The organism is Rhizobium sp. BK661 (assembly GCF_024808825.1).
Taxonomy (GTDB): Bacteria; Pseudomonadota; Alphaproteobacteria; order Rhizobiales; family Rhizobiaceae; genus Rhizobium.
Window position 1 is genome coordinate 225,963 of record NZ_JANTYT010000005.1, and the last position, 54,507, is coordinate 280,469.

Consider the following 54,507-nt stretch of genomic DNA (forward strand, 5'->3'; position numbering starts at 1 on the left):
GGCTCTGCCAAGGTCGCCGTGCGCCCGACGAGGCTTTCTGCCCGCTGATTGAGGAAAGGCTGGTCGGTCTCGCCATGCTGCAGGGTCAGCTTTCGGCCGATGAAGGTTGTCGCGACGGCAAGCAGCGCAAACAGGATGGCCTGCACCTGCCAGAACCAGAAGCTGTTATCCCAGAACAGCAGCGACAGAATGCCGACGATTAAGGCGGCAAGGCCGATCCAGATGAGGAAGAAGCCCGGCGCGACCAATTCTGCGGCCAACAGGATCAGGCCGGCGATCCACCAACTCCAGGGTCCGAGTTCCGCGACAAGGGCGGCGATCATGGCTCAACGCTCCGTTGGCGGGTTGAAAGGGTTGACGGCCGGAGCAGTACGCGGCGTTGACTGCGGGCGCGGCGCAGACGGGGTCGGGTTATCGCCGAAGACCTCCTTGGCAATCGCGCCGATACCGCCAAGCGATCCGATGAGGGAAGACGCCTCCATCGGCATCAGCACCACCTTGGAATTGCCGGCGGTGCCGATCGACGCCAGCGCTTCGGTGTATTTCTGAGCTACGAAGTAGTTGATTGCCTGAACGTTGCCCGAGGCAATCGCTTCGGACACCATCTTCGTTGCCTTGGCTTCAGCCTCGGCCAGACGCTCTCGCGCCTCGGCGTTGCGGAAGGCTGCTTCGCGCTGGCCCTCGGCCTGCAAAATGGCGGACTGCTTGGCGCCCTCGGCCCGCAGGATCTGGGAGTTGCGGGAACCTTCCGCTTCGAGCACCTGAGCACGTTTCTCGCGTTCGGCCTTCATCTGCCGCGCCATGGCGTCGACGAGGTCGCGCGGCGGCTGGATGTCCTTGATCTCGACGCGCGTCACCTTGATGCCCCACGGCTGCACCGCATCGTCGACGACGCGCAACAGCCGGTCGTTGATTGCGTCACGGTTCGACAGCAACTCGTCGAGATCCATGGAACCCATGACCGTGCGGATGTTGGTCATCGTCAGGTTCAGAATGGCATTCTCGAGGTGCGCGACCTGATAGGCCGCCTCGGCAGCGTTGAGAACCTGGAAGAAGGCGACAGCGTCGGTTGAGATGGAGGCGTTGTCCTTGGTGATGACCTCCTGCGTCGGCACATTGAGAACCTGCTCCATGACGTTCATGCGGGCGCCCACGCGCTCGATGAATGGGGTGATCAGATTGAGGCCCGGCTCGAGGGTTCGGGTGTAACGACCGAAGCGCTCGATCGTGTAGCGGTAGCCCTGCGGTACTGTCTTGATCCCGGCAAACAGCACGAGAATGACAAAGACTACCAGTGCAATGACGACGATATCGAAGCCGCCCAGAACCATAAAACTCCCCCGCGATAGAATCGACTGACGCAACCTTAAACGAGCCGACCTCAAACGCCAGTATCCTTGGGCCGGCAACGGCATTTACTGACGGATTCGATATGGGGAGTCTGCTGGCTATTCACAACGGGGCCGCTTTGGCCTAGAAGACCCGCAGGAAATACCGGTCGCAGCCCACCCGGTCAAAACAAGGGATCCTCATCATGAAGACTATCGTCATCTGCTCCGGCGGATTGGACTCCATTTCGCTTGCCCATAGGGTCGCAGCGGAGCATCAGCTTATCAGCCTGCTTTCGTTCGACTACGGACAGCGCCACCGCAAGGAACTGGACTTCGCCACGGGCTGTGCCAAGCGGCTCGGCGTGCCCCATCAGATCATCGATATCCGGACCATCGGTCGGCACCTGACGGGATCGGCGTTGACCGACGACGTTGACGTGCCAGACGGGCACTATGCCGAGGAGACGATGAAGACGACCGTGGTGCCGAACCGCAACGCCATCATGCTGGCGATCGCTTTCGGCCTCGCGGCGGCCCAGAAGGTGGATGCCGTTGCTGTCGCGGTGCATGGCGGCGACCATTTCATCTATCCCGATTGTCGCCCAGGCTTCATCGATGCCTTCCAGGAGATGCAGAACCAGGCGCTCGACGGCTATGCCAGCGTTTCGCTGTTCGCTCCCTACGTTAACATATCGAAGGCCGATATCGTCACCGACGGTGCGAAACATGGGACGCCGTTTGCCGAGACGTGGTCCTGCTACAAGGGCGGCACGCGCCATTGCGGACGCTGCGGCACCTGCGTCGAGCGGCGCGAGGCTTTCCATCTGGCCGGCATCGCCGATCCGACGGAATACGAGGATCCGGATTTTTGGGAAGCCGCAACGTCTGGCTATTCGGCCAGGGAGGTGAAGTGATGTTTCGCATCACCAAGGAATTTCACTTCTCCGCTTCTCACCAGCTGACGCATCTGCCTGCCGATCACCAGTGTGCGCGGCTGCATGGGCACAATTACATCGTCGTGGTCGAGCTTGCGTCCGCCGAGCTCGATGAAAACGGCTTCGTGCGCGACTATCATGAGCTTTCGCCGCTGAAGCGCTACATCGACGAACGGTTCGACCATCGGCACCTGAACGAGGTGTTTGGCCATGATCGCGTAACCTCGGAATATCTTGCCAAGCACTTCTACAACTGGTGCAAGGAGCGGCTGCCGGAGACCTCGGCCGTGCGTGTCAGCGAGACGCCGAAGACCTGGGCGGAATACCGGCCATGAGTGGGGCTCGCGAGGCGCCGATCCGCGTCAGCGAGATCTTCGGGCCGACGATCCAGGGAGAGGGCGTGCTGATCGGCCTGCCGACCATCTTCGTTCGAACCGGTGGCTGCGATTACCGCTGTTCGTGGTGCGACAGCCTGCATGCTGTCGATAGCGAGTATCGCGATCAATGGCTGCCGATGACTGTTGATGGCATATGGGCTGATGTGACACGGCTCTCCGGCGGCAAGCCGCTGATGGTCTCGCTTTCGGGTGGCAACCCGGCGATCCAGCCGCTTGGCGGTCTTATCGCGCATGGGCACGCGCAAGGCTACAAGTTCGCGCTGGAGACGCAGGGCAGCGTCGCCAAGGAATGGTTTGCCGACCTCGATGTGCTGGTGCTGAGCCCGAAGCCGCCGTCGAGCGGTATGGCGACGGATTGGGATGCGTTCGACGACTGTCTTCGCTTGGCTGGCAATGGGCCGGCGATCGCGCTGAAGATCGTCGTTTTCGACGATCGCGACTATGCCTATGCGCGAGAAGCGGCGGCGCGTTATCCAGATCTCTCCGTCTATTTGCAGCCAGGGAACCATACGCCACCGCCGCCGGATGACGACGACGCGCGCGTCGATATCGACGGCATCATGGACAGGATGCTGTGGCTGGTCGACAAGGTGGCCGAGGACCGGTGGTTCGAGGCCCGCGTGCTGCCCCAGCTGCATGTGCTGCTGTGGGGCAACAAGCGCGGCGTCTGATCAGACCCAGCCGAGCAGTTCGCGGCGGACGACCTTTTCCAGCACCCGCATGCCGTCCTCGCTGTCGTTGAGGCAGGGGATGTGCGCGAACTTCTCGCCGCCGTTCTCGTGGAAGGAATGGGCGGCCTGCTCGGCGATTTCTTCCAAGGTTTCCAGACAGTCGGAAACGAAGCCGGGGTTGAGGACGGCGATCTTCTTGACGCCGTCCTGTGCGAGCTTCTCGACGGTCTTGTCGGTGTAGGGCTGCAGCCACTCTTCCGGCCCGAAGCGGGACTGGAAAGTCACCATGAACTTGTCTTCGGGAAGTCCCAGCCGTTCGCGCAACAGGCGACCGGTCTTCTGGCACTGGCAATAGTAGGGATCGCCAAGCTTGAAGTAGGACATCGGAATGCCGTGAAAGGAAGCGACCACCATGTCCGGCTGCCAGTCGAGCGTCGCCAGGTGGTTCGTCACCGAATTGGCAAGCGCGTCGATGTAGGTCTCGTCGTCATGATAGTCGGGGACGGTGCGCAGCGCCGGCTGCCAGCGCATCTTGAGCAGATGCTGGAAGGCCTTGTCGTTGACGGTCGCCGTCGTTGCGGCGGCGTATTGCGGATAGAGCGGGAAGAGCACGATGCGGTCGCAGCCTTCATCCTTCAGCGCCTGGATGCGTGAGGGAATCGAGGGCGTGCCGTAGCGCATCGCCCAATCGACCTTGACGTCAGGCAGGTCCTGCAGGCGCTCGACCATGAGGTCGGACTGGTTGCGCGTGTAGGTGCGCAGGTAGCTTTCGTTCCTGTCCTTGTTCCAGATCGTCTCATAGGCCTTGCCCACCTTCTGCGGGCGCGTGTTGAGGACGATGCCGAACAGGATCGGGTACCATTTCCAGGGCGACCATTCGATGACGCGCTTGTCGGTCAGGAACTCCCGGAGGTAACGGCGCATCGAGGTGTAGTCGGTGCCATCGGGCGTGCCGAGATTGACGAGCAGGACGCCCACCTTGCCTGATTTCACGGGCGGGTGATCCGCCGGGCGGCGTGCAGTATCAACAGTCGTCATGTGAGCCCCGGTATCTTGTCTGCCCGGCTCATACGCAGCCGGGTCACGATGGTTCACCCTATAGAACAAAAGCCGGCTCGGGAAACCCCCGGACCGGCTCGTCGGATCGAGACAAATCGTCTTACTTCGACGGAATCTGCAGTTCCTTGCCGATCGTCAGATGCCGCGGCGCCGGCTTGCCGTTGGCTTCTGAGATCTTCTGCCAGAGCGCGCCCTCGCCGTAGAACTGCTTGGCGAGTTCCCAGAGCGTGTCGCCGGCCGCGATCACGTGATTGGTCGGCGTGTTGGGAGCAAGTGCAGCTGGAGCTTCGGCGGTGGGCGCTGCCGGGGCTGCCGGAGAGGCGGGCGCGGGTTCCGTTGCGGACGGCGCTTGCGTGCCGGAGGCTGCGACTTCGGTTACACGCCCGTCGGTGTAGGGCTTGTAGGGCGAGTGCGCTGCCAGGTATTCGGCCGTCACGTCGGCAAGGTCGGGTCCGAAGTCGTAGGCGTTCTTGCCTGCCGTCTCGAAGATCGAGTAGCCGTCGCCACCAGCGCGCATGAAGTTGTTGGTGACAACGCCGTAGGTCTTCTGATCGTCGAGCGGTACGAAGGCGTCGCCGTCCTTGACCTCAACCGAAACGAGGCGGCTGCCGGCGGGCTTCGTTTTGTCGAAGGTGTATTTCAGGCCCGATACCTGCGGGAAGCGGCCGGCGCCCTCTTCGATCTTGCCGAGGCCGTTTTCCAATGCCTTGCGAATATCGGCGCCCGTCAGCTGGAAGGTCGCCAACGTATTCTGGAACGGCAGAACGGTGATGACTTCGCCCTGAGTGACGTCGCCCGCATCGATCGATGCGCGCAGGCCGCCGCCATTCTGGATGGCGATGGTCATGCCCTGGCTCTTGCCGCGGTCGAGCATGGCATCGGCCACGAGGTTACCCATCGAGCATTCCTCGACACGGCAGACAGTGCGGTCGCCCTGGATCGGGGCTTCGGCGGAGCCGATGACCTTCTTGCGCAGCTCCTCGATCGGCTTGGCGAGTTCCGCGATCCGGGCGGTGAGCGTCGGATCAGGGGTGAACGAGGAATCGATCAGGATCGGATCGCCCTTGGCGTCCTTGACCACGCCATTGTCATCGAAGGTGACCACGAGATCGCCGAGATACTTGCTGTAGGACGCAGCCTGGACCACCGGCACCTTGTAACCGCCGGGATTGTCGACCATCGTCGGGTAGGGGCCTTCCGCCTTCGGATCGGTATTGGACAGCAGGCTGTGCGAATGGCCACCGACGACAACATCGACATCGGGAATCTTGGCGATGGCCGCGAGGTCGCGCGGATAGCCGACATGGGTCAACGCGATGATCTTGTTGACACCCTGCTTCTTCAGGTCTTCGACGGCTGCCGTGATGGTCTGCACGTCGTCGGCGATCATCACCTTCGGGCCGGGCGAGGAGAGTTCTTCGGTGTCGTTGGTCACTGCGCCGACGATGCCGATCTTCTGGCCGCCGACATCGAGCACCAGCGAGGGCTTGATGCGGTCGCCGAGCTTGGAGCCGTCACCGGCCAGCACGTTGGCTGAAATGACAGGGAATTTCACCTTGTCGAGGAAGGTTGCCAAACCATCCTCGCTGTCGTCGAACTCATGGTTGCCGACGGTCATGACGTCGAACTTCATGTCGTTCAGCACTTCGGCTTCGGCGGCGCCCTTGTAGGTCGTGTAGAAAAGCGAGCCCTGGAAATTGTCGCCAGCATTGAGCAGCAGCACGTTCTTGCCATCAAGGGCGTTGCGGCGCTGGTCGATCGCGGTCTTCAGGCGGGCGGCGCCACCGAAGCATTCCTTCTTGCCTTCCTCCTCGGCAGAGCAGGTGGAATCGAACTTGTTGATCGACTCGATGCGCGAATGGAAATCGTTGATGTGAAGAATATTGAGTTCATAATCGGCAAAGGCGGCACCGCTCGACAGCGCCAGCATCGACGCGGTCAGCAGACCGAATTGAAATGATTTCGTCATCCTGCTCTCCTGATTTTTGGGGCGAAGCCTTTGACCCCTGCGCTCCGCCGTCCCTGCACGATCGATGTTTCCATCAAGCCCTTAGCGGCGGCAAGAGAAAAAGCTGTAACAGAAGCAGCGCATTCCAAGGGCGGTAAACGAAAAACCTCGCGAGAGGCTGCTTTCAACAAACCCTAGAGCTGCTTTCCTTTTTGGAACGACGAAAATCTGCTCAGGCTGCGAAAGCAGTCATCCTCTGAAACCGGCTTGTTGAGAATTTGAGGACGGCCAGCGTGATCTCGCGGCAGCAACGTGACGTCAATCGGTCGCCCGACCCCGTTCTATAAATAACGGCGGTCGCGTCCTCGGGCCTTTTGGCAGACCAGAACCATTTAGTCCAACGCAAATCGAACTTTACAGCTCTACATGCGGCGCGCGAGCGTGAATTGGGAGCCGGCATCCGACGTGCAGTTGAGCTGGTTCTGGCTCACCAGCGCACAATTGACCTTGGATTGTGTCTTGCGCACCAGCGAGGTCATGTTGATCTCGACCAGCGACGGCGAGGTGTTCACATAAGTGCCCGACGCGAGAAGCTGGTTGCTGTCGGTCGTGCGAGTGGTGAAGGTTCCGGCCTGGAATGTGGAGATGATGCCGTTCGGATCCGACCATGAACCCTCAACGCCTGTTTGAGCCGGGGTTGCTGCGACCGGCACCGGGCGTGGCGACGACGTATTGCAAGCAGTCAGGGCTGCGGCGGCGCCGAGAAGGACAAGGAGGGGTCTGATTTTCATGAGCTTCTCCCGGGGATTCGGAACGAGAACTATCCGTGTGGTTGTGAGACACATGGCGCGGGCCGCCGGGGAAGGCAAGGCTCCACGCTCTCCAGACGGCATTTATACAGCAGGCGTTACAAAAATGCCCGCCTTGCGACGGGCATCTTCGAATGCGGTTCGACTGAGATCAGCGAACGAGGATGTTCTTGAACTGCCACGGATCCTTGGTGTCGATATCTTCCGGGAAGAGACCCGGACGACCATCGAGCGGAGTCCAGTCGGTGTAGTGACCTTCGACCGGGCCGAGGTACTGGCTCTGCACCTCGAGGCAGCGCTTGTAATCGACTTCGTCGGCTTCGACGATGCCGGCACCGGGGTTTTCGAGTGCCCAGACCATCCCGGCGAGAACGGCGGAGGTCACCTGCATGCCCGTCGCGTTCTGGTAAGGCGCGATGCGGCGGGTTTCTTCCAGCGACAGGCGCGAACCGTACCAGTAGGCGTTCTTTTCGTGGCCATAGAGCAGGACGCCGAGTTCGTCGACGCCGTCCTCCAGTTCGTCTTCGTCGAGAACGTGGTGAACCGGCTGCGGGTTGCCGCCGTTGCCGAACATCTCATGCATCGAGAGAACCGCGTCGTTCGCCGGATGATAGGCGTAGTGGCAGGTCGGGCGGAAGGTGACTTCGCCGTCCTTGTCGCGAACGGTGAAGAAGTCGGCGATCGAGATCGCCTCGTTGTGGGTGACGAGGAAGCCGTACTGCGGGCCTGGCGTCGGGCACCAGGTGCGGACGCGGGTGTTGGCGCCGGGCTGCTCGAGGTATATCGCAGCCTTGCAGCCCTTCTTGTGCTTCTTGCCATTCTTCGGCATCCAGTTTTCGTGGGTGCCCCAGCCGAGTTCGGCCGGCTGCAGACCTTCGGAGATGAAGCCTTCGACGGACCAGGTGTTCCAGAAGACGTTGAGCGGCTTCGGATGTTTGGTGCGCTGGGTGTCGCGCTCGGCGATGTGGATGCCCTTGACGCCGACCTTCTTCATCAGCTTCGCCCAGCCTTCGCGGTCATGCTGATCCGGCTCTTCGAAATTCAGGCCGATGTCGTTGGCGAGGTTGACGAGCGCCTGCTTGACGAACCACGAGACCATGCCCGGGTTTGCACCGCAGGTGGAGACGGCCGTCGGGCCGCCCGGATTTTTGGCTTTTTCCTTGCGAAGGGTTTCGCGCAGAGCATAGTTGGTGCGGTCGGCATTCTTCATGCTCTTGTCGAAATAGAAGCCCAGCCACGGCTCGATGACGGTGTCGATGTAGAGGGCGCCGAGCTTGCGGCAGAGCTTCATCAGGTCGACCGACCCGGTGTCGACGGAAAGATTGACACAGAAGCCCTGGCCGCCACCTTCAGTCAGAAGCGGCTTCAGCAACTCCTTGTAGTTGTCCTTCGTGACATGCGCCTTGATGTGCTTCACGCCGTGCTTTGCCATGATTTCGGTGTGATCTGCGTCGTCGCGCGGGTCGATGACAACCATCCGGCTCTTGTCGAATTTGAAGTGGCGCTCGATCAGCGGCAGGGTGCCACGGCCGATGGAGCCAAAGCCGATCATGACGATCGGGCCGGTAATTTCGGCATATACCGGGTGGTTGTGTTCCGTCATTCTTTCTTTTCTCCTGTGGAAGGCGACGAAGGCGATAGCCTCTAAGAATTTATCTGAAAATGCGCAGATAATGCGAGATTATCGGCTCTAACCATAAAACCGCGTCACAATAAAGAGTGTTGGTCCCGGAACGCAAATATCAGACGGGCGAGAGGGCATCGGCTAGCGCCCGAAGCTTGGCCGCGAGTTCCGCTTTTTGCAGGGTGAGGCCCTTGTAGGCGGCTTGCTGCTCATCGAGCGCTTCCAGTTGCTCGGCGAAGCTTGCAGCGAGCCTGCCGGCGTTGGGGTGATGGGCGATTGCGGCGATCGGATCGACGTAGACACGGATGGTGAAGAGGATGTCGCCGGACTTCGGCAGCTTGCGCAGCGTCTGGCGCTCAACTCGGGCAAAACGCTCGGCGAGGGTAAAGCCGTCGGCAGAGGGCGGGCGGCGGTGCTTCGAAACCGGCAGAAAGAGATCGTCCGTGATATTGACCGACCAGTTCAGCCTTTCTACCGGCTGCGAGACCTGCAGGTTATCGAAGATGCGGGTGATGAGCGCCGCATTGCGGGTGCCTTCGCCAAAACCGGGTACGTCGGCGTGGATCGCCTGCATCGGGCGACCGAACTTCTCCTGCAGCGACCAGGAGGAGGGAAAGGCGACGAAGCCGGTGACGAGATGCCAGCCATTTTCCTTGCGGCGCATGATGACGAGATCGTCTTGCACCAGCAGCCCGGCGCGCAGCAGGGGTGGGGTGTTGCAGTCGGCCGCGTCGTCCGAAAGCCCGGGATGGCGCGCGGCAAGGTGAGCCTGGAGGAGATCGTATGCCTCTTGTTGTGCCGCTTCGGTTCCGTCCTCGGCCACGAAGACCTCATCGCGATGCGCTTCGAGCAGTCTTCGCTTTTCGCCGACATAGCGCCCCCAATCGCCGTCCGGTTCGATCCAGCGAGCGAGATCGAGCGGCATCAAGCCGATGGTGAACGGGCGGGCGGAACCGTCATAGGGCGTGTAGATCGGAAGCGTCATGACCGCACTCTATCCGGTCAACGTCCCCTGATGGAAGACCATGCGCCACTGGCGATCGGCGTCATGCCGCCAGATGGAGCTGCGCAGCGAGCTGACCGGCGGGCCAGCCGGGACGGTCCGCATCGCCCGGTAGGTGACGAGCGCCAGGTCGGAAGCGAGCAATAGCAGCTCGAAATCCGTCAATGTGCGTGTCGTCCCATCGGGGGGCTCCGCTAGCAGGCCGGCGACGATGTCCCCGTATCCATAGAGGCGACCGGATGCACCGATTTCCCTGAACTCAGGCGAGAGAAGAGACTCAAGCGCTGTCACGGAGGCGCGGATCTCCGGCTCGAATAGCCGCTGTTCCAGAGATTGAAGATGTTCGGTGAGGTCGCTCATGTCGTTCCTGTCGTGATCGTTCAGCTCTTCAGGAGATCCAGCCCTTCAGCCGTGGTCGTGATGGCTACCTCAGTGATTTCGTATTCGGCGATGCCATGCACCGTGAACGGGTCCTCGGCGACATAGGCCTCGACTTCGGCGCGCTGGCCGACGGCAAGGACCACGCCGCCGGTGCGCGGCACCTTGCGGCCGGAGGCGAGAAACCAGCCCCGTGCATAGCCTTCCCTGACCCAGGCCATATGCGGCTCCATCTGCTTGTCGGCTTCCTCGTTCGGCTTCACGTAAGTCAGGGCGAGGATGAACATCGCAGAATTTCCTTTCAGGGCGTTGCGTTCCGACGTATGTGAATATTCAATTGCTGAGGAGCCATCCATATTCTTTTTAGAATTCTGCTCCAAGGTGCGAACCGTTGAAGTCAGCACGCCCGGAACAATCGGATGAACCAGATATCGGAGCGGCTTGCCGAGTTGCAGGAAGACAGCGCCGTCCTGATCGCGCTTTACGATCAGGAAGACCGGCTGCGCTATGCAAATCCGGCCTTTCGTTCGACCTTCGCCATCGAACCCGACGAAACACCCTTGTGGTCAGAGCTGATGCGGCGCAATACGCGCGCCGGCAAGGGGACAATCATTCGCACCGCTGATTTCGAGGTGTGGCTCGTTTCCGCGCAATCGCGCCGGGGCAAGTTGCCGTTCAGGGCTTTCGAAACCGATGTCGTCGATGGGCGCTGGTTCTGGATGACGGAGACAGTGCAGAAAGATGGCTGGATGCTTTGCATCGCCAGCGACATCACGCATCTGAAGCAGAGCGAGCGCGATGTGCGACAGGATCGTGACTTTGCGCTGCGGGCCTCGCAGACGGATGAACTCACCAGCATCTCCAACCGCCGCTTCATGATGGCGGCGCTGGAAAGCCTGAGCGCGCAGCAAGACTCCGCCAATCCCGGTATTGCCGGCTGCATCTGCATCATCGATCTCGACTTCTTCAAGCGCATCAATGACGTCTACGGCCATCAGGTCGGTGATGATGTGCTGATCGATTTCTCGCGCCGCGTGCAGCCGGTCATCCGCCGGCGCGACAGTTTCGGGCGGATCGGTGGCGAGGAGTTCATGCTGATCCTGCCGGATACGACCCTGGCGCAGGCCGAGTTGATCATCGAGCGCATCATCGCAATGGTACGCTTAGCCCGTCCGATCCCGGCCGCACCGTCCTTCTCTTATACCTGCTCGGCGGGATTGGCCGAGTTGCGATCCGGCGAGACGGCACGTGAGGTCTATGCCCGTGCGGACGAAGCCTTGTATATCGCCAAGCAAAGCGGCAGGGACCGGCTGAAGATCGTGGCCTAGCCGACGATCCGGGCCGGGATCAGCCCGCGCAGCGAATTGCCCATGTAGAGCTTTCCGGCCGTCAGATCGTCTACGGAGATCCGTCCAACGCGGGCCTTGCGTTGGCAAATCAGTTCCGTGCGCAAGACGCCTGATAGCAGGCCGCAGGAGATCGGCGGCGTGCGCAGCGTGCCCGAGCCGTCGTCGAGGAAGACCGAGGTGATCGTACCTTCGCAGACCTCGCCGCGCTCGTTCAGAAGCAGCACTTCGTCGGCTTCGGACACCGGACATTCTGCGCGCGCAGTCTCGTAAACGCCGCGCCGTGTCGTCTTCATCCGCAGCAGTTTATCGGCGGAATCGAGACGGGTTTTGGCAATCCGGACCTTCCATATGATGCCCTCGGGTATCGGTGCGAAAGGCGCAGCGGTGACCTCGATTTGCCCCAGTCGATCAAGCGTCAACCGCATTCGCAGGGGTGTCGTGGCCCCGGCAACCGCCGCTTCCAGTTTCGCGGCTGCGTCTGTTGGGTCGGGAAAGCCGATGCGGCGGGCGGAGCGGGAGAGGCGGGCAAGATGCAGACGCAGCCTGACGAAACCAATTTCCGGCTCCCAGCGCAGTGTTTCGATCAGCGAGAAGTCGTTCACCGCGCGATCTCCTGATCACCGATCGCAAACCGCGCCTTCAGCAGGCATTCCTCGTACTCGGCTTCGGCGGTGGAATCGAAGACGATGCCGCCGCCGACGTTGAAGATCGCCTTGCCGCCGGAAAACAGGCTGACGGTGCGGATCGCGACGGAAAAGCGCATGGCGCCTGATGGAGCAATCATGCCGATCGCGCCGCAATAGGCGTCGCGCGGCGTGTCTTCCAGCGCGTGCAGGATCTGCATGGCGCTGAGTTTTGGCGCACCGGTGATCGATCCGCAGGGAAAGAGGGCGGAGAAGATATCGCGAATGGTCAGATCCGAGAGGAGTTTCGCCTGCACGTGGCTGACCATCTGGTGCACGGTCGGGTAAGTCTCGATGTCGAAGAGTTTCGGTACATCAAGGGTGCCGACCTCCGTGATGCGCGAGATGTCGTTGCGCAGCAGGTCGACGATCATGCGGTTTTCGGCCTGCGTTTTGATGTCCTCGCGCATCGCGGCGATGATCGCCGCGTCCTCGGCGTCATCGGCGCCACGTTTGGCCGTTCCCTTCATCGGGTGCGTTTCGATCCAGCCGTCCTCGTCGGTACGGAAGAAGAGTTCGGGGGAGCGCGAAAGCAGGATAGGGCCGCCAAGATCGACGAGCGCGCCGTATTTCACCGGCTGCCTTGAAATCAGCGACCAGAAGGCGGCGCGCGGATCGCCGTCCCAGCGAGCGGTGATCGGCATGGTGAGGTTTGCCTGGTAGCAATCGCCCTGGCGCAGGTGCCAATGCAGGCGGTCGAAGCGCTCTTTATATGTAGCAAAATCCCAGCCGGCCCTGGGGTCGCTCAGGAACTCACCGTTCTCGGTGCGCCGTGTCGGCTCGGCGAGCGGATGGGTATCGGCTTCGGGTGCATCGAAGATGCCGAAGGCGAGCAGTGGCGTTTCCCGGCCTTCCGGAAGAAATGCCGCCAGCTTCGCCTCGAAGAGGTAGCCCCCTTCATACGCCATGTAGCCAGCCAGCCATTTGCCGGCAGCTTTTGCTTCTTCCATTCGGGCAAGGCCGGCAAGGAACTCGGCGCGCGTCCGGGCGATGATGATCTCCGACGGATCGGAAAAGAGCATCACTTGCCCGGTCGTGTCATCCCGGAACAGAACGTAGCGTTCAGCCTTGGTCATGCCTGCCTTTGGATCGAGAGCTATGCGCTCTTATCAAGCGCTTCCAATTCGTCGATCAGCCCTTCGATCATCGACAACCCCTTGCTCCAGAACGACGGATCCGTGGCATCGAGGCCGAACGGCTTCAAAAGTTCGGAATGATGCTTGGTGCCGCCGGCCTTCAGAAGCTCGAAATACTTCTCCTGGAAGCCCTTGTCGGCCTTCTGGTAGACGGCGTAGAGCGAGTTCACCAGGCAATCGCCGAAGGCGTAGGCGTAGACGTAAAAGGGCGAGTGGATGAAGTGCGGGATATAGGCCCAGTAGGTCTCATAGCCCTCCGAGATCTTGATCGCCGGCCCGAGGCTTTCCGACTGCACGGAGAGCCAGAGTTCGCCGATATCCTCCGACGTCAGCTCGCCGGCCTTGCGGGCGGTGTGGACCTTGCGCTCGAATTCATAGAAGGCGATCTGGCGCACGACCGTGTTGATCATGTCCTCGACCTTCTGGGCAAGCATCGCCTTGCGCTCACGCTTGTCCTTTGTTTTGTCGAGGAGGGCGCGGAAGGTCAGCATTTCGCCGAAGACGGATGCGGTTTCGGCGAGCGTCAACGGCGTCTGGCACATCAGCGCGCCCTGCGCGCCGGCGAGAACCTGATGGACGCCGTGGCCAAGTTCATGGGCGAGCGTCATCACGTCGCGCGGCTTGCCGAGATAGTTGACGAGTACATAGGGATGCGCTGACGGAACGGTCGGATGGGCGAACGCACCCGGTGCCTTGCCGGGACGAACAGGAGCGTCGATCCACTGCTCGTCGAAGAAGCGCTTGGCGATCGCAGCCATCTCGGGCGCGAAGTCGCCATAGGCGGATAGAACCGTGTCCTTCGCCTCGTTCCAGGGGATGACGGCACTGGAGGTTTCCGGCAGCGGCGCGTTGCGGTCCCAGAAATTCATCTGGTCCATGCCGAGCCATTTCGCCTTCATCTTGTAGTAACGGTGCGAGAGGCGGGGATAGGCTTCCTTGACGGCAGCCGCCAGCGCATCGACGACGTCGCGCTCGACGCGGTTGGCAAGGTGCCTGGAATCGGCAATGTCCTCGAAGCCGCGCCAGCGGTCGGAGATGTCTTTATCCTTGGCGAGCGTGTTGGTGATCAGCGTGAAGGTGCGCAGGTTTTCCTTGAAGGTCTGCGCCAGCGCCATCGCGCCCTTGCGGCGGATCTCCGGATCCTTTTCCTGCAGCATGTTAAGCGTGACTTCGAGCGGCAGCTTCTCGCCGTCGACGTCGAAACGCAGTTCGGCCATTGTCTCGTCGAACAGGCGGTTGAAGGCTGCGGCCGAGGTCATCGACTTTTCCAGGAACAGCTGTTCCAGCTTGTCTTCCAGCTGGTAGGGCTTGTCCTTGCGCAGATCGACGAGCCAGGGGCGATAGTGGCCTGCATCGGGGTCGTTTGCCATGCAGGCATCGATCACGGCGTCGTCGATGCGGTTGAGCTCGAGCGCGAAAAACAGGAGGTGGCTGGAGAATTCGGTGATCTTCGCCTGGGCGTCGCCATAGAGCTTGCCGTTCACCGGGTTCGACGTGTCGGAGAAATAGGTAAGCCCGGCGAAGGAGCCGAGGCGTCCGATGATGTCGTCCAGCGCCTCATATTCCTTCAGTGCCTGGCCGATTCCCTCCGCGCCCTTCTTGCTCGCGGCGTCGGCGAGCTTGCCCTTCCACTTCTCTTCGAAAGCGATTGCCTGCTTTCCGGCTTTTTCCATGTCGCCAGTGAAGGCGGTGGACGTGGCAGAGGGGTAGAGATCCTGCAGTTTCCAGGTCGGCAGCTCGCCGAGAGCGGCATCGGTCGCAGAGGCAGCAGAACTTGCCGAAAACTTAATGGTGGTGCCGGAGAGCATGTTTTTCATCATCGGGGTCCTCTTCCTCGTTTGCGACAGGCTTGACTGTCTATGCCGCTAAAGGCTTGGCATCAAGGGGCTTTCGGCTGCCCACAAGCTCCGTTTCGGGTCGGATTCGGCCTCGTCACAAACGTTAAAATGCAATTGTTTCTCAAAACTGGATGTTCAAGCCTTTCTGCGAGAGTGCCTCCAGGTTTCGCATGAAGTGAGGCAGCAATGACCGGTTACCATGAGCTCAAGGGTGCAGCGCAGATACTCGTCGTCGAGGACGACCCGATCCAGCGTCGACTGCTCAAGAACGCGATAGAGCGTCACGGCCACGTCGTCCATCAGGCGGAAAACGGCCGGATCGGGCTGGAGATGGTGAAGAGAGGCAGTGGCCTCTACAACGTCATCGTTCTCGACCTGATGATGCCCGAGATGACGGGCCTCGAATTCCTGGAAGCACTGCACGAATTCGGCACGCATGTTCCTGTCATTGTCCAGACAGGGCAGGGCGGCATCGAGACCGTGGTGCAGGCGATGCGTGCCGGCGCCTTCGATTTCGTCGTCAAGCCGGTCTCTCCGGAGCGGATTGCCAATTCGATCTCCAACGCCCTGAAGCTCGATCAGCGCGAGGTCAAGGCACGGGCCGGCCGGCGCTCCCGGTCCGGCGCGGTCGGCTTCGACGACATCGTTTCGGCAAGCCCGGCGATGCTCCGCGTCATCGATCTGGCGCAGCGCGCAGCGCAATCGAACATTCCGGTCGTGCTTGAAGGCGAGTCCGGTGTAGGCAAGGAGCTGGTTGCTCGTGCGATCCAGTCCGGCAGCGACCGCTCCGGCAAGCCGTTCGTCACGGTCAATTGCGGCGCCATTCCGCACAATCTGGTCGAAAGCATTCTCTTCGGCCACGAGAAGGGTGCCTTCACCGGTGCCACCGAAAAGCACATCGGCAAGTTCATGGAAGCCGATGGCGGCACCATCTTCCTCGACGAAATCGGCGACCTGCCGCTCGATGTGCAGGTCAAGCTGCTACGCGCCGTGCAGCAGGGAGAGATCGAGACCGTTGGTGCGCGCACGGCGCACAAGGTCAATGTCCGGCTGATCTCGGCGACCAACAAGGATCTGATCGAAGAGGTCAAGAACGGGCATTTCCGTGAAGATCTCTACTATCGACTTAACGTTTTCCCGATCACCATTCCAGCACTTCGCAAGCGCAAGGAAGATATTCCGCATCTCGTGCGGGTCTTCACCGAGCGCTTCTCGAGCGAGCAGAAGGGCGGTCACCGCATGTCGGTGAGCGCCGGCGCGCTGGCCCTGCTCACTGCCTATGACTGGCCGGGTAACATTCGTCAGCTCGAGAATGCGATTTTCCGCGCGGTCGTCCTTGCCGAGGGCGGCGAACTGAGCGAAGCGGACTTCCCGCAGATTGCCGCCCAGCTACCGGAATACGATGTCGTCGATCATCTGGCGCTCGTCGCCGATAACACGCGCCTCGACCGCCAAAGTGACGCCTCGGCCGCCACCTATCCGGCCCATCAGGCCAGCGTCGAAGAGGCCGTCGCACGAATCACGGAGGCGCCCGATAACGCGATTGCCAGCACAAACCCAGCCGGGGAAGTGCGAAAGCTTGCGGATGTGGAAGAGGAATTGATCCGATTCGCCCTTAAATTCTACCGAGGGCAGATGAGTCAAGTGGCTCGAAAATTGGGCATCGGACGATCCACATTGTACCGAAAACTCAAGGATTACGGCATAGATCCGGACAATCCGCAGAAGGACGCCGCATAATCGCCTAAATTAACTCTCCGGCAATCATCTTTTGTTACCAATCATAAACCACTTGTTAGTGGCCTGTTCATTATGTAAGGAAAAGGTTGATCACGTGTGGCATTTTTGCCATCGTGTGACCGCATTTAACAGCCAACGGTGTCAAAGAGGGACTATCGGCTGTCTGACGGGGATTGAGTTTGCCGGATCTGAATGGGAATACGAGACCTTCGCGCTTGAGCTGGCGCAATAGGTACACGGACCTTTGCGGAAAGGTGTTTAGGACGGCTATGGCCGCCCTTCTCGCACTCGCTGTTTCGTCGCCGGTTCTGGTCAGCTCGCCTTCCGAAGCGGCCGGCGAAACGCGTAGCCTCAAACTCTATTTCATTCACACCGGCGAAAAGGCCGTCATCACTTACAAGCGCAACGGCCGGTACGACCCGAAGGGTCTCGAGCAGCTGAACCGCTTCCTTCGCGATTGGCGCAAGAACCAGCCGACGAGGATGGACCCGCGCCTTTTCGATCTCATCTGGGAAGTCTACCGGCAGAGCGGCTCGCGCGACTACATCAACGTCGTCTGCGGCTTCCGCTCGCCTGCCACCAATGCCATGCTGAAGGGTCGCTCCCGCAATTCCGGCGTCGCCGAGAAGAGCCAGCACATGCTCGGCAAGGCGATGGATTTCTTCATTCCTGACGTCAAACTGGCGACTTTGCGCGGAATCGGCATGAAAATGCAGGTCGGCGGCGTTGGATTCTATCCGAAATCCGGTTCTCCCTTCGTGCACATGGATGTCGGCGGCGTTCGCGCCTGGCCACGCATGAGCCGCGAGGAACTGGTCCGGCTCTTCCCGAATGGCAACACGATGCACATCCCCGCGGATGGCCGTCCGCTGCCGGGTTACGAGCAGGCGGTGGCTGACTACAAGCGTCGCGTGAGCTCGACGCAGGTGCAGATGGCCAGCTCCGGCGCCTATGCGGGCTCGTCGTCGGGCGATCAGCCGAAGCATAAGACACTGTTTGCCGCCCTGTTTGGCGGCGGCGCGGACGAAGCCGAAGACAGTTCCGATGATGATAGCAGCGCAGCGGTGGCGGTTGCGAAGGCGTCGCCGCCGGCGGCCAATATGCCGAACGCCGCCAATCCCGGCGAGCAGGCGCCCGCGCAGGCTACTGAGGTCGCAAGTGTCAATGCGCCGGTTCCGCAGGTGCGTCCGGCGTTCGCCAATCAGCCGGGCGGCAGCGAAGTCGCCAGCGCCCTCGTTGCTCCACAGTCCGGAAATGCAGCGCAACAAGCGCTTTCTGCTGTGACCGAGCAAGGTCAGCAGCAGTTTGCGGATCTGAGCGCCTACAGCGTACCGGTTCCATCTCTGCTCGGACCGCGCCGCTCTCCAGGCGATGCGGAAGTCGCTTCGGCCGATCCGTCTGCGATGACGGGGAATCTCGCAGCGGTTCCAACGCCGGGTGAACGACCGGCGCTTGCCGAAAAACTTCTGGCTGCGGCGGATGCCGATGCTGAAGCCGACGACGATGTGGCAGACCAGGAAGATACGCTTTCTCCGGCCGTTGCCGATGCCCTTGACCAGCAGAATGGTGATGGCGACCGTCAGGTCGCGTCCAACCAGCCGCCGGTCACGAGCGTCGAGCAGGCTATTAACGCGGCGATACCGCAAAAGGTTCCAAGCGAAAAGGCTCCGTTGCAGCTCGCTGCACTCGCGCCGGCTACGAAATCAGCAAGCTTTGGCGATGGCTTCGATGCGCCGAAGTCATCCGATGCTAGCGGTGTAGCTCAGGGTCTGCCGACCAAGGGTGGCCGCCCGACAAAGCATGAGGCCGCGGAGGCCGACGCCAGCCGGGCTACCGTTCGGACCGAACCGAAGCTGACGCAGAAGATCATCTCGCAGTGGGCGCTCACCAACTCCCGGATGGAGATGGTCACCAAGCCGGTGAAGGCGCCGCGTTTCGTCAGCCAGACACTTCGCGCCCAGCCGACTGCAGTCTATGCTGAAGGCTTTACCAAGACGGCGTCCATTGATCCTGGCCGCTTCAGCGGTAGTGCAGTCAACTTCATGGAAGTGCGGAAGTTCGTATCGAACTGATGGTTCCACAAGGAATTTCGAAAGAGCCGCCGGAGCGATCCGGCGGCTCTTTCGTTTCTTGGATGTGACGGAAAGTCGCGCGGCGAGGCGCGGTTCAAACAAGAGCTCGGGTTGATTTTCATTTCCAGATCGAGAATAAAGCCCCTCCGATATTCGCTGTAAGTGAAAATATGGATCTGTCCTCAATCGAAATCTTTCAGGCGGTCGCATCGACCTGCAGCGTCACGAAGGCCGCGGCGGCGATAGGCCGGGTACCGTCGAATGTCACGACGCGCATCCAGCAGCTCGAAGAGGATCTCGGGGTGGCGCTGTTCTCGCGCGATGGCAAGAAGATGTCGCTGACGCGTGAAGGCACGATCTTTCTCTCCTACGCGACGCGTCTTGCTGACTTGGCCGAAGAAGCAAAGCAGGCCGTGCGGCCGCTCGCTGCCTCGGGCGCGCTGCGTATCGGAACGATGGAAAGCACGGCCGCGAGCAGGCTCCCTGATGTCATCAGGCGTTTCGGATCGCTGTGGCCGGACGTCTCATTGCAATTGACGATGGGGGCGACACGGGAGCTCATGCAGAGCGTGCTAGCCCAAGAACTGGATTGCGCATTGGTCGCAAGACCGCCCGAGGCTGCGCTCGACGGGGCGCGCTATGCCGATCTCGACCTCGGCGGGTTCGATGCGCGACGGATCTATGTCGAGGAGCTGATCCTCGTCCTGCCGCCGAAGCATCCTGACGTCAAGGATGCAAGGAACCTTCGCCTCGACACACTTGCCGTCATGGAGCCAGGCTGTACCTATCGGCGGATGGCCGAGGAGTGGGCTGAAGGTGCTGCCTCGCTGCACACCCTCGAACTCGGCTCCTATCATGCGATCCTGGCGAGCATTGTCGCCGGCAATGCCTTTGGGGTGATGCCGCGCTCCGTGTTCGATCTCCTGCGATGGCCCGGTGATATCGTCACCCGCGAGATCGGCACGGTCGAGACCTTTCTCGTCCGCCGCAAAGGCGACCGGTCGGACTCGTTCGAAGCCTTTTACGATGTCCTGATTGCCTCGCGAGGCAAAGGCGGCCATTCACTTTCAAGCGCCTGACCCGGACGCGCTGCTTCTCCCCAAGACACTTCGTTTCACAAACTGTCGGTTCGTCATGTCAAATTCCAGCAATCCCAAGGTCGACCCAGCCCATCGCTTCAGTCGCCGTCTGTTCTCGCCGATCCTGGCCGGCGCAACATTGCGCGAGCGCATGCTTGCCAGCCTTGGCGCGCTGATCGCGATCGCACTGACGGGTATGGTTTGCGGCTACTTTTTCGGGCAAGGTGCGCACTTGCCGATGATCGTTGCGCCGATGGGTGCTTCGGCAGTGCTGCTTTTCGCCGTACCTGCGAGTCCGCTCGCGCAGCCGTGGTCGATCATCGGCGGCAACACGATCTCCGCGATGATGGGCATCCTCGCCGCGCACTTCATCCATGAGCCGATCATTGCGATCGGCGTTGGCGTATCGCTGGCCATCGCCGCCATGTCGTTTACCCGCTGTCTGCATCCACCCGGCGGCGCCGCGGCGCTGACTGCTGTGCTCGGTGGTCCTGCGGTGGCAAGCTGGGGCCTGCTTTTTCCCTTCGTGCCGGTGGCACTGAATTCCTGCATCCTGGTCGCGCTCGGCATTCTCTTTCACAAGCTCGGGCGGCGAAACTATCCGCACCTCGCCACCCCGGCGCCGGTCAATACGCATCAGACGATCGATCCGCCGTCCGCTGTGCGGATCGGTTTCCGCGAAGAGGACGTCGATGCGGCATTGGCGAAGTTCGAGGAAACCTTCGATATCGACCGCGGTGACCTCAGCCGCCTGCTGCGGCAGGTTGAGGTTGAGGCGGCCGTTCGTTCGCACGGCACCGTCAGCTGCGCCGACATCATGTCGCGCGATGTGATCGCGGTCGATGAGAACGCCACGGCGGAGAAAGCGCGCGCACTGCTTCTGAAGCACAACGTTCGCACATTGCCCGTGAAGGATGGAAGCGGGCGTTTGATCGGCACGGTCGGGCTGCGGGAACTGGTGCAGGCCGAGCGGCTTTCCGATCACATTGCGACAGCCGCGACCGCTTCCCCGGATGCACCGGCTATCAGCTTGCTGCCTGACTTGACCGATGGGCGCACCCACGCCGTCGTCATCGTGGATGCCGGCGGTTACGTTCTCGGGTTGATCTCGCAAACGGACTTGCTCAGCGCCATGGCCCATATGCTGCCGGAACAGAAGCCGCGCATCGCGGCCTGAATGATACCCGGAGAGCCTGCAGATCTCCGATTGGTAATCAGCGAGCGGATGTGCGCCAGCGCTGGCGCACCGTATCGTCCGAACGAGGATTGGGCCGAGCCGCAAATACCTCTCGCTACTTTGTCATACATTTGGTCCGAAATCTGAAATATCGACAATACGTCCCACGACCAGATTGCGTACGCCCTCGGTCGATGCCTCCCAATGTTTTCCGGCCGGGTGCGTCATAAACCCAAAAGGAGCGACCGCATGAACCGCCGTATCATTTCCACTTTCGCACTTGCCTTCGCCACCAGTGTCATCGCTTTCGCCGCCCAATCCGCCGAGATCAAGAATATCGTCATCGTTCACGGCGCTTTCGCCGACGGGTCCAGTTGGCGCAAGGCAACGGAAATCCTGGAGCGGCGCGGCTTTCATGTGACTGTCGTGCAAGAGCCTCTATCATCGCTCGCCGACGATGTTGCGGCAACGAAACGCGTTCTGGACCTGCAGGACGGACCTACACTGCTGGTCGGTCACAGCTACGGCGGCATGGTCATCACGGAAGCGGGGAATGATCCGCACGTCGAGGGACTTGTTTACGTAGCGGCCTTCCAGCCTGACAAGGGCGAAAATGTAGCCACGCTTGCCGGCTCCAAGCCGCCGGCTTCAAACAGCATCAGGGAAACCAAGGACGCCAAGTACCTCTATTTGGACCCAAGCGCGTTTCACGCCGATTTCGCCGCCGATGTGCCAAAGGCCGACGCTGCCTTTCTCGCCAAGTCGCAGGTCTTTGCGGCCAAAGAGGTCTTTGGCGCTAAAGTCGACGATCCAGCCTGGCGGTCAAAGAAGAGCTGGTCAGTCGTGGCGACCGAGGACCGTGCCATCAACCCCGAACTCGAGCGGACAATGGCAAAGCGCGCCGGAAGCGCGGTGACCGAGATCAAGGCCAGTCATGCCGTCTTCGCGTCACAGCCGAAGAAGGTCGCCGACGTGATCGAGAAGGCCGCCGAGGAAGCCGGAAAATAAGCTCTGTTCGAGCGTGAGTCCGCACAAAAAAGCCGCCGATCGGGTCGGCGGCTCTAAAGGCACTGCTCTGAAAAATCAGCCTTCCGGCGGGGCCTCGATCATGCCGAGCGCATGCAGGTAGGTGTCGAGGATCGCGTCTTCTTCCATACGCTCCTGCTCGTCCTTCTTGCGTAGCGCAACGACCTTTTTGAGGATCTTGGTATCGAAGCCCATGCCCTTGGCTTCGCCGTAGACGTCCTTGATGTCGTCGGCGATGGTCTTCTTTTCTTCTTCCAGGCGTTCAATGCGCTCCACAAAGGCGCGAAGCTGATCGCGGGCGACGCCATGAGCATCAGACATCGTGTTCTCCTGATTGGGGGTGTGAAATTCGGATGGCGTTGACTGCCGCGAAGCGTGCCCGGGGTCAAGTCGATTCGAGACGCGAGGGAATTATTTGTGCGGCTTGTTCAGCTCGAATGCGGTTTTTTGCTCCGCCGAGGCATCGTTCTGGTGGAGGTTTTTCCAATCCTCGTACGGCATGCCGTAGACGATTTCGCGCGATTCCTCCTTCGAGAGCGGAACCCCGTCCGCCTCAGCCGCCTCGCGATACCAGTTCGAAAGGCAGTTGCGGCAGAAGCCGGCGAGATTCATCAGCTCGATGTTCTGGACGTCGCCACGTTCACGCAAATGCTCGACGAGGCGACGAAAAGCCGCAGCCTCGAATTCGGTCTGCTTTTGTTTGCTCAGCGCGGCCATCTCGGTCTCCTTCATTCGTACGGTCCGGTGCGCGACACATGCACATTATACTCGTGCAATACCGGATCGGCGTTCATTGTCTCAAAGATCGGCGCCAGACGCCGGGCCCATGCCGTAATACCCGCTTCGTCGCCGATCAGATCCTGGCGCACCTCGAGCAAAACGTGCGGGATGCCGGTCAGCATACAATGCCGATACATCGTGTCGCCCTTCAGCGCGCCATCATACGGCTCATTGTCTCCGACCACGAGATCGGGATCGCTGCGCAGCATGTCAAGCAGAGGCGCGACGGCACGATGGTCGTTGTCCCACAAAACCGCTGCATGCCAAGGGCGGGGGAAGGCTTTCCAGAACGGCGTGTAGGAGTGGAGGGATAGGACGAGCGGCGCTTTGCCGCTCTCGTTCGCGACCTTGTCGATCGTTTCGCTGACGGCGTTGTGATAGGGCCTGTGGAACGTCTCGATCCGATAATTCCACTCTTCGGCGGTAATCGGATGATTGCCGGGAACGACCGCGCCGTCCGAAATCTTCATGATCAGCGTGGGGTCGTCCTCACCCCGATTCGGGTCGATCAGCAATCGTGAAAAGCCGCCCAGGACAGCCGGTACGTCGAGCATCGCGGCGAGTTTGCGGACCAACCCCTCGATGCCGATATCATAGGCGATGTGTCGCTCGAACGCGCTGTCCGGCAGGCCCAGCCTGCCGTAGCGCTCCGGCAGCCGGTTCATTGCATGATCGCCGAGCAGCACCAAGCCTTTGTCATGATCGCCGGCTAGTAGTTCAAATGATTTGAAAGAGCTCATGAGGGAAATGGCCGATCGTGGTTACGGGGCAGCCTCTGATCGCACGGGCCGCGGGCGCGTTCAAGCGCGCTGGTGAGCAAAGGCGACGGCGTGGTCCAAGTACAGTCGGCCATCCAGAATATAATCGATTAGCATTGCGTTGACATTCGCCGGGAGGCAGCGCAAGAAGGCACACCTAAAACAAAATAGTCGGGAGCCCATTGGAAGTCGTGTTGATTCAGACCGCGCCAAGTTTCCTTATGCGTTTCGGGCCGCTTGCCCGTTTTGCACTGTTTGTTCTTGCGGCTTTCTCGCCGTTTTTTATTGCTGATGTGGCTCGTGCCGATTTCCGCGTGTGCAACGGAACGCAGAATCTGGTGGGCGTGGCGATTGGGTATCGAGCCAAGGATGGCTGGATGACGGAAGGCTGGTGGCAAGTGCCGGCAACGACCTGCGCGACGCTGATCGAGGGAGAGCTGCAGTCCCGATACTATTATCTCTACGCCGAAGACGCTGCCCGGGGAGGCCGATGGACGGGTGACGTGCAGATGTGCGTGGCGGAAAACGAGTTCAAGATCACGGGTGTCAATGATTGCTACGCCCGTGGCTATCAGAAGATGGGGTTCAAGGAATATGACACGGGCCGCCAGGGCAGCTGGATGGTTCAACTTTCCGATACCCCCGGCACGCAAGAAAGCCCGAATTGATGAAGCGCAACCGCAAAGTTAAAATCCTCGCCACCCTTGGACCCGCCTCGTCCGAGGAATCGATGATCGAGAAGCTGCACCAGGCAGGTGCCGATGTCTTCCGTATCAACATGAGCCACGCCAGCCATGACGTGATGCGCATGCTGATCAAGCGTATCCGCGCCGTCGAAGCCCGCTCCGGCCGCCCGATCGGCATTCTCGCCGACCTGCAGGGCCCGAAGCTGCGCGTCGGAAAGTTTGCTGAAGGCAAGGTCGATCTGAAGCCGGGCGACACTTTTACGCTCGACAACAAGGATATTCCCGGCGACGCGACCCGCGTATTCCTGCCGCATCCGGAAATCCTGGAATCGGTACAGCCCGGCCACCGCCTGCTGATCGACGACGGCAAGCTCGCCCTGCGCGCTGAAAAGTGCGACGGCAAGAGCATCGTCACCACCGTTATCTCTGGAACGAAAATTTCCGACCGCAAGGGTGTCAGCCTTCCCGACACGCTGCTGACCGTCGGCGTTCTGACCGACAAGGACCGCACCGACCTCGACGCCGTTCTGGCGACTGACGACGTCGACTGGGTTGCGCTGTCGTTCGTGCAGCGCCCGGAAGATCTGGCCGAGGTGCGCAAGATCGCGCGCGGCCGCGTCGGCATCATGTCGAAGATCGAAAAGCCGCAGGCGATCGAGCGCATCGAGGAGATTATCGAGCTTTCCGACGCGCTCATGGTTGCCCGTGGTGACCTCGGCGTCGAAATGCCGCTCGAATCCGTTCCGGGTATCCAGAAGCAGCTGATCCGCGCTTGCCGCCGTTCGGGCAAGCCGGTGATCGTCGCCACGCAGATGCTGGAATCGATGATTACCGCGCCGGTTCCGACGCGTGCCGAAGTCTCCGACGTCGCGACCGCCGTCTTCGAAGGCGCCGACGCCGTCATGCTGTCGGCCGAATCCGCATCCGGCGACTATCCGGTTGAAGCCGTCTCGACGATGGCCTCGATCGCCAGCACCATCGAACGCGAGCCGCACTATCCGGGCATCATCTACGCGCAGCGCGCGCAGCCGGAAGCAACCGGCGCCGATGCGATTTCGCTCGCCGCACGCCAGATCGCCGAAACGCTCCGCCTGTCTGCTATCGTCTGTTACACCTCGTCGGGCACCACAGGTCTGCGCGCCTCGCGTGAACGTCCGCAGGTGCCGATCCTGGCGCTGTCGCCGGTCATCCAGACCGCGCGTCGCCTTGCGATCGTCTGGGGCCTGCATTGCGTTGTCACCCACGACGCAACCGACCTCGATGACATGGTCAACCGCGCCTGCCGCATCGTTGCCGACGAAGGCTTCGGCAAGCCGGGCGACCGCATCATCATCTCGGCCGGCGTGCCGCTCGGAACGCCCGGCGCCACCAACATGCTGCGCATCGCCTATATCGGCTCCGACGGCCAGAGCGGCATCTAAGCGAACTAGCCACTATTCACAGAGCCCGCTGCCTTAACAGGCGGCGGGCTTTTCGCTGTCCTGAACCATGGGTGTCTTGCGGCTGGCGGGCTCACATGCAAGGGTCGGCCTCCATGTTCGGGAGGGCATCATGCACATTGTTACACTTCTCGCATTCGTGGCCGTTTCCTTTGTGGCGATTGCGACGCCTGGGCCGACGGTGCTTCTGGCGATGACCAACGGCTCGCGCTACGGCGTTCGCCGGGCGATCCCGGGCATGATCGGCGCGGTGCTTTCCGACTTCGTGCTTCTCGGTGCCGTGGCGATCGGTCTGGGCGCGCTTCTCGCGGCGTCGGAGTTCTGGTTCTCGATGCTGAAATATGTTGGCGCTGCCTATCTCGCCTTTCTCGGGATCATGATGCTGCGCACCAAGGGCGGCTTCAACGCGGCGCTGAAGCCGGAGAACGAGATGGCCGGCGGAACCGCCTTTTCGATCGGCCTCAAGAGTTTCATGGTCGCTGTCACCAACCCCAAGGGCTACCTTTTCTTCTCGGCGTTCCTGCCGCAATTCATCAATCCGGCGCTGCCCCAGGCGACCCAGTACGCCGTTCTGGCGGTGGTCTTTGCGTCGCTGGATTTTCTGATCATGCTCGGTTACGCGGTCTTTGGTTCGCAGGCCGTCCGGCTGCTGAAGACGGCGGGCGCAATCTGGCTGGAGCGCGCCTGCGGCGGGGCGATGCTGGCGCTGGCGGGGTCGCTTGCGCTGTACCGCCGGGCAACGACCTGACGCCCTAGGGCAGAGATATGTGCCCGACGCGATAGATCTGGCCGGCGCCCGCGATCAACGGGGACGAGCGATGCAGGCTGAAGCGCACGGCCGTCCAGCTTGTCGGCTCGAAGGCCGAGACCGAGGCGACGACGTCAGCCTGCCGCGCTTGTCTTTGCGCGCGTCCGATTTCCTCATCTCTGATTTCAGCAAGCGAGGAGTAGGGCTCGATGGCGATCGTCTCCTCGGTGGCAAACTTGGCCTCTGTCACCGCAGGCATGGTTTCCGCGTGCCAGACAATCCAGGTCTTCACCCGGGGCCAGCCGAAGGATTGCGTCAGTGCTTCGAAGCCGGGGCCGGTGAGGAAGTCGCTGGCGCGCTCCGGCTGCTGCCAGAGATAGAAGGGCGCATAGAGGTTTTCGCGGGATCCGAACTCACCCTTGCGGGCGCTGAGGTAGGCCTTGAAACCGAGGCCGGGGAACCCGTCCAGCATCGGTCCCTTGTCGCGGATGCGGCGGTCGATGATCGACATGTCGTAGTCGGCGGGCAGGGTGAAGCTGTATTGCATCGCCATCATGAGAGGACCTCCACAGGCTCAAGCCAGTCAACGATGCGGTCGGTTTCGGTTGCCTGGATGCTGATGTAGCTGAAGGGGCTGTCAGGCGTCGCACCATGCCAGTGCTTCTCACCAGCGGCGAACCAGACGGCATCTCCGGCACGCAATTTCTCCACTGGGCCGCCTTCGCGTCGCGCCAGGCCATTGCCTGATAGAACATAGAGCAGCTGCCCGCGCGGATGCGTGTGCCAGCGCGTGATCGTACCGGGATCGAGGCTTGCTCGCATCGCGGTGTTTTCGCCATCTGCCGTGCCTTCCAGCAGCATCTCGACCCAGAAGGGCGCGGTGGCAATATCGGCGGGTGAGCGGACGGCGTTGCCCGGACGCCGAACCGTCATGCGTTCAGGGTTGCCCATCATCCGGCGCTCCCGAAGGCGCGGGTTTCCCAGCCAGGTTCGATCATCTGCGCCTTGCCATCGCCGAACGACCATTCGTCCGGGGATGTGGTGGTGACGACGATCATGATGTCTTCCGGCCGGATGCCCGGGGATACCCCGAGAAGTTCGGCGGCGCGCTTGAAGAAGGCCTGTCGCGTTTCGGTCGAGCGAGGCTTGCCGGCGGTGATGGCGAACAGCACGAAGTCGTCGGAACGCGGTCCGGCGAGATAGTTCCGGTCGAAGATCAGTTCACCCGGTTCATGCTGGTGGATGACCTGAAAGCGGTCGGCAGGCGGTACATTGAATGTCTCGACCATTGCCTGATGAATGCTGTCGGAAACGGCGCGAAGATAGTCCGGCGACTTGCCGCGCAGGAGAGAGATACGAACAAAAGGCATCAATGCCTCCTCTGTGTGAATTCTTGACAGGAGGAGCATCGCACGCCACGATAATGCAGAAAATCAGAATTAAATGAACTTATGATCCATAAAAATGGGATTATACGATGCGGCGGACGATCTTTGATCTCGATGTACTCCGGACCTTCGCGACCGGAATGGAGCTCGGCAACTTCGCGAGAGCAGCCGACCGTCTCGGCCGTTCGACCTCGGCCGTCAGCGCCCAGCTGAAGAAGCTGGAGGAGCAGGCCGGGACGCCGATCTTCCGCAAGGCCGGACGCGGGCTTGCGCTCACCGATGCGGGTGAAACGATGCTGGCCTATGCGCGCCGCCTGCTGGAGCTCAACGACGAAGCGGCCGCAGCCATGCAGAGCATCGAACTCGAGGGTTGGGTCAGGCTCGGTTTGCAGGAGGACTTCGGCGAGACCCTTTTGCCCGACGTGCTCGGCCGTTTTGCGCGCGCGCATCCGAAGGTCCGCATCGAAGCGCGGGTGGTGCGCAATGTCGAGCTGATCGAGCGCGTCACCACGGGTAAGCTCGATCTGGCACTGGCCTGGAACGATGGCACGCTGACACCGCATTGCGAGAAGATCGCCGAGGTGCCGATGCGCTGGATCGGTCCGGCGGAAGGCGCGGTCGACTGGACCCTCGACAGCGGCGAGCCGATGCCGCTTGCTTCACTGGAGGCTCCGTGCCTGCTGCGCACCGCGGCGACCAAGGCGCTTGATACGGCGGGCATTCCCTGGCGGCTTGCCTTCGTCAGTCCAAGCCTCGGCGGATTGTGGGCCGCGACGGCTGCCGGGCTCGGGATCAGCATCCGTACGCCGATCGGCCTGCCGCGAAAGGTGAAGCCGCTTGTCGCCGACGCCGCTGGCCTGCCAGAGCTTCCCTCGCTCGGTCTCGTGCTGCATCGTGCCGAAGCCGACCCTGGGCCGGCAACCGCGCGGCTCGCGTCCATCATGCTGCAAGCGGTGCGGGAGGCTGTCGCGGACGCCGTCCCATCGACCGCAAGGTCGGCGGCGCGGGCCTATGCCTGATATTCGCGCTGCGCGTTTCGGCGGATTGCCTGGGGCGGCTGCCCGAAGGCGCGCAGGAAGGCGCGGCGCATCCTCTCCCGATCCGCGAAACCTGTTTCCGTTGCAACGACGTCGATCGGATGCCGGCCCTGTTCCATCATCAGGCGGGCTGCCTCAAGGCGCAGGTTCTCCACCGCCTTGGCTGGCGATTGTCCCGTCTCTGCGCGAAACGTCCGGCTGAATTGTCGGGGGCTGAGCGCCGCCGCTTCCGCCAGCTCCTCGACTGATAGCGTGTTCTTCAGATTGCCGCGGGCATGGGCAAGCGCCTTCTGGATACGGTCCGATTTGGGTTCCAGTTCCAAGAGTGCGGAGAACTGCGACTGGCCGCCGGCGCGGCGATGATAGACGACGAGCTTGCGGGCGACCGCACGGGCGACATCGGCGCCGTGGTCTTTCTCGATCATCGCAAGCGCCAGGTCGACCCCGGCCGTCATGCCCGCCGAGCTCCAGACGGAGCCATCGATGATGAAGATGCGATCTTCCTCGAGCCTGACCTTCGGATAGCGCGATTGCAGCTCGCGGGCGAGGAGCCAGTGGGTCGTGGCGCGACGGCCATCCAGGACGCCTGCCTCCGCAAGCAGAAAAGCGCCGGTACAGATCGAGGCGACGCGACGCGAGGCGGCAAGCGCCTTGCGGATGAACTCGCCTTCCCCCGCCGTCGGCAGTTTGATGCCGACGGCGCCGGACACCAGCAGCGTATCGAAAGCGGGATCACCGAAGCGCGTGGTCTCGACATTCACGCCGAAGGAGCTGGGCACAGGTCCCCCGGTCTCGGAGAGATAGGAAACCTCATAGGCCGGCTCGCCGAGTTCGATGTTGGTGAACTCGAAGGCCGAGATGGCGGCTAGGCTCATCATCTGAAAGCCGGGAAAGAGCAGGACGGCAATGCGTTGCATGGCTCGAAACTCCGTTTGTCCTAAAAGGTGGCTTATATGACATTCAAGCCATTGGCAATCGGGCGTAAGACTCTGCGCAAGCCAACAGCGGGCGCTGTTGCCCAAACACGGAGAACGACAATGACCGAACAGCACAAAGGAACCGCACTCGTTACCGGCGCATCGTCGGGGATTGGTGCTGTCTATGCTCACCGGCTCGCAAAGCGCGGCTATGATCTCATTCTGGTCGCCCGCAATGCAGAACGGCTTTCCGAACTTGCGACGAGACTGACCCGGGAAACAGGCAGGACGGTCGAAACCATTCCGGCCGACCTCGGCAACAAGGCCGACCTGGCGCGCGTCGAGTCGGTTCTGAAGAGCGACCGCAGCATTACGCTTCTGGTCAACAATGCCGGCGTCGGTGGCACGGCACCGCTGCTTGCCGCCGATGTCGACAAGATGCAGGCGATGATCGATCTCAACGTCACGGCGTTGATGCGGCTGAGCTATGCCGGCGTGCCCGGTTTTGTGGCGCGCGGCGGCGGCGCGATCATCAACATCGCTTCGATCGTCGCGATCGCGCCTGAAGTGCTGAACGGCGTCTATGGCGCCAGCAAGGCTTTCGTTCTTGCCTTCAGCCAATCGTTGAAGCACGAGCTTGCGGACAAGAACATCCGCATCCAGGCGGTGCTGCCGGGAGCGACGGCGACCGAATTCTGGAACATCGCCGGCACGCCAGTCGAGCACCTGCCAACCGAAATCGTCATGTCGGCGGAAGATATGGTGGATGCCGCCCTTGTCGGTTTCGATCAAGGTGAGCTCGCGACGATCCCGGCTCTTGAAGATGGAGGGCTGCTGACGGCCTACGAGGGTGCGCGTCAGGCATTGATGCCGCACCTGTCACGCTCGGCACCTGCGGCACGCTATAAGGCCGCCTAAGCGAGGTTGGAGGCAGGCTTTCGCCTGCCTTTATCCGTGCCGGGCCAATGCCTCGGCGAAGATATCGGCGTCGACATTGCCTCCCGAGGTAACGACGAAGACGTTGTCGTCTTCCAACTCATCGCCATGGAAGAGCGCTGCGGCAAGCGCCACCGCCCCACCGGGCTCGACGACGATCTTGAGCCGGACAAAGGCAAGGGCCATGGCGCGGAGCGCCTCCTCGTCCGTCACGACGATGCCGGCGCCGGCGAGGCGCTGCAATATCGGAAAGGTGATGTTGCCTGGCTGCGGCGTGATGATGGCGTCGCAGATCGAGCCGGTCATGGTGGCGTTGCGCTCGATCTTGCCTGATGCCAGCGACCGCGTGAAGTCGTCGAAGCCGTCCGGCTCGCAGGGGCGCACTCGGAACGCAGGCGCACTGGCTTCGAGTGCAAGCGCTATCCCCGAGGAAAGGCCGCCGCCGCCGCAGGGGACCAATACCTCGGCCGAGCTGATGCCTTCCTCGTCTGCCTGTTCGGCAATTTCCAGACCTGTCGTACCCTGTCCGGCGATCACCTGCGGTTCGTCGAAAGGCTTGATCAGCGTCAGGCCGCGCGCAGCAGAGAGTTCAGCGCCAATGGCGTCGCGATCCTGTGTCGCGCGATCGTAGAGCACGACTTCGGCGCCGAGCGCACGCGTGTTGGCGATCTTCAGTTTTGGCGCGTCCGACGGCATGATGATGACTGACGGCACGCCATGCAGCTTGGCGGCGAGCGCCACGCCCTGCGCGTGATTGCCTGACGAGAAAGCGATGACGCCGCGGCTGCGAACGGCAGGATCGAGCGCGGAGACGGCGGACCAGCCGCCACGGAATTTGAAGGAGCCGGTGTGCTGCAAGCACTCGGCCTTCACCAATACCCGCCGTCCGGCAAGCTCATCGATAAAGGGAGAAGAAAGAAGCGGCGTGCGGCGCGCATGTCCGCGCAGGCGGGCGCGGGCGGCAACGATCATTTCAATGCTGGCCATGGAGACTCTTTCGAATGACGGTACGCCCCTGCATAGGACCACACGCGACGCTTGTGAACGGTGACTTTGTCACCGTGACACAAAAAGCGTCGGTTGCGTAGCGACGGCCTCCGATTTGTGACGGCGGCGTCGCCTGAATTCGGTCGGGTTGGTGCCGGTGACGCGCAGGAACTCGCGATTGAAATTCGACTTGCTGATGAAGCCGCAATCGAACATCAGCCGCGTAACCGGCTCGTCCATGTTCACAAGTGCCTGACAGGCCGCGCGGATACGAAAGTCGTTCACATATTGCGAGACGCTGACACTATGGACGCGGTTGACCGCCATCGAAACGCGCCGGGCCGGAAGACTCATCTTGCGGGCGATGCGGCCGAGATTGAGGTCGGGATCACGGTAGAGCTCTCGGGAGCGCATCAGATTTTCGAGCGCGCTGGCAATCGTATCGTCTTCCTGACTCGGTGCGGGTGGGGCGGGCGGTTCCGAAGGGGTCGCGGCGATCGACTGACTGCCGCTCGCGATCGACGCCGCGGTGCCGAGAATCAGGAGCGTGATCACGTTGCCAAGCGTGACAATCGCGCCGGCATGGAGACCACCGCTCTGCTCGAGGTCGAGACTGATGGCGATATCGGCCGTTGCCGAGGCGATCAGCGCCACGCCAGTGATCCACTATTCCGTCATCGCCAAAGCTTCTTACGTCGATAGCCTGGAACCAAGTGTGCCCGGCGCCCGGCCGCGCGTCAGCATCGAAGGCGATTTCGTCCACGCGCGTATCCGTGATCAGTATCCGCTGGCGGAACCTTCGGCGGCGCGGCTGTCCATCGCGCCGTAGTAGCGTGCTCCGCCGCCCTTCGCGATATCGGCAAGGCTCTTGCCGCCGACAAGGATACCAGCGGCCTGTCCCCATTGCGGCGGGCCGCTGCCATCGTCCAGCGTGTGCCCCATGGCGATCAATGCCCGGATCGTATCGGGCGACAAAGTGTAGGGCTCGAAGTAGATCTTGTCCGGTTGCCATTGATGGTGAATGCGCGGGGCGTTGACCGCCTGACTGATGTCCATGCCGAAATCGATCACGTTGAGGATGGTCTCCAGCGTGATAGTGATAATGCGCGAGCCACCAGGGCTGCCGATGACCATGAAGGGTTTGCCGTCCTTGGTCACGATCGTCGGGCTCATGGAGGAGAGCGGCGTTTTCTTCGGTGCGATCGCATTGGCCTCGCCTTGGATGAGCCCGTAGAGATTGGGAACGCCGGGCTTCGAAGTGAAATCGTCCATTTCGTTGTTGAGCAGAACGCCGGTACCGGGAGCGACGACGCCGGCGCCGAAGTTGCCGTTCAGCGTGTAAGTGACGGCGACGGCATTTCCTTCGTCGTCGATGATCGAATAATGCGTGGTTTCGACGCTTTCCTTAGCGCCCAGAGGTTTCAGGTTGGCGGAGGTGCCCGCCTTGTAGGGATCGATCTTGGCGCGGATCGCCTTGGCGTAACCTTTGTCGAGCATTGTCGAGACGGGGTTGTCGACGAAGTCAGGGTCGCCAAGGGCGGCGTTGCGATCGACATAGGCGTAGCGCATCGCCTCGACCATCAGGTGCACCGTCTCGGCCGAGCCGTAGCCGAGGAAGGAAAGAGGATAGTCTTCCAGAACGTTGAGGATTTCGCAGATGATGACGCCGCCCGAGGAGGGAGGAGGCGACGAGATGATGTCGTAGCCGCGATAGCTGCACTCGACCGGCTTCAGTTCACGCACCGCGTATTGCTCGAAATCCTCCTTGGCGAGTATGCCGCCCTTCGCCTGGCTCGCCTTGACGATCGCCTCTGCGGGCGTGCCCTTGTAGAAAGCGTCGGGTCCTGTGTCAGCGATGCTGGATAGAACGGCGGCAAGGTCGGGTTGCACAAGCTTCTCGCCGACGGCGTACGGTTTGCCCTCCGCTTTCAGAAAGATCTTTGCCGCGGCCTCGTCCTTCGCGAGCCGCTTCGCGCTACCGCCAATGCTGGCGACGTCGCCCTGTTCCAGCGTGAAGCCTTCCTTGGCGTAGCGGATGGCGGGCGCCAACAGATCCTGCCGCGACTTGGTGCCGTACTTCTCGCGGGCCATCTCGAAGCCCTTTACGGATCCTGGCACGCCGACGGCAAGATAGCCGTCAAGGCTGGCACGGGGAACGATATCGCCCTTGCCGTCAAGATACATGGCCTTGGTGGCTGCCAATGGCGCGCGCTCGCGGAAATCGAGGAATGTCGTCTTGCCGTCCTTCAGCCGGATTGTCATGAAGCCGCCGCCACCGAGATTGCCGGCCGTCGGATAGACGACGGCGAGCGCGTAGCCGACGGCGACCGCGGCATCGACGGCATTGCCGCCATTCTTCAGCACATCGACGCCGACATCGGTCGCTAGGTGCTGGGCGGTTACGACCATACCGTGCTCGGCCTCGACCGGCGCCGGTGAAGCGGCGAACGCCGATGGCGCGAGAACAAATGAGAACGCCGCGACGACGGCAGATATCCGAAAATAGGGGTGATCCATGACTTCCCTCAAAGCATGATAGTGCAATGGATATGGGACGCAGCCAGCGCTCGGCAATGTGGGCAACCGCCGAGGTTGGTACATAAGAACGTGCTGTTTATCAGTTTCCCGTTGTTACCGGCGGCGTCAGCCCCGCCGGGTGGCCGAAAGGCGCAACGGTGTCCGCCAATTGTGCAGGTTCTTCAACGATCAGGCGACGTTCTGCCTGGCGCGCGAGGGCCTGCAGGTCGCGAGCAGCGCCGCCGATCTTCTCCATGGCGGCAACGGCGACATCGGTGACCACGTAATCCGGCTTATGGCCGAGGCCGCGGATTCTAACCAGCTCGGAACCGGCGATATCACGGGCCAGACCCTGCGAATGAAGGTGTTCCCAAACGATGGCATCGCTGTCACCGGTGACGATGACGGTTGGCGCGGTGATATTGGCGTACTGCGGAGAATGGGCCTTGAGATAAGGCAGGAGGCGCATGCAATCGACGGCGTTGTTGTAGAAGGCAGTTGGGCGTAGCACCAGGGTCGGTCCCGTCTTTGCGATGTAATCATCCGGGCGTGGATTGGGCCGGAAGACATTCAATGTCGCTTGTTCGAGGCGCCGCAGGCCGAGCGGCACGACGATTGTGTGGTTGAAGAGCCAGCCAAGCACGGGCATCGCCGCGACATTATAGTACCAGTCCAGTCCGCCAGGCCAGGGATGCGTCGCTGGAGCGAGGAAGAGCAGGCCCTCGGTCATCTCGGGGTGGCGGACGCCGAAAGCGGCGGCAATGGCGCCGCCGAAGGAATGACCGACGATAATGGCCCGCTTGATGCCTCGTTTTTTCATCAGTTTCGCGATCGCGTCCGCCTGCCCCGAGGGCAGGGCATTCTCGGAACCGCCGCGCTCCGAATAACCATGACCCGGGCGGTCGACGAACAGCATTTCCGCGCGGCCCCCCAACGGCTGCAGGAAGGCACCGACTTGGTCAAGCAGATTTCCGGCCGCACCGTGGATGAACACGAGCGGCGGCAGATCGGCAGTTTTGGGGCGAGGGACGTGAAAGGCATTCAGCCGATATCCGCCGATATCCGTCAGTTGGCCGATGTTCGGACAATCAGCCTCGAACCGCCGTTCCTTGTAGGCGGAGTAGCCAAGAGCGGCGGCAACAGAGGCAATGAAAACGGAAGCTTCGGCAAGCATGGCAATATCTGCTGAGATCACGTAACCGACGCGTAAGATTGGGCTGCCGGCGCTGGCGTCAAGATCAGGTGCGGCTGCCGGCCAGCTTTTCAGAGAGCGTATTCATCTGCTCCTGGGCGCTTCGATTGGCTGGATAGATCTCCAGGAAACGTTCCCAGGCTTTCAGGGCCAACTGGTCGTTGCCGGTTTCCGTAAGAATGGCGGCCATGCCGGAAAGCGCGCCGAAATGGCGTGGCTCGAGGTCAAGCACATGCTCGATGTCAGACATCGACTTGCGATAGCTGTCATTGGCATAGTTGAGGGTCGCGCGGCGATTCCAGCTTTCGGCGTAATCTGGCTTGAGGGCGATCGCCTGGTCGAGGAAATCGAGGGCGGCGGCAGTGCGCTTCTCCTCGATCGCCTTGTCGGCCCATTGCATCAGGAGGTTGACGGTCGCACTGCCGGAGTCGTTCCATTCGGTACGGATTTCATTGGCAATGCCGCTCGCTTTGTCCGGATCGCGTTCCCGCTTCAGCTGTGCATAGAGCTGATCCAGATGCTGCCTGGGTGTGAGGTTTGCGTCCGGTTGCTCGACAATGACTTCCTTTTCCGCGGCGGCGGCAGGAACAACGGGAGCGAGCAGAACGAGGGATAGCGGCAGCGCCGCGCACGTCATAGCAAAAAAGCGCATGGCGGGCATAGTAGCCCGCCATCGCTGAAGATCAAAGCAATTTGATTTGATTGCCGAGGCAATCCCTGGGCAGTCGCGGGCAAATGCCACGAACGTCCAGACGCGCTAAATCAGCCCTGACGAGCCTTGTAGCGCGGGTTCAGCTTGTTGATGATGTAGATGCGGCCCTTGCGGCGAACCAGGCGGTTGTCACGGTGACGAGCCTTGAGCGACTTGAGCGAATTCTTGATCTTCATTGTTTTGATCCGCGATGTTTGAGGGGGAATTCACATTCGCCCGTATCTATTACATTCAAAAGCGCGCTCAGGGCGCGCTCTTCAGGTTGGGCGTGCAGATAACCCGACGACTTCCCCGTGTCAACCACATGACCGTGTTTTTCCCATGGCCGAAGCGGCTTTTGTCAGGGGAAAACCGGCAATTTCGCGGTCAACGTCGTGACGTGCCCCATCTTGCGGCCAGGACGCGATTCCGTCTTGCCGTAGAGGTGCACCAGCGTATCCGCCCGCCGCAGCCAGTCCGGGAGCGCCAGAATATCGTCGCCGATCAGGTTCTGCATCACGCAGTCCGAGTGGCGGTCGGCATTGCCTAGCGGCAGGCCGGCAACCGCCCGGATATGCTGCTCGAACTGCGAGATGATGCAAGCAGCTTCCGTCCAGTGGCCAGAATTATGGACGCGAGGCGCCATTTCATTGGCGATCAGGCTGCCGTCCGCTAGCACAAAGAATTCGATGCCGATAACACCGACGTAGCCGAGGGCCGTCAGGATCTTTCCGGCCGCCTCGCGGGCGTCGGCTGCCGCAGTCGCCGGGACGGAAGCCGGCACCGTTGAGGTGTGCAGGATGCCGTCGCGGTGAACATTTTCGGCGGGATCGTAGCAAACGATAGTGCCGTCGGTTGCACGCGCTGCAATGATCGAGATCTCGCGCTCGAATGAAACAAAGCTCTCGAGAATGAGTGGCACGTTGCCGAGGGCGGCAAAGGCGCCATCCGGCGTGTCAGCCGCAGAGCGGAATACCTTCTGCCCCTTGCCGTCGTAGCCAAGCCGACGGGTCTTCAGGACGCCGCGGCCGCCGAAATCGCTGAGCGCCGCCTCGAGGTCGGCCTGACTGTCGACGGCGTGAAAGCCCGCTGTCGGGATGCCGCAGCCGTTGATGAAGCGCTTTTCGACCAGGCGGTCCTGGGCAGCCTCGAGCGCCTTCGGCGGTGGATAAACCGGGACCGTGCTCGCAAGCGCTTCCGCCGCGGCAACCGGGACGTTCTCGAACTCGTATGTGACGACCTCGCACGCCGTCGCAAGCTCGGTGAGCGCGGCAGGATCATCGTAGGCGGCGACAATCTGTTCGTTGGCGACCTGCGCTGCCGGACAGTCGGGCTGCGGTTCCAGAACGACGGTGCGGAAGTTCAGTCGCGCTGCGGCCATGGCAAGCATGCGGCCAAGCTGACCGCCACCGATGATGCCGATTGTTCTTACAGTCATAGGTCGTCCATTGGATATTCGGCAACGGCCGCGCTCTGGCGCTCGCGCCAGTCGTCAAGCCGCTCGGCAATGTCCTCATCCGACAATGCCAGGACTGCAGCAGCCAGAAGCGCTGCATTGATCGCTCCGGGCTTGCCGATGGCAAGTGTACCGACCGGAATTCCGCCCGGCATCTGGACGATGGAGAGGAGACTATCCTGACCGGACAGCGCCTTCGATTGAACGGGGACGCCGAAAACGGGAAGCGGCGTCATGGCTGCGGCCATGCCCGGCAGATGAGCTGCGCCGCCCGCGCCGGCGATAATCACCTTAAAGCCTTCATCGCGTGCGGTCTTGGCGAAGTTTACCAGGCGATCCGGCGTGCGATGGGCCGATATGATGCGCGCATCATAGGGAATTTCGAGCGCCTCAAGCGTGTCCGCAGCATTCTTCATGGTCTCCCAATCGGATTGGCTTCCCATGATGATGGCAACGGGCGGTCTGTCTGTCATCGTCACGGCGTTCCCCTCAGGCGATGATATCAGGGATGATCTGGTCTTCGAGCTTCGTCAGCTTGTCTTTGATCACCAGTTTCTTCTTTTTCATACGCTGGACGCGCAATGCATCACATCCGGTGGCAATCATGGCATTGATCGCGGCATCGTAATCTTCGTGCTCCTGGCGCAGTCGCGCCACTATGAGCCTGATTTCTGCCTGTTCCTGATCGGCCATATGCATTCCCCATAACCGTCTTCGGACATCGTCCGTTTTGCCGATGATTTCCGCAAGCTCCTATCACCAAATGGAGGTAACGGCTAGCGGCTGTTCGTCATGATTTTGCCACGTGTTCTCCTTGTTTTCACCTTCGACAAGCCTTCAAAAATATGTCACAGTCAAAAGGTTGACGCCTTGGATCTCCGGCGGTGTTGGCCGGGGAGAGGTAAGAGGAAGGAAGGGTCAAATGACTGTTCAAGCTCATCTTGAGTCACTCCAGAAAAAGCATGTTGCTCTCGAGGAGGAGTTGCATACGCTTATGATATCCCCCTCCCGAAACGATAATGAAGTTGCTGAGTGCAAACGCAGAAAATTGCGGATCAAGGACGAGATTGAGCGCCTGAAATCATCTTTCCATTGAGAACGATGCATGAATTACCGAGTGCGGTCCTAAACGGAGAAGGCAAAAGTCCAATTTCATCAGAAGTTTAGATGAGTTCGTGCTCGACAGGCAAATATACGCCGGTTCCGACGGAAAGTCGCGAGCCGGCGTTTTTCGTTTGAGGGAGCTGTCAGGCCCAGAACTGATCGAGCCAGAGATTGAGCTTGTCAAAACCACGATTGTTGACGGCGTAGATGCGTCGCGTGCCCTCTGCGGTGACCGAAACCAGATTGCAATCCAGCAGCGCCTTGAGGTGCTGGGAGACGGCAGGGCGGCTGATGGGAAGCCCCTCGGCAAGCTCGTTCACGGTCTTCGGCGCACGTCGAAGTTCTTCCAGCAGGAAGCGCCGGTGGGGATCGGCTATCGCAGTGAAGGGATCCGTGTTCGACATGCCGGAAAGCTACGTCAAACGGCGCAATCGGGCAAGGAAATTGTGCGGCGCAACGAAACCCAAAATGGTTAGAAACCGGCGCCTTCCTTAGCGATCAAAACCGCCGCAACGAGGGCCATCGCATACATGAAAGGATAGAAGATCGCCGGCTTCATACGACGCACGCACCAGGCGCCGGCAATTGTCGCAAGCGGGGCAAACGGCAGAAGCGTGGCGGATGTGGCGAGGTTCTGCGTGTCGAGCTGGCCAAGCGCGAAGTACGGAATGAGCTTTACGGCATTGAGGATCGCGAAGAAGCGGACGCTCGTGCCGGTATATTCGCGGGGTTGCATCTGCAGCGGCAGTGCATAGATCTGGAACGGCGCGCCGCCGGCATGGGCGACGAAACTACCATAGCCTGAGAGGCTTCCCCAGATCGTCGCCAGCAGCGGTCGCTGGCCGTGGGGTGGTGTGTTCTTTCCGGCGGCGGGGCCAAAGTTGTTCCAGAAATAGCGCAGGCAAAAGAGGATAGTGACGACGCCAATGACGACGCGAAGCACATTGCCCGGCACGAGGGCGGAGGTTGCCCAGCCGAGGGCGATCCCGAACAGCGCTCCCGGCAGCATGATCCTCAGCGTTGTCCAGTCGCCGTGCTTGCGCCAGATCACGAGTGAGATCATGTCCATGAAAATGAGGATCGGAAGCAGGATTGCAGCCGCCTGAACGGGTGAGACAACGAGGGCGAGAAAGGGTAGTCCGATCAGTGACAGCGCATCGCCCATGCCGCCCTTTGCAAGTCCAACCAGAATGACAGCGGGAACGGCGGCGTAATAAAATGACAGGTCCATCGGCATGCTTTTGAAAATCCTCCCCTTGCCAGCCCCGTCTAACGGAATTACTCACACAGGACGAGTGCAGATCGGCCGCAAAACGGCCTGTTCCGCTGTAAATGGAAAGAGTTCATGACCGAACCGGAAAACCGCTGCCGCCTAGTTCTGATTGCTCCCGACCTTGCCGATGCTGATGAGCAGGCAAAGGTCGTCGGCGATGCCTTGAAGGGCGGTGACGTCGCCTCGGTGATCGTGCCGCAATACGCTCTCAACGATGGCGAGTTTCAGAAGCATGCCGAAAAGCTGGTTCCAATCATCCAGCACGCGGGCGCTGCAGCGCTACTTGCGGGCGACAGCCGCGTTGTCGGGCGCACCAAGGCGGATGGCCTGCATCTGACCGGTCCGGCCAGCGAAATTTCTGAGGCGATCGACAAGTATGCCGATAAGCTGATCGTCGGCGGCGGCAATGCCGCCGACCGCCATCATGCACTGGAAATTGGCGAGGAACGCCCGGATTATATCTTCTTCGGCAAGCTCGACGGCGACATCAAGCCGGAGGCGCATCCCAAAAACCTCGCACTCGGTGAGTGGTGGGCTTCGATGATCGAGATCCCCTGCATCGTGATGGGTGGAACGGATCCGGCTTCCGCGCTCGCGGTGGCGGAGACTGGGGCTGAGTTCGTGGCGTTGCGGCTTGCGGTTTTCGGCGACGCCGGACGTGCGCCAATCATCGTCGCCGAGGTCAATGCGCTGTTGGACGAAAAAGCGCCACGGTTTGAGGATTGATATCGCGCACATGCCGATCCTGTCCCGCTCCCTGCGCGTTTCCGCTGCCTTTGCCGTCGTCATCCTGGCGGGGCTGACGCATGGCGTTTTCGCCCAGACGGTCGACAACGTCGTGACGCGGCCGCTCTCGACCGCCCCGGAGACACTGAAAACAGGACGGCCCCAGGCAGACGGCACTGGTCCATCGACCGGCGTCGGGGTCTTTGACCGCATGGGCGCCAAGCTGCCCGATCTGCCGCCGGAAAAGGACTATAAGGGACAGGTTGACGAGGCCTACGGAGCCTATCAGCGTGGCTACTATCTGACGGCGATGGAAAGAGCTCTGCCGCGCGCCCAGCTTGGCGATCCGGCCGCGCAGACGCTGATGGGTGAACTCCTGGCGGACGGCCTGGGTGTCAAGCGCGACATGAAGAACGCGGCTTTCTGGTACAGCAAGGGTGCGGAAGGCGGCGACCCTGCGGCGATGTTCAAGTATTCGCTGATGCTGATCGAGGGGCGGTTCGTCAAACGCGACAAGGCCAAGGCCGACGAATATATGCACAAGGCGGCCGACGCCGGAAATTCGTCTGCACAGTTCAATTGGGGCCAGATCCTGACGGCCGACAATCCGGGTGACAAGGGACTGAAGCTCGCGCTGCCGTACTACGAGAGGGCTGCCGAACAGGGCATCGCCGACGCGCAGTATGCGGTGGCCGAGATTTACGCCTCGCTGCCCGACCTGCCGGACGAAAAGAAGCAGCTGGCGCGCGAATGGATGGCGCGCGCTGCGCATGCGGGCTACGACACCGCCCAGGTCGATCTTGGCATCTGGTTGGTCAACGGCCAGAATGGGCCGCGCGATTTCGTCAAGGGTTTCCAATGGTTGCGGCTTGCGGCCAATCGCGGCAACGTGGTGGCTCAAAACAAGCTGGCGCACCTCTACATCAACGCCCTCGGTACCAAGCCGGACCCGGTCGAGGCCGCGAAATGGTATGTGCTATCGCGTCGCGCCGGCCTGCCTGACCCGGCCCTCGAAGATTTCTACCTCGGCATCGAGGAAGACCAGCAGAAGGCGGCCATCGATGCCGCCAACAAGTTCCGCCGGTTCCAATAATTTAGAAGAGGGCGTCTGCGAAGAGGTCTTCGATCAGATTGCCCGTGAGGTCCTGATCACGCAGCAGAAGTTTTGAACGTCCGACGGCCCGGGCCGCCGGCATTGCTCAGGCCAGATAGCCACCGTCGATCGTCAGGCCGGCGCCGGTGATGAAGGAAGCTTCCGGGCTTGCAAGGTAGGCCACGAAGCTTGCGATTTCTCGATCCTCCCCGAGGCGGCCGAGTGCCATCAAGCCCTTCAACATGTCGTTTGAGTGCGGGTCAGGATTCATGTCGGTTTCTGTGGGGCCGGGCTGGATGGCGTTGACGGTGATGCCTCGCGGACCGAGATCGCGTGCGAGGCCACGTGTCATGGCGGCGACAGCGCCTTTGGTCATGCTGTAAACGGCGGATGTCGGAAAGCCGCTGCGCTCGGCAACCACGCTACCGATGTTTATGACGCGGCCGCCGGTTTGCATGTATTTTGCCGCCGCCTGCGTGCCGGCAAAGACCGCTCTGACGTTGACTGCAAACATACGATCGAAGTCCTCAAGCGGGAAATCTTCCAGGCTATTCAGCAACAGAATTCCTGCATTGTTCACGAGAATGTCGAGCGTGCCGAAATGGTCGACGGCCGTGTCGATGGCCCTTTGCACCGCCGCCGCGTCCGCGCTGTCGGCGTGAATTGCAAATGCCCTGCCGCCCTTCGCCTTGATTTCACTGACGATCGCCTCGGCCTTGTCTTTCGAGTTGGCAAAGGTGAAGGCGACCGAGGCGCCATCCGCAGCCAGTCTCCGCACGATCGCCGCGCCGATGCCGCGCGAGCCGCCTGTCACGATTGCGACTTTTCCTTCAAGTGGTTTGGTCATCTTGTTTTTCTCCTTATTGGACTGTTTAGTCTAGAATCGAACATGGGAAGTCATCCTTCTTCGATTGATCTGTTATCGTAAGCTGCGGATAGCGAGACCGGCGATGGCGCGCAGCGTTTCGGTGCTGGCACCGTTGCGGGCGCTGACCTTCATGCCGGAGAGAGTAGCACCAAGGAACTGGGTGGCGGCCTCTGGGTCAATTTCGGTGGACAGCTGCCCTTTCGTCCGGCTGTCCAGGAGGAGCGCATGGATTGCCTTGCCCAGCACGGTGGAGGCGCTGTCGGTCAGAAGCGACACCTCGGTATCGGTCCGGCCGAACTCGCAAATCGCGCTGACACCAAGGCAGCCTTTCGACGCCTCCGATGTTGGTCTCGATGCAAAGGCAAAGAGGGCGCCCTCCAGCGCGTCAAGCGGCTGGTCGCTGTCCTGCATGTCGGCGATGATCTGCTGAATGCTGGCGGTATTGTAGCGTTTCAGAGCCTGCAGATAGAGGCTGCGCTTGTCGCCGAACGTATCGTACATGCTCTGGCGGCTGATCTTCATCGCTGACAGCAGCGCGTCTGTGGAGCTTCCCTCATAGCCATGCTGAGCGAAGACGCCGATCGCGGCGTCGAGAGCCTTGTCCTTTTCGAATTCCTTGTGTCTTGCCATGACGTACAAATAGCGATTTTAGATCGTTCTGTCCAGAATATTATTGCGGTCATTTGTGCGAGTGAAGGGCGGCGCGGCGGTCTCCTCTTGAAATTTTCCCTATTTTGTGGTCTTGAGGCCGCCAATCTTATAAGCGCTGCCCTATCTGGCGATCAGGGACCCACCCCGCCCTGACAGCGCGTACCGTATTATCGCTCAAGGAAAAGTGCTCACATGGCTCGTTCAGCTCTCCTCAATGTCATGGTTCAGGCTGCCATCAAGGCAGGCAAATCGCTGGGGCGTGATTTCGGGGAAGTACAGAACCTGCAGGTTTCGGTGAAGGGCCCGGGTGACTTCGTCTCCAATGCCGACCGCAAGGCGGAGAAGATCGTCAAGGACGAGCTCCTGAAGGCGCGCCCCACCTACGGCTTTCTCGGCGAGGAGAGCGAGGAGATCAAGGGCACGGACGGCGCGCATCGCTGGATCGTCGATCCGCTCGACGGCACGACCAACTTCCTGCACGGCATTCCAATGTTTGCAGTCTCGATCGCGCTCGAGCGCAACAATGAGATCGTCGCCGGCGTCGTCTTCAATCCTGCAACCGACGAACTCTATACCGCCGAGCGCGGCGGTGGCGCCTTCCTGAACGATCGCCGGCTGCGCGTCGGCGCTCGGCGCGTGCTTTCGGACTCCGTCATTGCCTGCGGTGTCCCTCATCTCGGTCGCGGCAATCACGGCAAGTTCCTCGTTGAGCTTCGCCACGTGATGGGTGAAGTTGCCGGCATTCGCCGCATGGGCGCGGCGTCGCTGGATCTTGCCTACGTGGCGGCGGGTCGCTTCGACGGTTACTGGGAAACGGGGCTGTCGGCCTGGGATATTGCGGCGGGCATCCTCCTTATCCGCGAAGCCGGTGGCTATGTCTCGGATTGGGATGGCGGTTCGTCCATTCTCGAAACCGGTTCGGTTGTCGCGGGCAACGAATATATCCAGAAGGCACTACTTGAAGTAGCCAAGCGTCCGGTTCCCGCACGGTAAATCGCTGTTGTAAAGACACGGTTTTCGTTCCCGCATACTTCAATTCGGCGCAATGTTGCTCTAGTCTCCGGCTGAAATGAATCCGGAGGCTGCGGAACCTATGGAAAATGTGAATGTGGCGGAGTTCGGCTCGACCGAAAAAACCACGGGCAATTACAGCTATAAACTTTCCAGTCCGATGCCGTTTCTTTGGACGATGGTGTTGTTTCTGATCATCGTCGGGTTCATTGCCGCCATTCTATTCCGGCAAGCCCAGACTGCCTTCATGCACAATCCCGGCCTCAACGGTTTGATCCTCGGGGTCTTGGCCGTCGGCATCATCCTGGTTTTCAGCCATGTGCTGTCGCTCAGGCCGGAAGTGCGGTGGTTCAATTCATTCCGTGCTGCGGGCAGCGCCGACAAGGTCGGCCGCAACCCGAAGCTGCTCGCGCCGATGCGGACTCTGATTGGCAACCGCAGCGCTTCGGCAGGCATTTCGACCGCGGCATTCCGCTCCATTCTCGATTCCATTGCCAACCGTCTCGATGAATCGCGCGACGTGTCGCGCTATCTGATCGGCCTCCTGGTGTTCCTCGGTCTGCTCGGCACCTTTTGGGGTCTTATCGGTACGATCGGCTCGATCAGTTCGGTCATTCAGACGCTTGACGCGGGTTCGAATGGTTCGACCGATGTTCTCGGTGCACTGAAGGAAGGGCTGTCGATGCCGCTTTCCGGCATGGGCCAGGCGTTCTCGTCTTCGCTGCTTGGTCTGTCCGGCTCGCTCATCCTGGGTTTCCTCGATCTGCAGGCAGGCCGTGCGCAGAACCGCTTCTACATGGAACTGGAGAACTGGCTTTCGTCGGTGACAGATGTCGGCTCGGATGTGGCCATGCCCGCGATCAGTCCCAACTCGGCAGTCTCGCCGGACGACGTTCGCGCGCTTTCCGAATATATGCGCAGGATCTCGGAAGAGGGCAGCGGCGGCACGCAGAGGTCGGTCGCGGCAATGGCGAACCTTGCCGAAGGCATTCAGGGTTTGGTCAAGAACATGCGAAATGAGCAGCAAATGCTGCGTGACTGGATCGAGGCCCAGCAAGACGAGACGAAAGCGATGCGTCGCACTCTCGATCGCCTAGCCGAGCGGATCGGCGCCCAAGAAAAGCACGGTTCGAGCGAACGCTCTCAACGCGTGCCGCAAACCGAAAAGACCGAGGGCAAGTAACCCATGGCTCTCGCCCGCAATCGTCGCCCTCAGCGCGTGATAGACTATTGGCCAGGTTTCGTCGATGCATTGTCGACGCTGCTGATCTCCATCATGTTCGTGCTGACCGTGTTCGTGGTCGGCCAGTATATCCTGAGTCGTGAAATCTCCGGCCGGGACGAGGTTCTCAACCGTCTGAACAGCCAGATCAACGAGTTGACGCAGCTTCTGGCGCTGGAGAAGGGAAGCAATCAGGATCTTGAGGACAGTGTCGCCAATCTGCAGGCGGCCCTGTCGTCGGCTGAAGGTGAGCGATCGCGGTTGAAAGCGCTGCTTGATGCCGGCTCGGGCGGCCAGAGCGCTGCGGAAGCGCGTGTCGGTAATCTGACAAAAGAGCTCGACGAACAGAAGCAGATGAGCGACCGGGCGATGAGCCAGGTCGAGTTGCTGAACCAGCAGATTGCTGCCCTGCGTAGCCAGATCGCCGCCATTGAAGCCGCGCTGCAGGCCTCCGAGCAGAAGGACCAGAGCTCGCAGACGAAGATCGCGGATCTTGGCCGTCGCCTGAACGTCGCGCTCGCGCAACGCGTGCAGGAGCTCAACCGCTACCGCTCCGATTTCTTTGGGCGCCTGCGCGAAATTCTGTCCGATCGCGAAAACATCAGGATCGTCGGTGACCGGTTCGTCTTCCAGTCGGAAGTACTGTTTCCTTCCGGCGGCGCGGACCTCAATCCGGATGGGCAGGTCGAGATGGAAAAGCTTGCGACCGCGCTTCTCGACGTCGCCAAGGAAATCCCGCCCGAGATCAACTGGGTGCTGCGTGTCGACGGGCATACCGACAACGTCCCGCTCGCCGGCACCGGTCGTTATGGCGACAACTGGCAGCTGTCGTCCGCGCGTGCGATCTCGGTCGTCAAGTTCCTGATCTCCCGCGGCGTGCCGGCCGACCGTCTCGTCGCCGCCGGTTTCGGCGAGTTCCAGCCGATCACGCCAGGCGATACGCCGGAGGCGCGCGCCACCAACCGTCGTATCGAGCTGAAGCTGACCGAAAAGTAGGTTTATGCGACGCCCGTTCGAACGTTCGCGAGGCGATCGAGGAGAAAGCCACGCACAGCGGGGCTGTCGCTGAGGCCGATTGCCGAGAGATAGGCGGTCTCCGCTTCCCGATAGTTCCTGACTTCCGTCAGCAGATGCGCGCGAACGGCCCAATAGGGTTGATAGGCTTTGATTTCCTTTGCGTCCATGCTGGCCAGGCAATCCAGTCCGGCTTGGGCACCTTTGGTGCGGCTGAGGACGGCAGCACGGCTGACGCGGGCGCCGACCGTCGGCTGCATCATCAGCAGGGCATCATAGAAGGTTAGGAGAGCATCCCAATTCGTCGTGCCGGTCAGACGACGCGCAGTATGTACGGACTGAATGGCGGCCATGCATTGGAACGGACCGAAGCGGTTGACCGCACCTGCCTTGCGGAGCAGCGCATCAGCTTCGGCAAGCATGATCGCATTCCAGCGGTCCGTCGACTGTTGTTCCAGCGCGACGTAGTCACCCTCGGCATTACGCCGCGCGGCCCGCCGACCTTCGCAATAGAGCATCAAGGCAAGCAACCCGATAACCTCCGGTTCGTCGGGAAGCATCGAAAGCAGCGCGCGGCAGAGCCAGATGGCTTCACTGGAAAGTGCACTGCGACCGCCATCGGCACCATCGAGATCGTCCCAACCAAGCCCGTAGGCGGCGTAGATTGCAGAGAGCACGGCGGACAGACGCTCGGGCAGCGAGCGTCGATCGGGTATCGCAAATCCAATGCCGATATCGCGAATGTTCGCCTTGGCCCGGACCAACCTCTGCCCCATTGCAGCAGGAGAAACGACGAAGGCCTGCGCGATGGCTTTTGCGTCAATACCTAGCACGACTTGCAGCATCAGCGGGGTGTGGATGCTCTTATCGATTTGCGGATGGGTGCAGACGAAAAGCAGCTTCAGGCGGTCGTCCGGAAATGCATCGGCAGCAGCGTCGTTCATCCTCGCCTCCGCCTCCTCGAAGGCCAGGGCGATGGTCGGGCGAGCATTTTCCTGGACACTTCGGTGGCGCGCCCCCTGCATGAGATTGCGCCGCGCGGCGACCAGCAGCCACGCCTCCGGCCTGTCGGGAATGCCGCGCTCCGGCCAGACCCGCAGGGCATCGACGAGCGCTTGCGACAGCGCATCCTCGGCGGCCGGCAAATCACGGGAGCGGGCCGCCAGAAAGGCAACCAACTTGCCATAGGATTGGCGCGCCACCCTTTCGGCGGCGCGCTCGGCTTCGGCGGTCATGCCCACCTCACATTTGAAGGCGAGGGCGCACCTCGACCGAGCCTTCTGCGGAGACCGGAACACGGGTCGCCCATTCGAGCGCCGTGTCGAAATCCGGAACGTCGATCAGATAGAAGCCACCCAATTGTTCCTTACCTTCGGGATAGGGGCCGTCCTGGACATCGTGGTCCTCGCCCTTGCGTCGCACCACCGTGCCGGTTTCGGGTGCGGTCAGCCCGGCGCCGCCGGTCATGATGCCGGCCTGAATCAGAGCCTGCGTGTAGGCGATCCAGCCGTCGCGATAGGTGGGATCGGTGCGGCGGGCAAAATCCCGCGATGATTCACGAACGATGAGCGCATATTGCATGTGGCGTTCCTCCAGATTCGTTGCGTTGACCGGCGTGCAGGCATCTAAGAACCAAAACTGAAAAGCTGCAACGTTCGGGGATCGGCGGAAGACCGTTCCGATACAATGAGACGTGACATCAGCCCATTTCGACATCCGGCCAAAAAAATCTCGGTGACAAGAAAGTGGCGTTGTCGCCAAGCGGGGCTCCGCGTAGGCTCGCGGAGATTTGGGGGAGAATGCTTTTGATTGAATGCGATGTGCTGGTCATCGGCGCGGGACTTGCCGGCTTGGTGGCGGCGGCGGAAGCGGCGGATCGCGGGCGGAAGGTCTGCATCGTTGAACAGGAAGGCGAACAAAGCCTCGGCGGGCAGGCCTTCTGGTCGTTGGGCGGATTGTTTTTCGTCGACAGCCCGGAACAGCGGCTGATGGGGATCCGTGACAGCCTTGGCCTGGCACGCCAGGATTGGATGGGGTCAGCGTCGTTTGACCGGCCGGAAGACTATTGGCCGCGCCGCTGGGCGGAAGCCTATCTCGAATTTGCCGCAAGCGAAAAGCGTTCGTGGCTTCATCAGCACGGCATGCGCTGGTTCCCGGTCGTCGGCTGGGCCGAGCGGGGAGGCGGGTTGGCGCATGGCCACGGAAATTCCGTGCCACGCTTCCATGTGACGTGGGGAACCGGGCCTGCTGTGCTTGCACCATTTGTCCGTCGGGTGCGTGAAGCGGAAGCGAAGGGTCTTTTGACGCTTTTGTTCCGGCATCAGGTGGATGATCTCCTTGTTCAGGACGGCATTGTCTGCGGCGCCCGCGGCACCGTCCTTCAGTCCGACGCCTCCGTGCGAGGGCGGGAGACGAACCGCATTTTTTCGGGGCTCTTCGAGGTTCGGGCCGATGTGACGATCGTCACATCAGGAGGTATCGGGGGTAATCACGACGCGGTGCGCCGGAGATGGCCGGTCGAGCGGCTGGGGCGGCCCCCGGCCGATATGGTCGCTGGCGTGCCTGCCCATGTGGATGGTCGAATGATCGAGATCTCCGAACGCGCAGGTGGCCGCGAGATCAATTCGGACCGGATGTGGCACTATACGGAGGGGCTGAAGAACTGGGATCCCATCTGGCGCAATCACGGGATACGTATCCTGCCGGGTCCGTCCTCCTTCTGGTGTGATGCCAATGGGAACCGCTTTGATGCGCCTGCCATGCCCGGCTTCGATACGCTGGCGACGCTCAAAGCCATCTGCGCGACTGGGCATGACTACAGCTGGTTCATCCTCACCAAGGCGATCATCAAGAAGGAGTTTGCCCTTTCTGGTTCCGAGCAGAATCCTGACATTACGGGTAAGGACATTCGCCTGCTTCTCAAGCGGTTGGGCAAGGAGCCGCCAGGGCCGGTCCAGGCGTTCATGGATAGGGGCGAGGATTTCATCGTTCGCGACACGCTCGAAGCGCTTGTTGATGGCATGAACGGACTGACCGGCGAGAAGCGTGTGGACGCGAGCCGCCTCAGGACGCAGATCGAGGCGCGTGACCGGGAGATCGCCAATGCCTTTTCCAAGGACGCCCAGGTCACCGCCATCCGCGGTGCGCGACGATATCTGGGGGACAAGCTGATGCGGACGGCGAAGCCGCACGCGCTGCTTGACCCGCGGGCTGGGCCGCTCATTGCCGTGCGACTGCACATCCTGACACGCAAGTCGCTGGGTGGTCTGGAGACGGATCTATCCGCGCGCGTGATCGGCCATGGCGGCGATCCGGTTCCAGGGCTTTATGCCGCGGGCGAAGTAGCAGGTTTTGGTGGTGGAGGTATGCACGGATACAATGCGCTCGAGGGAACTTTCCTCGGCGGTTGCATCTTTTCCGGCAGGGTCGCCGGACGAGCAGTGTAGAGGCGGCGCTTTTAGCGCCGCCTGATGGGTCAGGCCTCAGCCTTCGTCGTGTCGACGACTTCTGCGCCGGGAGAATTCTTCTTGATGGATTCGATGGCGCTCAGCGCCGATGCCTTGGCCTTATAGCCTTCGGAGCCGAACATGGATTCGCCGTTCGGCGCTTTGAAACGGAAACGGAACTCGCCAGCCTTGTCCTTGTAAACTTCGAACTTATACATCGATTTTTCTCCCGGAATCAGGATGTTGTCCTATCTACAGCCGCAGCGTAGAACAAAAAACGCAACTATTCCATCGGGATATTTGCGCGCTCTGCAACCGACGCGACTGACGGGTCTGAAAAGGAAATCGCTGGTATCACGGCTTGAAGATCGAGAAGACCGACGAGAACTTGTTAATCAGGTATGGCGCGAAAAGCACGAGGCCGGAATAGAAGAAATTCGCCGCCTTCGTCATGTCGGGTATCTCGTTGACGCTGGCAAAGCGATAAAGGCAGGCAAGGCCGAAGCCGACGTATAACATCAGTATCGCGACGGTTCCGACAAGGGCGATGAAACGGCTCGAACTCGCTTTCATCATCGTGACGGTTAGTGGGAGCTGCCCGGCGGCGAGGGGGATGCCAGCGGCGTCGATGGGGGTTCCGGCTGCGTCAGTTTTCGTCAACTCGACTTCCTCAGACAGGGCGTCGGTCAGCGACCAATCGTGGGCCTCCCGGAGCGAGCGGTAGCACAGCAGCATCGATATCACCACGGCGATGGCGACGAGCACAACCAACATATTGGCAAAGCTTATTAAATTCACCAGAGCCTCCCTCAGAGCGCTGCGACATGAATCTGTCCATGAAACCGAGTGTAATCTTTGCGTGTATTATGTCAATATACGCGCAAAGATTACACGCCGATGCAACCGTCGCAGGCTGCTCGCTGAGAAGGGACGTGTAATTCGATGATCACTTCACGGCGGCAAGAAAGTCGCCGGCGCCAGTTTCGAACTGCAACTTGGCGAGCTTGGCGTAGATGCCCCCATCTCGAATGAGGGTCTGATGCGTTCCCTCTTCGACAACACGGCCCTGATCCATAACGAGAATCCGGTCAACCTTCAGCACGGTGGCGAGGCGATGGGCAATGACAAGCGTCGTGCGCCCGGTCATGAGCCCATCGAGGGCCTTTTGCACAAGTGTTTCGCTTTCGGCGTCCAGCGCCGACGTCGCCTCGTCGAGCAGGAGCACTGGTGCATCTTTCAGAATGGCACGGGCGATCGCGATCCGCTGACGTTGACCGCCGGAGAGCGTGATACCGCGCTCGCCAACTTCCGTGTCATATCCCTTCTCCAGGCGGGCAACGAATTCGTCGGCCTGGGCGGCGATCGCAGCGGCACGCACCTCTTCGCGCGTAGCCTCGGGGCGCCCGAAGGCGATGTTGTCGTGAATAGAAGCCGCAAAGATGGTGACATCCTGCGGCACGATCGCGAGGCGTTTGCGCAGTTCGTCGGGATCGGTGCTCGTCGCTTCGATACCGTCGATCTTCACCGCGCCCTGTTGCGGGTCGTAGAAACGGAGCAGCAGCGAGAAGACTGTACTTTTGCCGGCGCCGGAGGGGCCGACAATCGCAACGGTTTCGCCGGGAGCGACGTCGAAGCTCAGGCCATGCAGCGCGGATCGTTCGGGGCGTGATGGATAGGCGAAGTGCACGTCACTGAACTGCACACGGCCAAGCGCAGGAGCAGGCAGCGCAACAGGCGCGGCCGGCGCCGCGATTGGGGAAACCTCGTCGAGCAGTTCCGTCAGCCGGTCGGCCGCACCCGCGGCCTGCGAAAGCTCGCCCCAGACTTCCGACAGAGCGCCGAGCGAGCCGGCGGCGATAACTGCGTAGAGAAGGAACTGGCCGAGCGTGCCCGCAGAGAGCGTGCCCGCGAGAACGTTGTGGGCTCCGACCCAGAGAACAGCGACGACGCTGCCGAAGATAAGGGTGATGGCGATTCCCGTCAGCAGGGCGCGCGAGCGGATCGCGGCGCGGGCGGCAGCATAGGCCGTTTCGACGGCCGATCCATAACGGTCCGCCGCAGCGTCTTCTCCGCCAAAAGCCTGGACGGTGCGGCTGGCGGCGATGGTCTCGTTGGCGAAGGCGGAGGCATCGGCCAGTGTATCCTGGGCAAAACGCGAGCGTTTCCGCACCGAGCGGCCGAAGCCGACGAGCGGGAAGACGATCAGCGGGATCGCACCGATCACCAGGCTGGACAGCTTTGGAGAGGTCACGATCATCATGCCCATCGCGCCGAGACAGAGGATGAGGTTGCGTAGGGCCACAGAGGCCGTTGCACCGACGGCCGACTTGATCTGCGTCGTATCTGCCGTCAGGCGCGAGACGATCTCGCCCGACTGGTTGACGTCGAAGAACGCCGGCGACAGCCGCGTCACGTGACTGAAGACGTCGCGGCGAAGGTCGGCGACGACGCGCTCGCCAAGCGTGATGACGAAGTAATAGCGAAGGGCGCTCGCAACGGCTAGCACGACCGCCATGATCATCAGCATGAGGAAATAGCTGTTGATGAAGCTGCCATCGGCCTGCGTGAAGCCGTGATCGATCATGCGGCGTACGGCGAGCGGCAGGGCGAGCGAGGTCACGGCCGCAAGCGCAAGCGACGCGAGAGCGCCGGCGACCAGGCCGCGATAGCGCACGACATAGGGCGTCAGCCGGCCTAGCGGCTTCAGCGATCGCGACTTCTTTTCCCCTGCTTGACCCGCGTATGCCAATTCGTCTCCGATCCCCTACAACACCGCTCATCCGCGGCTGATGGCTCTTGTTATCCTGCCGGCCTTCATGTATAGGCAGCCCATCCTAATGGGAAGCCGTAGCCTTTGCGTCTGCGGCTTCATTTATTCAATCGGTCCTCTTGTCGCAACGAATATGCGTCAAATTGGACGTTGCATGGCAGGAAGATTGTTATGAAGGCAGATATCCATCCCGACTATCACACGATCAAGGTAGTCATGACCGACGGCACCGAATACGAAACCCGCTCGACCTGGGGTTCTGAAGGCGCAGTCATGAACCTCGAAATCGACTCCAAGTCGCATCCGGCATGGACTGGTGGCAACCAGCAGCTCATGGACCGCGGCGGCCGCGTTTCCAAGTTCAACAAGCGTTTCGGCGGCCTCGGCCTCTAATCGCTGCCGCTTGGTGGAATTGAAAGAACCCCGCTTCGGCGGGGTTTTTTGTTGCGTGCTTTCTGCCCGCGAGACTGTTTGCTTTCTTGAACCCGCGTTACGGCCTCTTGGAAATCCGTTCGATCCAAGACAAGATCATCCAGCTCCAGCTTTGAAGGGGACTGGGATGGAAAATCACGAGCCGTTTCTAAGAGAAGCGATCGCGCTTTCGAAATCTGCGATGGAACGGGGTGACGAGCCGTTTGGCTCAGTGCTGGTCAAGGACGGGACGGTCATTCTGCGCGCCGAAAACAGCGTATTCACCGGCCGCGACATGACGAACCACGCCGAGTTGAACCTGATCAAGCTCGCTGCGCAGAAGTACGATGCTGCTTTCCTGTCGGATTGCACTCTCTATACCAGCACCGAGCCGTGTGCGATGTGTTCCGGGGCGATCTACTGGTCGGGGATCGGGCGCATGGTGTTTGCGTGCTCCGAGACGCGACTTGGTGAGATTGCCGGGATCGGCCTGAACGTTCCGAGCCGGGCAATATTGGAAACCGGCGCGCGCATCGTCGTCGTCGATGGCCCGAACATCGAAGACGAAGCTGCTGCCGTCCATCAGGAATTCTGGCCAAAGCATCTGGGTAGAGCGTAGCGGCTGAAAGCTCGTGGCGCGCAAAAGACAAACCGGCCGCGCACCACGCAGCCGGTTTCATGAATGCGGTATCGAGGCGGCTTAGTTGTTGCTGAAAGCCGTCTGCAGCAAGCTAAGCTGAGCCTGGACGCTATTCTGGTTGTCAGGAACGATCGGGGCTTCGGCCGGACGGTAGATTTCGCGGTCGAGCAGGGCGACGCGGTTCTGCAGGCGCAGCGAGCGTTCGATCAGATCGCGGAAGGATTCCGGCAGGTCGCCCCAGCCCGGCGCGTTGCGATCGACGTTGAAACCGTCGAGGCGAACCTTGTTCTTCTCGGCCAAAACCTGATCGCGCGACATCTCGCCGTTGTTGACGGCGCGCTGCAAAAGCAGCCAGGACGCCATCTGCATCAGGCGGGTGGTGAGGCGCATCGATTCAGCGGCATAGAGGACGGATGCCATGCGCGGCAGAACCTTCGAGGCTGCGCGGCCCTGGCCATCGAGATAGGCGGCGGTTTCTTCAACCAGCGAC

61 protein-coding genes (2 of these 61 running past the window's edge) are annotated in these 54,507 nt (G+C 61.1%); 23 read left to right on the forward strand and 38 right to left on the reverse strand.

Annotation, left to right across the window (positions count from 1 at the left end; all coding sequences use genetic code 11):
* Both FHX16_RS13575 and FHX16_RS13580 read right to left on the reverse strand, forming a co-directional pair.
* Positions 1-323, reverse strand: partial view of an NfeD family protein gene (locus FHX16_RS13575; RefSeq protein WP_183755784.1) — the 5' portion only. It extends 133 nt beyond the left edge of the window; only the first 323 of its 456 coding nucleotides appear in the window; its start codon is at positions 321-323; its stop codon lies off the left edge, out of view.
* 3 nt (positions 324-326) lie between these two features.
* Positions 327-1,331 carry an SPFH domain-containing protein gene (locus FHX16_RS13580; RefSeq protein ID WP_183862231.1) on the reverse strand — a complete coding sequence of 335 codons (1,005 nt, stop codon included), beginning with the start codon at positions 1,329-1,331 and terminating at the stop codon, positions 327-329.
* Positions 1,332-1,534: 203 nt separating this feature from the next.
* On the opposite strand from FHX16_RS13580, the gene queC reads away from it, so the two are divergent.
* From queC to queE, 3 genes are read left to right on the forward strand one after another with little or no spacing between them, the layout of a single operon-like run.
* Positions 1,535-2,245 carry a 7-cyano-7-deazaguanine synthase QueC gene (gene queC / locus FHX16_RS13585; protein ID WP_183862230.1) on the forward strand — a complete coding sequence of 237 codons (711 nt, stop codon included), beginning with the start codon at positions 1,535-1,537 and terminating at the stop codon, positions 2,243-2,245.
* A complete protein-coding gene (queD, locus tag FHX16_RS13590) occupies positions 2,245-2,601 on the forward strand; it encodes a 6-carboxytetrahydropterin synthase QueD (protein ID WP_183862228.1) in 357 nt (118 codons plus the stop codon). The genes queC and queD overlap by 1 nt, the downstream gene beginning before the upstream one ends.
* Positions 2,598-3,335: a 7-carboxy-7-deazaguanine synthase QueE gene (gene queE / locus FHX16_RS13595; protein ID WP_183862226.1), complete on the forward strand. Its 738-nt coding sequence runs from the start codon at positions 2,598-2,600 to the stop codon at positions 3,333-3,335. The genes queD and queE overlap by 4 nt, the downstream gene beginning before the upstream one ends.
* Here queE and hemH read toward each other — a convergent pair whose 3' ends face one another.
* The 7 genes from hemH to FHX16_RS13630 form a co-directional block, all read right to left on the reverse strand.
* Positions 3,336-4,373, reverse strand: a complete 1,038-nt coding sequence (hemH, locus tag FHX16_RS13600) for a ferrochelatase (RefSeq protein WP_183862224.1) — start codon at positions 4,371-4,373, stop codon at positions 3,336-3,338.
* A gap of 121 nt (positions 4,374-4,494) precedes the next feature.
* Positions 4,495-6,363, reverse strand: a complete 1,869-nt coding sequence (locus tag FHX16_RS13605; RefSeq protein ID WP_183862222.1) for a 5'-nucleotidase C-terminal domain-containing protein — start codon at positions 6,361-6,363, stop codon at positions 4,495-4,497.
* Between the two features lie 401 nt (positions 6,364-6,764).
* A complete protein-coding gene (omp10, locus tag FHX16_RS13610) occupies positions 6,765-7,133 on the reverse strand; it encodes an outer membrane lipoprotein Omp10 (protein ID WP_183862220.1) in 369 nt (122 codons plus the stop codon).
* Positions 7,134-7,302: 169 nt separating this feature from the next.
* Positions 7,303-8,754 (reverse strand): homospermidine synthase, encoded by a 1,452-nt coding sequence (locus FHX16_RS13615; RefSeq protein ID WP_183862218.1) that lies wholly within the window; start codon positions 8,752-8,754, stop codon positions 7,303-7,305.
* Between the two features lie 139 nt (positions 8,755-8,893).
* The gene (locus tag FHX16_RS13620) at positions 8,894-9,760 is read right to left on the reverse strand and encodes a DUF3445 domain-containing protein (protein ID WP_183862216.1); all 867 of its coding nucleotides are present in this window, start codon (positions 9,758-9,760) and stop codon (positions 8,894-8,896) included.
* A 9-nt stretch (positions 9,761-9,769) separates the two neighbouring features.
* Positions 9,770-10,138 (reverse strand): DUF4440 domain-containing protein, encoded by a 369-nt coding sequence (locus tag FHX16_RS13625; protein ID WP_183862214.1) that lies wholly within the window; start codon positions 10,136-10,138, stop codon positions 9,770-9,772.
* A gap of 20 nt (positions 10,139-10,158) precedes the next feature.
* Complete coding sequence (locus FHX16_RS13630) at positions 10,159-10,443, reverse strand: YciI family protein (protein ID WP_183862212.1); 285 nt, start codon at positions 10,441-10,443, stop codon at positions 10,159-10,161.
* Between the two features lie 132 nt (positions 10,444-10,575).
* Here FHX16_RS13630 and FHX16_RS13635 point away from each other — a divergent pair, with 132 nt between their 5' ends.
* On the forward strand, positions 10,576-11,484 hold the full coding sequence (locus FHX16_RS13635) for a sensor domain-containing diguanylate cyclase (RefSeq protein ID WP_259128897.1): 909 nt from the start codon (positions 10,576-10,578) through the stop codon (positions 11,482-11,484).
* On the opposite strand, the gene FHX16_RS13640 is transcribed toward FHX16_RS13635, so the two are convergent.
* Genes FHX16_RS13640 through FHX16_RS13650 form a run of 3 tightly spaced genes read right to left on the reverse strand, consistent with a single transcriptional unit; the run spans position 11,481 to position 15,141 of the window.
* Positions 11,481-12,107 carry an aminotransferase class IV family protein gene (locus FHX16_RS13640; RefSeq protein WP_183862208.1) on the reverse strand — a complete coding sequence of 209 codons (627 nt, stop codon included), beginning with the start codon at positions 12,105-12,107 and terminating at the stop codon, positions 11,481-11,483. The two genes, FHX16_RS13635 and FHX16_RS13640, sit on opposite strands and share 4 nt — an antisense overlap.
* Positions 12,104-13,264 carry an aminodeoxychorismate synthase component I gene (locus FHX16_RS13645; RefSeq protein WP_183862206.1) on the reverse strand — a complete coding sequence of 387 codons (1,161 nt, stop codon included), beginning with the start codon at positions 13,262-13,264 and terminating at the stop codon, positions 12,104-12,106. The genes FHX16_RS13640 and FHX16_RS13645 overlap by 4 nt, the downstream gene beginning before the upstream one ends.
* A gap of 20 nt (positions 13,265-13,284) precedes the next feature.
* Positions 13,285-15,141: a M3 family oligoendopeptidase gene (locus FHX16_RS13650; protein WP_259129110.1), complete on the reverse strand. Its 1,857-nt coding sequence runs from the start codon at positions 15,139-15,141 to the stop codon at positions 13,285-13,287.
* A gap of 207 nt (positions 15,142-15,348) precedes the next feature.
* Between FHX16_RS13650 and FHX16_RS13655 the strand changes: the two genes are divergently transcribed.
* The 5 genes from FHX16_RS13655 to FHX16_RS13675 all read left to right on the forward strand — a co-directional run bounded on the left by FHX16_RS13655 (position 15,349) and on the right by FHX16_RS13675 (position 22,238).
* Positions 15,349-16,902 carry a sigma-54 dependent transcriptional regulator gene (locus FHX16_RS13655; protein WP_183862204.1) on the forward strand — a complete coding sequence of 518 codons (1,554 nt, stop codon included), beginning with the start codon at positions 15,349-15,351 and terminating at the stop codon, positions 16,900-16,902.
* Between the two features lie 179 nt (positions 16,903-17,081).
* On the forward strand, positions 17,082-18,974 hold the full coding sequence (locus FHX16_RS13660) for a DUF882 domain-containing protein (RefSeq protein ID WP_183862202.1): 1,893 nt from the start codon (positions 17,082-17,084) through the stop codon (positions 18,972-18,974).
* Positions 18,975-19,144: 170 nt separating this feature from the next.
* On the forward strand, positions 19,145-20,053 hold the full coding sequence (locus FHX16_RS13665; RefSeq protein ID WP_183755768.1) for a LysR family transcriptional regulator: 909 nt from the start codon (positions 19,145-19,147) through the stop codon (positions 20,051-20,053).
* A 55-nt stretch (positions 20,054-20,108) separates the two neighbouring features.
* Complete coding sequence (locus FHX16_RS13670; protein ID WP_183755767.1) at positions 20,109-21,230, forward strand: HPP family protein; 1,122 nt, start codon at positions 20,109-20,111, stop codon at positions 21,228-21,230.
* 249 nt (positions 21,231-21,479) lie between these two features.
* Positions 21,480-22,238, forward strand: coding sequence for an alpha/beta fold hydrolase (locus FHX16_RS13675; RefSeq protein ID WP_183862200.1), 759 nt, complete (start codon positions 21,480-21,482; stop codon positions 22,236-22,238).
* A gap of 75 nt (positions 22,239-22,313) precedes the next feature.
* Here FHX16_RS13675 and FHX16_RS13680 read toward each other — a convergent pair whose 3' ends face one another.
* The 3 genes from FHX16_RS13680 to FHX16_RS13690 all read right to left on the reverse strand — a co-directional run bounded on the left by FHX16_RS13680 (position 22,314) and on the right by FHX16_RS13690 (position 23,776).
* A complete protein-coding gene (locus FHX16_RS13680; RefSeq protein ID WP_007527482.1) occupies positions 22,314-22,577 on the reverse strand; it encodes a DUF2312 domain-containing protein in 264 nt (87 codons plus the stop codon).
* A gap of 90 nt (positions 22,578-22,667) precedes the next feature.
* Positions 22,668-22,973 (reverse strand): DUF1244 domain-containing protein, encoded by a 306-nt coding sequence (locus tag FHX16_RS13685; protein ID WP_183862198.1) that lies wholly within the window; start codon positions 22,971-22,973, stop codon positions 22,668-22,670.
* 11 nt (positions 22,974-22,984) lie between these two features.
* Positions 22,985-23,776 (reverse strand): N-formylglutamate amidohydrolase, encoded by a 792-nt coding sequence (locus FHX16_RS13690; protein WP_183862196.1) that lies wholly within the window; start codon positions 23,774-23,776, stop codon positions 22,985-22,987.
* A 200-nt stretch (positions 23,777-23,976) separates the two neighbouring features.
* Here FHX16_RS13690 and FHX16_RS13695 point away from each other — a divergent pair, with 200 nt between their 5' ends.
* The 3 genes from FHX16_RS13695 (at position 23,977) to FHX16_RS13705 (ending at position 26,667) form a co-directional block, all read left to right on the forward strand.
* Entirely contained in the window at positions 23,977-24,462 is a 486-nt protein-coding gene (locus FHX16_RS13695; RefSeq protein ID WP_183862194.1) for a DUF1036 domain-containing protein, read from the forward strand.
* Positions 24,462-25,901 (forward strand): pyruvate kinase, encoded by a 1,440-nt coding sequence (gene pyk, locus FHX16_RS13700; protein WP_183862192.1) that lies wholly within the window; start codon positions 24,462-24,464, stop codon positions 25,899-25,901. Before FHX16_RS13695 ends, pyk begins: the two co-directional genes overlap by 1 nt.
* 130 nt (positions 25,902-26,031) lie before the next feature.
* Positions 26,032-26,667, forward strand: coding sequence for a LysE family translocator (locus FHX16_RS13705; protein WP_183862191.1), 636 nt, complete (start codon positions 26,032-26,034; stop codon positions 26,665-26,667).
* A gap of 4 nt (positions 26,668-26,671) precedes the next feature.
* Here the strand turns inward: FHX16_RS13705 and FHX16_RS13710 are convergent, their stop codons facing one another.
* The 3 genes from FHX16_RS13710 to FHX16_RS13720 are packed head-to-tail and all read right to left on the reverse strand — an operon-like array spanning position 26,672 to position 28,037.
* Positions 26,672-27,223, reverse strand: coding sequence for a DUF4865 family protein (locus FHX16_RS13710; RefSeq protein ID WP_183862189.1), 552 nt, complete (start codon positions 27,221-27,223; stop codon positions 26,672-26,674).
* The gene (locus FHX16_RS13715) at positions 27,220-27,621 is read right to left on the reverse strand and encodes a cupin domain-containing protein (RefSeq protein WP_183862187.1); all 402 of its coding nucleotides are present in this window, start codon (positions 27,619-27,621) and stop codon (positions 27,220-27,222) included. Before FHX16_RS13715 ends, FHX16_RS13710 begins: the two co-directional genes overlap by 4 nt.
* The gene (locus tag FHX16_RS13720) at positions 27,618-28,037 is read right to left on the reverse strand and encodes a tautomerase family protein (RefSeq protein ID WP_183862185.1); all 420 of its coding nucleotides are present in this window, start codon (positions 28,035-28,037) and stop codon (positions 27,618-27,620) included. Before FHX16_RS13720 ends, FHX16_RS13715 begins: the two co-directional genes overlap by 4 nt.
* 107 nt (positions 28,038-28,144) lie before the next feature.
* On the opposite strand from FHX16_RS13720, the gene FHX16_RS13725 reads away from it, so the two are divergent.
* On the forward strand, positions 28,145-29,074 hold the full coding sequence (locus FHX16_RS13725; RefSeq protein ID WP_183862183.1) for a LysR substrate-binding domain-containing protein: 930 nt from the start codon (positions 28,145-28,147) through the stop codon (positions 29,072-29,074).
* Here FHX16_RS13725 and FHX16_RS13730 read toward each other — a convergent pair.
* A complete protein-coding gene (locus FHX16_RS13730) occupies positions 29,065-30,009 on the reverse strand; it encodes a GlxA family transcriptional regulator (protein ID WP_183862181.1) in 945 nt (314 codons plus the stop codon). The genes FHX16_RS13725 and FHX16_RS13730 overlap by 10 nt on opposite strands.
* A 120-nt stretch (positions 30,010-30,129) precedes the next feature.
* Here FHX16_RS13730 and FHX16_RS13735 point away from each other — a divergent pair, with 120 nt between their 5' ends.
* Positions 30,130-30,927: an SDR family oxidoreductase gene (locus FHX16_RS13735; RefSeq protein WP_183862178.1), complete on the forward strand. Its 798-nt coding sequence runs from the start codon at positions 30,130-30,132 to the stop codon at positions 30,925-30,927.
* Positions 30,928-30,957: 30 nt separating this feature from the next.
* Here the strand turns inward: FHX16_RS13735 and FHX16_RS13740 are convergent, their stop codons facing one another.
* The 9 genes from FHX16_RS13740 to FHX16_RS13780 all read right to left on the reverse strand — a co-directional run bounded on the left by FHX16_RS13740 (position 30,958) and on the right by FHX16_RS13780 (position 38,481).
* Positions 30,958-31,932, reverse strand: coding sequence for a threonine/serine dehydratase (locus tag FHX16_RS13740; protein WP_183862177.1), 975 nt, complete (start codon positions 31,930-31,932; stop codon positions 30,958-30,960).
* Positions 31,933-32,001: 69 nt separating this feature from the next.
* Positions 32,002-32,586 (reverse strand): AraC family transcriptional regulator, encoded by a 585-nt coding sequence (locus FHX16_RS13745; RefSeq protein WP_259128927.1) that lies wholly within the window; start codon positions 32,584-32,586, stop codon positions 32,002-32,004.
* A 123-nt stretch (positions 32,587-32,709) separates the two neighbouring features.
* The gene (ggt, locus tag FHX16_RS13750; RefSeq protein WP_183862175.1) at positions 32,710-34,449 is read right to left on the reverse strand and encodes a gamma-glutamyltransferase; all 1,740 of its coding nucleotides are present in this window, start codon (positions 34,447-34,449) and stop codon (positions 32,710-32,712) included.
* Positions 34,450-34,549: 100 nt separating this feature from the next.
* Complete coding sequence (locus tag FHX16_RS13755; RefSeq protein WP_183862173.1) at positions 34,550-35,623, reverse strand: alpha/beta fold hydrolase; 1,074 nt, start codon at positions 35,621-35,623, stop codon at positions 34,550-34,552.
* Between the two features lie 64 nt (positions 35,624-35,687).
* Positions 35,688-36,302, reverse strand: a complete 615-nt coding sequence (locus tag FHX16_RS13760; protein ID WP_183755750.1) for a hypothetical protein — start codon at positions 36,300-36,302, stop codon at positions 35,688-35,690.
* A gap of 101 nt (positions 36,303-36,403) precedes the next feature.
* On the reverse strand, positions 36,404-36,529 hold the full coding sequence (gene ykgO / locus FHX16_RS13765) for a type B 50S ribosomal protein L36 (protein WP_003582204.1): 126 nt from the start codon (positions 36,527-36,529) through the stop codon (positions 36,404-36,406).
* A gap of 164 nt (positions 36,530-36,693) precedes the next feature.
* Complete coding sequence (locus FHX16_RS13770; protein ID WP_183862171.1) at positions 36,694-37,770, reverse strand: 5-(carboxyamino)imidazole ribonucleotide synthase; 1,077 nt, start codon at positions 37,768-37,770, stop codon at positions 36,694-36,696.
* A complete protein-coding gene (purE, locus tag FHX16_RS13775) occupies positions 37,767-38,261 on the reverse strand; it encodes a 5-(carboxyamino)imidazole ribonucleotide mutase (RefSeq protein WP_016557149.1) in 495 nt (164 codons plus the stop codon). The genes FHX16_RS13770 and purE overlap by 4 nt, the downstream gene beginning before the upstream one ends.
* Before the next feature lie 16 nt (positions 38,262-38,277).
* Positions 38,278-38,481 carry a YdcH family protein gene (locus tag FHX16_RS13780; protein ID WP_016557150.1) on the reverse strand — a complete coding sequence of 68 codons (204 nt, stop codon included), beginning with the start codon at positions 38,479-38,481 and terminating at the stop codon, positions 38,278-38,280.
* A gap of 229 nt (positions 38,482-38,710) precedes the next feature.
* Between FHX16_RS13780 and FHX16_RS13785 the strand changes: the two genes are divergently transcribed.
* Positions 38,711-38,884, forward strand: a complete 174-nt coding sequence (locus tag FHX16_RS13785) for a YdcH family protein (protein ID WP_016557151.1) — start codon at positions 38,711-38,713, stop codon at positions 38,882-38,884.
* A 151-nt stretch (positions 38,885-39,035) separates the two neighbouring features.
* Here the strand turns inward: FHX16_RS13785 and FHX16_RS13790 are convergent, their stop codons facing one another.
* The gene (locus FHX16_RS13790; protein ID WP_016557152.1) at positions 39,036-39,296 is read right to left on the reverse strand and encodes a helix-turn-helix transcriptional regulator; all 261 of its coding nucleotides are present in this window, start codon (positions 39,294-39,296) and stop codon (positions 39,036-39,038) included.
* Between the two features lie 68 nt (positions 39,297-39,364).
* On the reverse strand, positions 39,365-40,129 hold the full coding sequence (locus FHX16_RS13795) for a sulfite exporter TauE/SafE family protein (RefSeq protein WP_183862169.1): 765 nt from the start codon (positions 40,127-40,129) through the stop codon (positions 39,365-39,367).
* A gap of 108 nt (positions 40,130-40,237) precedes the next feature.
* Between FHX16_RS13795 and FHX16_RS13800 the strand changes: the two genes are divergently transcribed.
* Both FHX16_RS13800 and FHX16_RS13805 read left to right on the forward strand, forming a co-directional pair.
* Entirely contained in the window at positions 40,238-40,891 is a 654-nt protein-coding gene (locus FHX16_RS13800) for a thiamine phosphate synthase (protein ID WP_183862167.1), read from the forward strand.
* A gap of 10 nt (positions 40,892-40,901) precedes the next feature.
* Positions 40,902-41,984 carry a tetratricopeptide repeat protein gene (locus tag FHX16_RS13805; RefSeq protein WP_183755746.1) on the forward strand — a complete coding sequence of 361 codons (1,083 nt, stop codon included), beginning with the start codon at positions 40,902-40,904 and terminating at the stop codon, positions 41,982-41,984.
* A gap of 106 nt (positions 41,985-42,090) precedes the next feature.
* Here FHX16_RS13805 and FHX16_RS13810 read toward each other — a convergent pair whose 3' ends face one another.
* Both FHX16_RS13810 and FHX16_RS13815 read right to left on the reverse strand, forming a co-directional pair.
* Positions 42,091-42,831, reverse strand: a complete 741-nt coding sequence (locus FHX16_RS13810; RefSeq protein WP_183862165.1) for a 3-oxoacyl-ACP reductase family protein — start codon at positions 42,829-42,831, stop codon at positions 42,091-42,093.
* Between the two features lie 72 nt (positions 42,832-42,903).
* Entirely contained in the window at positions 42,904-43,482 is a 579-nt protein-coding gene (locus FHX16_RS13815; RefSeq protein WP_183862163.1) for a TetR/AcrR family transcriptional regulator, read from the reverse strand.
* Positions 43,483-43,695: 213 nt separating this feature from the next.
* Between FHX16_RS13815 and FHX16_RS13820 the strand changes: the two genes are divergently transcribed.
* From FHX16_RS13820 to FHX16_RS13830, 3 genes are all read left to right on the forward strand, one after another.
* Entirely contained in the window at positions 43,696-44,496 is an 801-nt protein-coding gene (locus FHX16_RS13820) for an inositol monophosphatase family protein (RefSeq protein ID WP_183755743.1), read from the forward strand.
* Between the two features lie 100 nt (positions 44,497-44,596).
* Positions 44,597-45,697, forward strand: coding sequence for a flagellar motor protein MotA (locus FHX16_RS13825; RefSeq protein ID WP_183862161.1), 1,101 nt, complete (start codon positions 44,597-44,599; stop codon positions 45,695-45,697).
* 3 nt (positions 45,698-45,700) lie between these two features.
* Positions 45,701-46,732, forward strand: coding sequence for a peptidoglycan -binding protein (locus FHX16_RS13830; protein ID WP_183862160.1), 1,032 nt, complete (start codon positions 45,701-45,703; stop codon positions 46,730-46,732).
* Positions 46,733-46,734: 2 nt separating this feature from the next.
* Here the strand turns inward: FHX16_RS13830 and FHX16_RS13835 are convergent, their stop codons facing one another.
* On the reverse strand, positions 46,735-47,985 hold the full coding sequence (locus FHX16_RS13835) for an RNA polymerase sigma factor (protein ID WP_183862158.1): 1,251 nt from the start codon (positions 47,983-47,985) through the stop codon (positions 46,735-46,737).
* Between the two features lie 7 nt (positions 47,986-47,992).
* The gene (locus FHX16_RS13840) at positions 47,993-48,331 is read right to left on the reverse strand and encodes a YciI family protein (protein ID WP_016557162.1); all 339 of its coding nucleotides are present in this window, start codon (positions 48,329-48,331) and stop codon (positions 47,993-47,995) included.
* Positions 48,332-48,549: 218 nt separating this feature from the next.
* Between FHX16_RS13840 and FHX16_RS13845 the strand changes: the two genes are divergently transcribed.
* Positions 48,550-50,196, forward strand: coding sequence for an FAD-binding dehydrogenase (locus FHX16_RS13845; protein ID WP_405049282.1), 1,647 nt, complete (start codon positions 48,550-48,552; stop codon positions 50,194-50,196).
* A gap of 29 nt (positions 50,197-50,225) precedes the next feature.
* Here FHX16_RS13845 and FHX16_RS13850 read toward each other — a convergent pair whose 3' ends face one another.
* The 3 genes from FHX16_RS13850 to FHX16_RS13860 all read right to left on the reverse strand — a co-directional run bounded on the left by FHX16_RS13850 (position 50,226) and on the right by FHX16_RS13860 (position 52,945).
* Complete coding sequence (locus FHX16_RS13850) at positions 50,226-50,414, reverse strand: YegP family protein (protein WP_007527415.1); 189 nt, start codon at positions 50,412-50,414, stop codon at positions 50,226-50,228.
* Positions 50,415-50,550: 136 nt separating this feature from the next.
* Positions 50,551-50,994, reverse strand: a complete 444-nt coding sequence (locus tag FHX16_RS13855) for a hypothetical protein (RefSeq protein ID WP_183755739.1) — start codon at positions 50,992-50,994, stop codon at positions 50,551-50,553.
* A gap of 148 nt (positions 50,995-51,142) precedes the next feature.
* Entirely contained in the window at positions 51,143-52,945 is a 1,803-nt protein-coding gene (locus FHX16_RS13860; RefSeq protein WP_259128963.1) for an ABC transporter transmembrane domain-containing protein, read from the reverse strand.
* 192 nt (positions 52,946-53,137) lie between these two features.
* Between FHX16_RS13860 and rpmE the strand changes: the two genes are divergently transcribed.
* On the forward strand, positions 53,138-53,359 hold the full coding sequence (gene rpmE, locus FHX16_RS13865) for a 50S ribosomal protein L31 (protein ID WP_007527409.1): 222 nt from the start codon (positions 53,138-53,140) through the stop codon (positions 53,357-53,359).
* Between the two features lie 166 nt (positions 53,360-53,525).
* Positions 53,526-53,996, forward strand: a complete 471-nt coding sequence (locus tag FHX16_RS13870) for a nucleoside deaminase (protein WP_183862152.1) — start codon at positions 53,526-53,528, stop codon at positions 53,994-53,996.
* 81 nt (positions 53,997-54,077) lie between these two features.
* Here FHX16_RS13870 and FHX16_RS13875 read toward each other — a convergent pair whose 3' ends face one another.
* A protein-coding gene (locus FHX16_RS13875) for a DUF1465 family protein (protein ID WP_016557168.1) crosses the window boundary here: on the reverse strand, positions 54,078-54,507 show its 3' portion. It continues 86 nt past the right edge of the window; the window shows 430 of its 516 coding nt (coding positions 87-516); its start codon lies off the right edge, out of view — the gene reads right to left on this strand; it ends in the stop codon at positions 54,078-54,080.

Coding starts and splice junctions, on each gene's coding strand:
- FHX16_RS13625 (WP_183862214.1), bottom strand. CDS start 10,138: ATGAGCGACCTCACCGAACATCTTCAATCTCTGGAACAGCGGCTATTC.
- FHX16_RS13635 (WP_259128897.1), top strand. CDS start 10,576: ATGAACCAGATATCGGAGCGGCTTGCCGAGTTGCAGGAAGACAGCGCC.
- hemH (WP_183862224.1), bottom strand. CDS start 4,373: ATGACGACTGTTGATACTGCACGCCGCCCGGCGGATCACCCGCCCGTG.
- FHX16_RS13715 (WP_183862187.1), bottom strand. CDS start 27,621: ATGATGGGCAACCCTGAACGCATGACGGTTCGGCGTCCGGGCAACGCC.
- queE (WP_183862226.1), top strand. CDS start 2,598: ATGAGTGGGGCTCGCGAGGCGCCGATCCGCGTCAGCGAGATCTTCGGG.
- FHX16_RS13805 (WP_183755746.1), top strand. CDS start 40,902: ATGCCGATCCTGTCCCGCTCCCTGCGCGTTTCCGCTGCCTTTGCCGTC.
- FHX16_RS13730 (WP_183862181.1), bottom strand. CDS start 30,009: ATGCAACGCATTGCCGTCCTGCTCTTTCCCGGCTTTCAGATGATGAGC.
- pyk (WP_183862192.1), top strand. CDS start 24,462: ATGAAGCGCAACCGCAAAGTTAAAATCCTCGCCACCCTTGGACCCGCC.
- FHX16_RS13740 (WP_183862177.1), bottom strand. CDS start 31,932: ATGGCCAGCATTGAAATGATCGTTGCCGCCCGCGCCCGCCTGCGCGGA.
- ykgO (WP_003582204.1), bottom strand. CDS start 36,529: ATGAAGATCAAGAATTCGCTCAAGTCGCTCAAGGCTCGTCACCGTGAC.
- FHX16_RS13755 (WP_183862173.1), bottom strand. CDS start 35,623: ATGCTTGCCGAAGCTTCCGTTTTCATTGCCTCTGTTGCCGCCGCTCTT.
- FHX16_RS13800 (WP_183862167.1), top strand. CDS start 40,238: ATGACCGAACCGGAAAACCGCTGCCGCCTAGTTCTGATTGCTCCCGAC.
- FHX16_RS13735 (WP_183862178.1), top strand. CDS start 30,130: ATGACCGAACAGCACAAAGGAACCGCACTCGTTACCGGCGCATCGTCG.
- FHX16_RS13580 (WP_183862231.1), bottom strand. CDS start 1,331: ATGGTTCTGGGCGGCTTCGATATCGTCGTCATTGCACTGGTAGTCTTT.
- FHX16_RS13605 (WP_183862222.1), bottom strand. CDS start 6,363: ATGACGAAATCATTTCAATTCGGTCTGCTGACCGCGTCGATGCTGGCG.
- FHX16_RS13615 (WP_183862218.1), bottom strand. CDS start 8,754: ATGACGGAACACAACCACCCGGTATATGCCGAAATTACCGGCCCGATC.
- FHX16_RS13780 (WP_016557150.1), bottom strand. CDS start 38,481: ATGGCCGATCAGGAACAGGCAGAAATCAGGCTCATAGTGGCGCGACTG.
- FHX16_RS13850 (WP_007527415.1), bottom strand. CDS start 50,414: ATGTATAAGTTCGAAGTTTACAAGGACAAGGCTGGCGAGTTCCGTTTC.
- FHX16_RS13690 (WP_183862196.1), bottom strand. CDS start 23,776: ATGAGCTCTTTCAAATCATTTGAACTACTAGCCGGCGATCATGACAAA.
- FHX16_RS13870 (WP_183862152.1), top strand. CDS start 53,526: ATGGAAAATCACGAGCCGTTTCTAAGAGAAGCGATCGCGCTTTCGAAA.
- FHX16_RS13705 (WP_183862191.1), top strand. CDS start 26,032: ATGCACATTGTTACACTTCTCGCATTCGTGGCCGTTTCCTTTGTGGCG.
- FHX16_RS13830 (WP_183862160.1), top strand. CDS start 45,701: ATGGCTCTCGCCCGCAATCGTCGCCCTCAGCGCGTGATAGACTATTGG.
- ggt (WP_183862175.1), bottom strand. CDS start 34,449: ATGGATCACCCCTATTTTCGGATATCTGCCGTCGTCGCGGCGTTCTCA.
- FHX16_RS13770 (WP_183862171.1), bottom strand. CDS start 37,770: ATGACTGTAAGAACAATCGGCATCATCGGTGGCGGTCAGCTTGGCCGC.
- FHX16_RS13630 (WP_183862212.1), bottom strand. CDS start 10,443: ATGTTCATCCTCGCCCTGACTTACGTGAAGCCGAACGAGGAAGCCGAC.
- FHX16_RS13720 (WP_183862185.1), bottom strand. CDS start 28,037: ATGCCTTTTGTTCGTATCTCTCTCCTGCGCGGCAAGTCGCCGGACTAT.
- FHX16_RS13620 (WP_183862216.1), bottom strand. CDS start 9,760: ATGACGCTTCCGATCTACACGCCCTATGACGGTTCCGCCCGCCCGTTC.
- omp10 (WP_183862220.1), bottom strand. CDS start 7,133: ATGAAAATCAGACCCCTCCTTGTCCTTCTCGGCGCCGCCGCAGCCCTG.
- FHX16_RS13675 (WP_183862200.1), top strand. CDS start 21,480: ATGAACCGCCGTATCATTTCCACTTTCGCACTTGCCTTCGCCACCAGT.
- FHX16_RS13670 (WP_183755767.1), top strand. CDS start 20,109: ATGTCAAATTCCAGCAATCCCAAGGTCGACCCAGCCCATCGCTTCAGT.
- rpmE (WP_007527409.1), top strand. CDS start 53,138: ATGAAGGCAGATATCCATCCCGACTATCACACGATCAAGGTAGTCATG.
- queC (WP_183862230.1), top strand. CDS start 1,535: ATGAAGACTATCGTCATCTGCTCCGGCGGATTGGACTCCATTTCGCTT.
- FHX16_RS13825 (WP_183862161.1), top strand. CDS start 44,597: ATGGAAAATGTGAATGTGGCGGAGTTCGGCTCGACCGAAAAAACCACG.
- FHX16_RS13650 (WP_259129110.1), bottom strand. CDS start 15,141: ATGAAAAACATGCTCTCCGGCACCACCATTAAGTTTTCGGCAAGTTCT.
- FHX16_RS13645 (WP_183862206.1), bottom strand. CDS start 13,264: ATGACCAAGGCTGAACGCTACGTTCTGTTCCGGGATGACACGACCGGG.
- FHX16_RS13810 (WP_183862165.1), bottom strand. CDS start 42,831: ATGACCAAACCACTTGAAGGAAAAGTCGCAATCGTGACAGGCGGCTCG.
- FHX16_RS13815 (WP_183862163.1), bottom strand. CDS start 43,482: ATGGCAAGACACAAGGAATTCGAAAAGGACAAGGCTCTCGACGCCGCG.
- FHX16_RS13820 (WP_183755743.1), top strand. CDS start 43,696: ATGGCTCGTTCAGCTCTCCTCAATGTCATGGTTCAGGCTGCCATCAAG.
- FHX16_RS13785 (WP_016557151.1), top strand. CDS start 38,711: ATGACTGTTCAAGCTCATCTTGAGTCACTCCAGAAAAAGCATGTTGCT.
- FHX16_RS13760 (WP_183755750.1), bottom strand. CDS start 36,302: ATGCCCGCCATGCGCTTTTTTGCTATGACGTGCGCGGCGCTGCCGCTA.
- FHX16_RS13840 (WP_016557162.1), bottom strand. CDS start 48,331: ATGCAATATGCGCTCATCGTTCGTGAATCATCGCGGGATTTTGCCCGC.
- FHX16_RS13725 (WP_183862183.1), top strand. CDS start 28,145: ATGCGGCGGACGATCTTTGATCTCGATGTACTCCGGACCTTCGCGACC.
- FHX16_RS13795 (WP_183862169.1), bottom strand. CDS start 40,129: ATGCCGATGGACCTGTCATTTTATTACGCCGCCGTTCCCGCTGTCATT.
- FHX16_RS13680 (WP_007527482.1), bottom strand. CDS start 22,577: ATGTCTGATGCTCATGGCGTCGCCCGCGATCAGCTTCGCGCCTTTGTG.
- FHX16_RS13845 (WP_405049282.1), top strand. CDS start 48,550: ATGCTTTTGATTGAATGCGATGTGCTGGTCATCGGCGCGGGACTTGCC.
- FHX16_RS13835 (WP_183862158.1), bottom strand. CDS start 47,985: ATGACCGCCGAAGCCGAGCGCGCCGCCGAAAGGGTGGCGCGCCAATCC.
- FHX16_RS13790 (WP_016557152.1), bottom strand. CDS start 39,296: ATGTCGAACACGGATCCCTTCACTGCGATAGCCGATCCCCACCGGCGC.
- FHX16_RS13665 (WP_183755768.1), top strand. CDS start 19,145: ATGGATCTGTCCTCAATCGAAATCTTTCAGGCGGTCGCATCGACCTGC.
- FHX16_RS13655 (WP_183862204.1), top strand. CDS start 15,349: ATGACCGGTTACCATGAGCTCAAGGGTGCAGCGCAGATACTCGTCGTC.
- FHX16_RS13685 (WP_183862198.1), bottom strand. CDS start 22,973: ATGGCCGCGCTGAGCAAACAAAAGCAGACCGAATTCGAGGCTGCGGCT.
- queD (WP_183862228.1), top strand. CDS start 2,245: ATGTTTCGCATCACCAAGGAATTTCACTTCTCCGCTTCTCACCAGCTG.
- FHX16_RS13710 (WP_183862189.1), bottom strand. CDS start 27,223: ATGATGGCGATGCAATACAGCTTCACCCTGCCCGCCGACTACGACATG.
- purE (WP_016557149.1), bottom strand. CDS start 38,261: ATGACAGACAGACCGCCCGTTGCCATCATCATGGGAAGCCAATCCGAT.